This is a genomic window from Pantoea sp. GM_Pan_4 (assembly GCF_026541005.1).
GTDB lineage: Bacteria > Pseudomonadota > Gammaproteobacteria > Enterobacterales > Enterobacteriaceae > Pantoea > Pantoea dispersa.
This window is the reverse complement of sequence record NZ_JALNUZ010000001.1, coordinates 964,829-1,021,149: the sequence shown is the minus strand read 5'-3', so window position 1 is coordinate 1,021,149 and position 56,321 is coordinate 964,829. Positions and strand designations below refer to the sequence as shown.

General features: G+C 59.9%; 51 protein-coding genes and 1 riboswitch (2 of these 52 running past the window's edge). Of the genes, 34 read left to right on the top strand and 17 right to left on the bottom strand.

Annotation, left to right across the window (positions count from 1 at the left end; genetic code table 11):
• Positions 1 to 1,275, bottom strand: the 5' portion of a protein-coding gene (gene bioA, locus OXR61_RS04935) for an adenosylmethionine--8-amino-7-oxononanoate transaminase (RefSeq protein WP_021508504.1). It extends 18 nt beyond the left edge of the window; the window shows 1,275 of its 1,293 coding nt (coding positions 1-1,275); its start codon is at positions 1,273 to 1,275; its stop codon lies off the left edge, out of view.
• 87 nt (positions 1,276 to 1,362) lie between these two features.
• Here bioA and bioB point away from each other — a divergent pair, with 87 nt between their 5' ends.
• From bioB to bioD, 4 genes are read left to right on the top strand one after another with little or no spacing between them, the layout of a single operon-like run.
• Complete coding sequence (bioB, locus tag OXR61_RS04930; RefSeq protein ID WP_021508503.1) at positions 1,363 to 2,394, top strand: biotin synthase BioB; 1,032 nt, start codon at positions 1,363 to 1,365, stop codon at positions 2,392 to 2,394.
• Positions 2,395 to 3,546, top strand: a complete 1,152-nt coding sequence (bioF, locus tag OXR61_RS04925) for an 8-amino-7-oxononanoate synthase (RefSeq protein WP_021508502.1) — start codon at positions 2,395 to 2,397, stop codon at positions 3,544 to 3,546. It begins immediately after the preceding gene.
• Positions 3,527 to 4,282 (top strand): malonyl-ACP O-methyltransferase BioC, encoded by a 756-nt coding sequence (bioC, locus tag OXR61_RS04920; protein WP_021508501.1) that lies wholly within the window; start codon positions 3,527 to 3,529, stop codon positions 4,280 to 4,282. Before bioF ends, bioC begins: the two co-directional genes overlap by 20 nt.
• A complete protein-coding gene (gene bioD, locus OXR61_RS04915; RefSeq protein WP_021508500.1) occupies positions 4,279 to 4,950 on the top strand; it encodes a dethiobiotin synthase in 672 nt (223 codons plus the stop codon). Before bioC ends, bioD begins: the two co-directional genes overlap by 4 nt.
• A 42-nt stretch (positions 4,951 to 4,992) precedes the next feature.
• Here bioD and OXR61_RS04910 read toward each other — a convergent pair whose 3' ends face one another.
• Positions 4,993 to 5,709 carry an ATP-binding cassette domain-containing protein gene (locus OXR61_RS04910; protein WP_021508499.1) on the bottom strand — a complete coding sequence of 239 codons (717 nt, stop codon included), beginning with the start codon at positions 5,707 to 5,709 and terminating at the stop codon, positions 4,993 to 4,995.
• 918 nt (positions 5,710 to 6,627) lie between these two features.
• Between OXR61_RS04910 and uvrB the strand changes: the two genes are divergently transcribed.
• A complete protein-coding gene (uvrB, locus tag OXR61_RS04905) occupies positions 6,628 to 8,649 on the top strand; it encodes an excinuclease ABC subunit UvrB (protein ID WP_021508497.1) in 2,022 nt (673 codons plus the stop codon).
• 30 nt (positions 8,650 to 8,679) lie between these two features.
• On the opposite strand, the gene yvcK is transcribed toward uvrB, so the two are convergent.
• The gene (gene yvcK, locus OXR61_RS04900) at positions 8,680 to 9,582 is read right to left on the bottom strand and encodes a uridine diphosphate-N-acetylglucosamine-binding protein YvcK (protein WP_021508496.1); all 903 of its coding nucleotides are present in this window, start codon (positions 9,580 to 9,582) and stop codon (positions 8,680 to 8,682) included.
• Positions 9,583 to 9,776: 194 nt separating this feature from the next.
• Positions 9,777 to 9,913, top strand: a riboswitch (molybdenum cofactor riboswitch).
• Here yvcK and moaA point away from each other — a divergent pair.
• The 7 genes from moaA to OXR61_RS04865 all read left to right on the top strand — a co-directional run bounded on the left by moaA (position 9,902) and on the right by OXR61_RS04865 (position 14,544).
• On the top strand, positions 9,902 to 10,888 hold the full coding sequence (moaA, locus tag OXR61_RS04895; RefSeq protein ID WP_021508495.1) for a GTP 3',8-cyclase MoaA: 987 nt from the start codon (positions 9,902 to 9,904) through the stop codon (positions 10,886 to 10,888). (Overlaps the previous riboswitch by 12 nt.)
• A gap of 17 nt (positions 10,889 to 10,905) precedes the next feature.
• Positions 10,906 to 11,421 (top strand): molybdenum cofactor biosynthesis protein B, encoded by a 516-nt coding sequence (gene moaB, locus OXR61_RS04890; protein ID WP_021508494.1) that lies wholly within the window; start codon positions 10,906 to 10,908, stop codon positions 11,419 to 11,421.
• 2 nt (positions 11,422 to 11,423) lie between these two features.
• Complete coding sequence (gene moaC, locus OXR61_RS04885) at positions 11,424 to 11,909, top strand: cyclic pyranopterin monophosphate synthase MoaC (protein WP_021508493.1); 486 nt, start codon at positions 11,424 to 11,426, stop codon at positions 11,907 to 11,909.
• Positions 11,902 to 12,147 carry a molybdopterin synthase sulfur carrier subunit gene (gene moaD, locus OXR61_RS04880; protein ID WP_021508492.1) on the top strand — a complete coding sequence of 82 codons (246 nt, stop codon included), beginning with the start codon at positions 11,902 to 11,904 and terminating at the stop codon, positions 12,145 to 12,147. Before moaC ends, moaD begins: the two co-directional genes overlap by 8 nt.
• A gap of 2 nt (positions 12,148 to 12,149) precedes the next feature.
• A complete protein-coding gene (gene moaE, locus OXR61_RS04875) occupies positions 12,150 to 12,602 on the top strand; it encodes a molybdopterin synthase catalytic subunit MoaE (protein WP_021508491.1) in 453 nt (150 codons plus the stop codon).
• Between the two features lie 82 nt (positions 12,603 to 12,684).
• Positions 12,685 to 13,779, top strand: coding sequence for a DUF1615 domain-containing protein (locus OXR61_RS04870; RefSeq protein ID WP_021508490.1), 1,095 nt, complete (start codon positions 12,685 to 12,687; stop codon positions 13,777 to 13,779).
• Positions 13,780 to 13,836: 57 nt separating this feature from the next.
• The gene (locus OXR61_RS04865) at positions 13,837 to 14,544 is read left to right on the top strand and encodes a Bax inhibitor-1/YccA family protein (protein ID WP_021508489.1); all 708 of its coding nucleotides are present in this window, start codon (positions 13,837 to 13,839) and stop codon (positions 14,542 to 14,544) included.
• A 136-nt stretch (positions 14,545 to 14,680) separates the two neighbouring features.
• Here OXR61_RS04865 and OXR61_RS04860 read toward each other — a convergent pair whose 3' ends face one another.
• From OXR61_RS04860 to OXR61_RS04850, 3 genes are read right to left on the bottom strand one after another with little or no spacing between them, the layout of a single operon-like run.
• Positions 14,681 to 15,646, bottom strand: a complete 966-nt coding sequence (locus tag OXR61_RS04860; RefSeq protein WP_021508488.1) for a lysylphosphatidylglycerol synthase domain-containing protein — start codon at positions 15,644 to 15,646, stop codon at positions 14,681 to 14,683.
• Complete coding sequence (clsB, locus tag OXR61_RS04855) at positions 15,646 to 16,890, bottom strand: cardiolipin synthase ClsB (RefSeq protein WP_267410993.1); 1,245 nt, start codon at positions 16,888 to 16,890, stop codon at positions 15,646 to 15,648. The genes OXR61_RS04860 and clsB overlap by 1 nt, the downstream gene beginning before the upstream one ends.
• Positions 16,887 to 17,648: an endonuclease/exonuclease/phosphatase family protein gene (locus tag OXR61_RS04850; RefSeq protein ID WP_021508486.1), complete on the bottom strand. Its 762-nt coding sequence runs from the start codon at positions 17,646 to 17,648 to the stop codon at positions 16,887 to 16,889. The genes clsB and OXR61_RS04850 overlap by 4 nt, the downstream gene beginning before the upstream one ends.
• A gap of 176 nt (positions 17,649 to 17,824) precedes the next feature.
• On the opposite strand from OXR61_RS04850, the gene OXR61_RS04845 reads away from it, so the two are divergent.
• The 4 genes from OXR61_RS04845 (at position 17,825) to OXR61_RS04830 (ending at position 22,204) form a co-directional block, all read left to right on the top strand.
• On the top strand, positions 17,825 to 18,217 hold the full coding sequence (locus OXR61_RS04845; protein ID WP_021508485.1) for a YbhQ family protein: 393 nt from the start codon (positions 17,825 to 17,827) through the stop codon (positions 18,215 to 18,217).
• 239 nt (positions 18,218 to 18,456) lie between these two features.
• Positions 18,457 to 19,863, top strand: coding sequence for an ATP-dependent RNA helicase RhlE (gene rhlE, locus OXR61_RS04840; protein ID WP_021508484.1), 1,407 nt, complete (start codon positions 18,457 to 18,459; stop codon positions 19,861 to 19,863).
• 4 nt (positions 19,864 to 19,867) lie between these two features.
• On the top strand, positions 19,868 to 20,830 hold the full coding sequence (dusC, locus tag OXR61_RS04835) for a tRNA dihydrouridine(16) synthase DusC (RefSeq protein ID WP_031279875.1): 963 nt from the start codon (positions 19,868 to 19,870) through the stop codon (positions 20,828 to 20,830).
• Between the two features lie 174 nt (positions 20,831 to 21,004).
• The gene (locus OXR61_RS04830) at positions 21,005 to 22,204 is read left to right on the top strand and encodes an MFS transporter (RefSeq protein WP_021508482.1); all 1,200 of its coding nucleotides are present in this window, start codon (positions 21,005 to 21,007) and stop codon (positions 22,202 to 22,204) included.
• Here the strand turns inward: OXR61_RS04830 and OXR61_RS04825 are convergent.
• On the bottom strand, positions 22,188 to 23,795 hold the full coding sequence (locus OXR61_RS04825) for an inorganic phosphate transporter (protein WP_021508481.1): 1,608 nt from the start codon (positions 23,793 to 23,795) through the stop codon (positions 22,188 to 22,190). The genes OXR61_RS04830 and OXR61_RS04825 overlap by 17 nt on opposite strands.
• Before the next feature lie 166 nt (positions 23,796 to 23,961).
• On the opposite strand from OXR61_RS04825, the gene OXR61_RS04820 reads away from it, so the two are divergent.
• On the top strand, positions 23,962 to 24,987 hold the full coding sequence (locus OXR61_RS04820) for a transporter (RefSeq protein WP_021508480.1): 1,026 nt from the start codon (positions 23,962 to 23,964) through the stop codon (positions 24,985 to 24,987).
• Between the two features lie 98 nt (positions 24,988 to 25,085).
• Here OXR61_RS04820 and OXR61_RS04815 read toward each other — a convergent pair whose 3' ends face one another.
• Both OXR61_RS04815 and OXR61_RS04810 read right to left on the bottom strand, forming a co-directional pair.
• The gene (locus OXR61_RS04815; RefSeq protein ID WP_021508479.1) at positions 25,086 to 26,198 is read right to left on the bottom strand and encodes a L,D-transpeptidase family protein; all 1,113 of its coding nucleotides are present in this window, start codon (positions 26,196 to 26,198) and stop codon (positions 25,086 to 25,088) included.
• A 199-nt stretch (positions 26,199 to 26,397) separates the two neighbouring features.
• Positions 26,398 to 28,212 carry a glycoside hydrolase family 15 protein gene (locus OXR61_RS04810; RefSeq protein WP_021508478.1) on the bottom strand — a complete coding sequence of 605 codons (1,815 nt, stop codon included), beginning with the start codon at positions 28,210 to 28,212 and terminating at the stop codon, positions 26,398 to 26,400.
• Between the two features lie 118 nt (positions 28,213 to 28,330).
• On the opposite strand from OXR61_RS04810, the gene OXR61_RS04805 reads away from it, so the two are divergent.
• Positions 28,331 to 29,110 carry an SDR family oxidoreductase gene (locus OXR61_RS04805; RefSeq protein WP_021508477.1) on the top strand — a complete coding sequence of 260 codons (780 nt, stop codon included), beginning with the start codon at positions 28,331 to 28,333 and terminating at the stop codon, positions 29,108 to 29,110.
• On the opposite strand, the gene OXR61_RS04800 is transcribed toward OXR61_RS04805, so the two are convergent.
• Positions 29,107 to 29,682 carry a DedA family protein gene (locus OXR61_RS04800; protein WP_021508476.1) on the bottom strand — a complete coding sequence of 192 codons (576 nt, stop codon included), beginning with the start codon at positions 29,680 to 29,682 and terminating at the stop codon, positions 29,107 to 29,109. The genes OXR61_RS04805 and OXR61_RS04800 overlap by 4 nt on opposite strands.
• Before the next feature lie 164 nt (positions 29,683 to 29,846).
• Between OXR61_RS04800 and OXR61_RS04795 the strand changes: the two genes are divergently transcribed.
• From OXR61_RS04795 to OXR61_RS04785, 3 genes are all read left to right on the top strand, one after another.
• Positions 29,847 to 30,434 carry a Yip1 family protein gene (locus OXR61_RS04795; RefSeq protein WP_021508475.1) on the top strand — a complete coding sequence of 196 codons (588 nt, stop codon included), beginning with the start codon at positions 29,847 to 29,849 and terminating at the stop codon, positions 30,432 to 30,434.
• A gap of 224 nt (positions 30,435 to 30,658) precedes the next feature.
• Positions 30,659 to 31,597, top strand: a complete 939-nt coding sequence (gene pbpG, locus OXR61_RS04790) for a D-alanyl-D-alanine endopeptidase (RefSeq protein ID WP_021508474.1) — start codon at positions 30,659 to 30,661, stop codon at positions 31,595 to 31,597.
• A gap of 224 nt (positions 31,598 to 31,821) precedes the next feature.
• Positions 31,822 to 34,263, top strand: coding sequence for a DUF3772 domain-containing protein (locus OXR61_RS04785; protein ID WP_021508473.1), 2,442 nt, complete (start codon positions 31,822 to 31,824; stop codon positions 34,261 to 34,263).
• A 102-nt stretch (positions 34,264 to 34,365) separates the two neighbouring features.
• Here the strand turns inward: OXR61_RS04785 and dld are convergent, their stop codons facing one another.
• On the bottom strand, positions 34,366 to 36,075 hold the full coding sequence (gene dld, locus OXR61_RS04780) for a D-lactate dehydrogenase (protein ID WP_021508472.1): 1,710 nt from the start codon (positions 36,073 to 36,075) through the stop codon (positions 34,366 to 34,368).
• 155 nt (positions 36,076 to 36,230) lie between these two features.
• Here dld and bglX point away from each other — a divergent pair, with 155 nt between their 5' ends.
• Together bglX and OXR61_RS04770 are read left to right on the top strand one after the other, a co-directional pair.
• The gene (bglX, locus tag OXR61_RS04775; protein ID WP_031279874.1) at positions 36,231 to 38,528 is read left to right on the top strand and encodes a beta-glucosidase BglX; all 2,298 of its coding nucleotides are present in this window, start codon (positions 36,231 to 36,233) and stop codon (positions 38,526 to 38,528) included.
• Between the two features lie 160 nt (positions 38,529 to 38,688).
• On the top strand, positions 38,689 to 39,570 hold the full coding sequence (locus OXR61_RS04770; protein ID WP_021508470.1) for an oxygenase MpaB family protein: 882 nt from the start codon (positions 38,689 to 38,691) through the stop codon (positions 39,568 to 39,570).
• On the opposite strand, the gene OXR61_RS04765 is transcribed toward OXR61_RS04770, so the two are convergent.
• The gene (locus OXR61_RS04765) at positions 39,561 to 39,854 is read right to left on the bottom strand and encodes a hypothetical protein (RefSeq protein ID WP_021508469.1); all 294 of its coding nucleotides are present in this window, start codon (positions 39,852 to 39,854) and stop codon (positions 39,561 to 39,563) included. The two genes, OXR61_RS04770 and OXR61_RS04765, sit on opposite strands and share 10 nt — an antisense overlap.
• A gap of 226 nt (positions 39,855 to 40,080) precedes the next feature.
• Between OXR61_RS04765 and OXR61_RS04760 the strand changes: the two genes are divergently transcribed.
• Complete coding sequence (locus OXR61_RS04760) at positions 40,081 to 41,190, top strand: suppressor of fused domain protein (RefSeq protein ID WP_021508468.1); 1,110 nt, start codon at positions 40,081 to 40,083, stop codon at positions 41,188 to 41,190.
• Positions 41,191 to 41,241: 51 nt separating this feature from the next.
• Here OXR61_RS04760 and OXR61_RS04755 read toward each other — a convergent pair whose 3' ends face one another.
• On the bottom strand, positions 41,242 to 42,135 hold the full coding sequence (locus tag OXR61_RS04755) for a LysR substrate-binding domain-containing protein (RefSeq protein ID WP_021508467.1): 894 nt from the start codon (positions 42,133 to 42,135) through the stop codon (positions 41,242 to 41,244).
• 100 nt (positions 42,136 to 42,235) lie between these two features.
• Here OXR61_RS04755 and OXR61_RS04750 point away from each other — a divergent pair, with 100 nt between their 5' ends.
• The gene (locus OXR61_RS04750; RefSeq protein WP_021508466.1) at positions 42,236 to 42,970 is read left to right on the top strand and encodes a sulfite exporter TauE/SafE family protein; all 735 of its coding nucleotides are present in this window, start codon (positions 42,236 to 42,238) and stop codon (positions 42,968 to 42,970) included.
• A gap of 158 nt (positions 42,971 to 43,128) precedes the next feature.
• Here OXR61_RS04750 and OXR61_RS04745 read toward each other — a convergent pair whose 3' ends face one another.
• Positions 43,129 to 44,013 carry a LysR family transcriptional regulator gene (locus OXR61_RS04745; protein WP_021508465.1) on the bottom strand — a complete coding sequence of 295 codons (885 nt, stop codon included), beginning with the start codon at positions 44,011 to 44,013 and terminating at the stop codon, positions 43,129 to 43,131.
• Positions 44,014 to 44,157: 144 nt separating this feature from the next.
• Between OXR61_RS04745 and OXR61_RS04740 the strand changes: the two genes are divergently transcribed.
• The 3 genes from OXR61_RS04740 (at position 44,158) to idi (ending at position 48,536) form a co-directional block, all read left to right on the top strand.
• Positions 44,158 to 45,555, top strand: a complete 1,398-nt coding sequence (locus OXR61_RS04740) for an amidohydrolase family protein (RefSeq protein WP_021508464.1) — start codon at positions 44,158 to 44,160, stop codon at positions 45,553 to 45,555.
• A 358-nt stretch (positions 45,556 to 45,913) separates the two neighbouring features.
• Positions 45,914 to 47,809, top strand: a complete 1,896-nt coding sequence (locus OXR61_RS04735) for a methyl-accepting chemotaxis protein (protein WP_031279873.1) — start codon at positions 45,914 to 45,916, stop codon at positions 47,807 to 47,809.
• 193 nt (positions 47,810 to 48,002) lie between these two features.
• Positions 48,003 to 48,536 carry an isopentenyl-diphosphate Delta-isomerase gene (gene idi / locus OXR61_RS04730; RefSeq protein WP_021508461.1) on the top strand — a complete coding sequence of 178 codons (534 nt, stop codon included), beginning with the start codon at positions 48,003 to 48,005 and terminating at the stop codon, positions 48,534 to 48,536.
• A 31-nt stretch (positions 48,537 to 48,567) separates the two neighbouring features.
• Here the strand turns inward: idi and OXR61_RS04725 are convergent, their stop codons facing one another.
• Positions 48,568 to 50,034 (bottom strand): MFS transporter, encoded by a 1,467-nt coding sequence (locus OXR61_RS04725; RefSeq protein ID WP_021508460.1) that lies wholly within the window; start codon positions 50,032 to 50,034, stop codon positions 48,568 to 48,570.
• Positions 50,035 to 50,251: 217 nt separating this feature from the next.
• On the opposite strand from OXR61_RS04725, the gene OXR61_RS04720 reads away from it, so the two are divergent.
• Genes OXR61_RS04720 through OXR61_RS04705 form a run of 4 tightly spaced genes read left to right on the top strand, consistent with a single transcriptional unit; the run spans position 50,252 to position 53,989 of the window.
• Positions 50,252 to 51,160, top strand: a complete 909-nt coding sequence (locus OXR61_RS04720; RefSeq protein WP_058775319.1) for an ABC transporter substrate-binding protein — start codon at positions 50,252 to 50,254, stop codon at positions 51,158 to 51,160.
• A gap of 3 nt (positions 51,161 to 51,163) precedes the next feature.
• Positions 51,164 to 52,330, top strand: coding sequence for an ABC transporter permease (locus OXR61_RS04715; RefSeq protein WP_159378341.1), 1,167 nt, complete (start codon positions 51,164 to 51,166; stop codon positions 52,328 to 52,330).
• Positions 52,323 to 53,258 (top strand): ABC transporter ATP-binding protein, encoded by a 936-nt coding sequence (locus OXR61_RS04710; protein ID WP_021508457.1) that lies wholly within the window; start codon positions 52,323 to 52,325, stop codon positions 53,256 to 53,258. The genes OXR61_RS04715 and OXR61_RS04710 overlap by 8 nt, the downstream gene beginning before the upstream one ends.
• Positions 53,258 to 53,989 carry an ABC transporter permease gene (locus tag OXR61_RS04705; RefSeq protein WP_222985528.1) on the top strand — a complete coding sequence of 244 codons (732 nt, stop codon included), beginning with the start codon at positions 53,258 to 53,260 and terminating at the stop codon, positions 53,987 to 53,989. The genes OXR61_RS04710 and OXR61_RS04705 overlap by 1 nt, the downstream gene beginning before the upstream one ends.
• A 167-nt stretch (positions 53,990 to 54,156) precedes the next feature.
• Here OXR61_RS04705 and OXR61_RS04700 read toward each other — a convergent pair whose 3' ends face one another.
• Complete coding sequence (locus OXR61_RS04700; RefSeq protein ID WP_031279872.1) at positions 54,157 to 54,891, bottom strand: MerR family transcriptional regulator; 735 nt, start codon at positions 54,889 to 54,891, stop codon at positions 54,157 to 54,159.
• Between the two features lie 152 nt (positions 54,892 to 55,043).
• Between OXR61_RS04700 and OXR61_RS04695 the strand changes: the two genes are divergently transcribed.
• Positions 55,044 to 55,607: an XRE family transcriptional regulator gene (locus tag OXR61_RS04695; protein ID WP_058775322.1), complete on the top strand. Its 564-nt coding sequence runs from the start codon at positions 55,044 to 55,046 to the stop codon at positions 55,605 to 55,607.
• Positions 55,604 to 56,122 carry a GNAT family N-acetyltransferase gene (locus OXR61_RS04690; protein ID WP_021508452.1) on the top strand — a complete coding sequence of 173 codons (519 nt, stop codon included), beginning with the start codon at positions 55,604 to 55,606 and terminating at the stop codon, positions 56,120 to 56,122. The genes OXR61_RS04695 and OXR61_RS04690 overlap by 4 nt, the downstream gene beginning before the upstream one ends.
• 166 nt (positions 56,123 to 56,288) lie before the next feature.
• Here OXR61_RS04690 and OXR61_RS04685 read toward each other — a convergent pair whose 3' ends face one another.
• Positions 56,289 to 56,321, bottom strand: partial view of a LysR family transcriptional regulator gene (locus OXR61_RS04685; protein WP_021508451.1) — the 3' end only. It continues 939 nt past the right edge of the window; the window shows 33 of its 972 coding nt (coding positions 940-972); the start codon falls outside the window, past its right edge — the gene reads right to left on this strand; the stop codon is at positions 56,289 to 56,291.

Genomic DNA, 56,321 nt, shown 5'->3' with positions numbered 1-56,321 from the left:
GTCCACCGCCAGTGCAGCGCTTAGTGCCGCCGTCAGCTGCGTTAGCTGTGCGGCAGAAATCAGATAAGGTGGCATCAGGTAAATCAGCTTACCGAACGGGCGAATCCATACGCCGCGTTCCACGAAGAACTGCTGCAGTGCCGCCATGTTCACCGGCTGATGGGTCTCAATCACGCCAATCGCCCCCAGCACGCGCGCATCCGCCACCATCGGATGGTCGCGCAGCGGCAGCAGTTCCGTTCGCAGCTGCTGCTCAATCGCCGCCACCTGCGCCGGCCAGTGCCCTTCGTTGATTAGCTTCAGGCTTTCGACCGCCACCGCACAGGCCAGCGGATTGCCCATAAACGTCGGACCGTGCATAAAGCAGCCCGCCGCGCTGCGGCTGATGGTATCGGCGACGTCGCGCGTGGTCAGGGTGGCGGAGAGCGTCAGGGTGCCGCCGGTCAGCGCCTTGCCGAGACACAAAATGTCCGGCGTGATGCCGGCGTGCTCGCAGGCAAACAGCTTGCCGCTGCGGCCGAAGCCGGTGGCGATCTCATCGGCGATCAGCAATAAACCGTAGCGATCGCACAGCGCCCGCACCTGTTGCAGATAGCGGGGATGGTAGAAACGCATGCCGCCGGCACCCTGCACGATAGGTTCCAGGATTACCGCGGCAATGCTGCGATGGTGTTGTTCGGCCAGCCGGGCGAAATCGGCAATATCGTTGTCATCCCAGTCATCGTCAAAGCCACACTGCGGCGCGCGGGCGAACAGATGCTCCGGCAGGTAGCCGCGCCACAGGCTGTGCATCGAGTTTTCCGGATCGCAGACCGACATGGCGGCAAACGTATCGCCGTGATAACCGCGCTGCAGCGTGAGGAATTTCTGCCGCGTCTCTCCGCGTCCCAGCCAGTACTGCAGCGCCATTTTCATCGACACTTCGACGGCGATCGAGCCGGAATCGGCGAGGAACACGCACTCCAGCGCCTCGGGCGTCATGGCGATCAGCTGGCGGCTCAGCTCTACGGCTGGCGGATGGGTGATGCCGCCAAACATCACGTGTGACATCTGCGCCATCTGTTGCTGCAACGCCTGATTGAGGCGCGGATGGTTATAGCCGTGGATCGCTGCCCACCACGACGACATGCCGTCGACCAGCTCACGTCCATCGGCAAGCTGCAGCGTGCAGCCGTGCGCGGCCACCACCGGGTAGCACGGCAGCGGATCGCGCATTGAGGTGTAAGGATGCCAGATATGCTGGCGGTCAAAGCGGAGGTCGTCCTGTGTGAACATCTGTCTTGTAAACCATTTTGAAAAGATTTAGTTTACAAGTATAACCACGTTAATCGTCAGGATGAACCCCCTTTTTTGGAGTAAGCAATGGCTAATCGCTGGACACTGGCTCAGGCTCAGGCGCTATTTGATAAACCTTTTCTCGAGCTGATGTTTGAAGCACAGCAGGTGCACCGCCAGCACTTCGACCCGCGTCAGGTGCAAGTCAGCACGCTGCTGTCGATCAAAACCGGCGCCTGTCCGGAAGACTGTAAATACTGTCCGCAGAGCGCGCGTTACAAAACCGGGCTGGAAACCGAGCGCCTGATGGAGGTGGAAGCGGTGCTGGAATCGGCGCGCAAGGCCAAAGCAGCCGGCTCCAGCCGCTTCTGCATGGGCGCGGCGTGGAAAAACCCGCACGAGCGCGACATGCCGTACCTTGAGCAGATGGTGCAGGGCGTGAAAGCCATGGGCATGGAAACCTGCATGACGCTGGGCACGCTCGACCACGATCAGGCGCAGCGGCTGGCCAGCGCCGGGCTCGATTTTTACAACCATAACCTCGACACCTCGCCGGAGTTTTACGGCATCATCATCACCACCCGTACCTATCAGGAGCGTCTTGATACGCTGGATAAAGTGCGCAACGCCGGCATCAAAGTGTGCTCGGGCGGCATTGTCGGGCTGGGCGAAACGGTCAACGACCGCGCCGGATTGCTGGTGCAGCTGGCCAACCTGCCCACGCCGCCGGAGAGCGTGCCGATTAACATGCTGGTGAAAGTCAAAGGCACGCCGCTGGCGGATAACGATGACGTCGAGCCGTTCGACTTTATCCGCACAATTGCCGTGGCGCGCATCATGATGCCAACCTCGCACGTGCGCCTGTCGGCCGGTCGCGAGCAGATGAGCGAACAGACCCAGGCGATGTGCTTCATGGCGGGTGCCAACTCGATTTTCTACGGCTGCAAGCTGCTGACCACGCCAAACCCGGAAGAGGACAAAGATCTGATCCTGTTCCGCAAGCTGGGCCTGAATCCGGAGCACACCGCCACGACTGCAGGCGATAACGAACAGCAGCATCAGCTCAGCGAGCAGTTGCTGCACGCCGACAGCGCGCAGTTCTATAACGCGGCCGTGTAAATGTGGTCTGAACGTATTGCGCAGGCGCTGACGGCGCAGCGTGCCGCTGACGGCTGGCGGCAGCGGCGGCGCATTGAGCACAACAGCGTGCGTGAAATTACCCTCGACGGGCAGCGCTATCGCCACTTCTCCAGCAATGATTACCTCGGCCTGAGCCAGCATCCGGCGGTGATGGCCGCCTGGCAGCAGGGCGTGCGCGAGGCGGGCGTCGGTTCCGGCGCTTCCGGCCACGTCACCGGCTACAGCCGTCACCATGCGCAGCTGGAGCAGCAGCTGGCGTCCTGGCTCGGCTACCCGCGCGCGCTGCTGTTTATCTCCGGCTTTGCCGCCAACCAGGCAGTAATCCATCTGCTGGCGCAAAAGTCGGATCGCATTATCGCTGACAAACTGGCGCACGCCTCGCTGCTGGATGCCGCCAGCCACAGTCCGGCAACGCTGCGCCGTTTTGCCCACAACCAGCCGGCCAGCCTGGCGAAGCTGCTGGCGATGCGCGCGGAAGGCGGCACGCTGGTGGTGACCGAGGGCGTATTCAGCATGGATGGCGACAGTGCGCCGCTGGCTGAACTTGCCGCCGAAACCCGGCGCGCGGGCGGCTGGCTGCTGGTGGACGATGCGCACGGCATTGGCGTCACCGGTGAGCAGGGGCGCGGCAGCTGCTGGCAGCAGCAGGTGAAACCGGAACTGCTGGTGGTGACTTTTGGTAAAGGCTTTGGCGTCAGCGGCGCCGCGCTGCTGTGTGATGACGCCACCGCAGATTACGTCGAGCAGTTCTCGCGCCATTTAATCTATTCCACCGCCATGCCGCCGGCGCAGTGCTGTGCGCTGCTGGCGGCGCTGGCGCAGATCCAGCAGGGCGACGCGCTGCGCGCGCGGTTGCAGCAAAATATTGCCCGCTTTCGCGCGGGAGCGGCGCAGTTGCCGTGGCAGCTAATGGCCTCTGACAGCGCCATTCAGCCGCTGATCGTTGGCGAAAACCGTGCCGCGCTGGCGCTGGCGCAGCGGCTGACGCTGGCCGGTTGCTGGGTGAGCGCGATCCGGCCACCAACGGTGCCGCCGGGTACCGCGCGGCTGCGCATTACGCTCACCGCGGCGCATCATCCCGAAGATATCGACGCGTTGCTGGAGGCACTGTATGACGCTGCAGGTGAATAAACAGGCGGTGGCGCAGGCGTTTGGCCGGGCGGCCGCGCACTACGAACAGCATGCTCAGCTGCAGCGCCAGAGCGGCGAGGCGCTGCTGGCGCTGGCGCCGGCCGGATTTGGCCCGCAGCTGCTGGACGCCGGCTGCGGCACCGGCTGGTTCAGCCGCTACTGGCGCGATCGCGGTCGCCAGGTCTGCGCGCTGGATCTGTCACCGGCGATGCTGCAGGCGGCACGCGAACAGCACTCGGCGCACGACTATTTACAGGGCGATATCGACCAGTTACCGCTGGCGGATAACAGCGTCGACGGCGTCTGGAGCAACCTGGCGGTGCAGTGGAGCAGCGATCTGCGCACCGCGCTGCTGCAGTTTCTGCGCGTGACGCGCCCGGGCGGCAGCGTGCTGTTCTCGACGCTGCTCGACGGCTCGCTGCAGGAGGTGCACCAGGCGTGGGCGCAGATCGATGGTCGGCGTCACGCCAATCGCTTCCTCAGCGGCGATGCCTTTGCCCTGGCGACCGCGGGCCTGCCGCTGCGCAGCCAGACGCAGATCGTCACGCTGCATTTCCCCAGCGCGCTCAGCGCCATGCGTTCGCTGAAAGGCATCGGCGCGACGCATCTGCACGATGGACGGCAGGCAGCATTGCTGACGCGCCCGCAGCTGGCGCAGCTGGAGCAGCACTGGCCGCAGGCTGCGCACGGCTATCGTCTCAGTTATCACCTGATGTATGGAGTTTTACAAAAATGACACGCTGGTTTATTACCGGAACTGACACCGAAGTGGGCAAAACAGTCGCCAGCGGCGCTCTGTTGCAGGCGGCCAGCGCTGCGGGATTACGCACTGCTGGCTACAAACCGGTGGCCTCCGGCTGCGAGATTACGCCCGACGGCGTGCGCAACAGCGACGCGCTGGCGCTGCAGCGCTACAGCAGCCTGGCGCTGAGCTATGAGCAGGTGAACCCGCTGGCGTTCATCGAACCGACGTCGCCGCATATCGTCAGCGCAGAAGAGGGCAGACCGATTGAATTTGCGCAGCTCTCCGCTGGCTTACGCGCGCTGGAGCAGCAGGCTGAATGGGTGCTGGTGGAAGGTGCGGGCGGCTGGTTCACGCCGCTGTCCGCAACGCAAACCTACGCCGACTGGGTCGCCGCCGAGCAGCTGCCGGTGATTCTGGTGGTCGGCGTGAAGCTCGGCTGCATCAACCACGCCATGCTGACGGCGGAAGCGGTGAAGGCGCGCGGGTTGCGCCTTGCCGGCTGGATTGCCAATGACATCCAGCCGCCGGGTAAGCGACATGCGGAATATCTGGCAACGCTGCAACAGCGCATTGCGGCCCCGTTCCTCGGTGAGATTCCGTGGCTGAGCAGCGCGGCACAGCAGGCCGACTGTGGCCGTTACCTTACCCTGCCACAGTAAATGGCGCGGCGGCGCAGCACTCTGCGCCGCACGCTACCAACGCTAGGTGGCCGTTAACCACTTACTCACCGTTACATCATCCAGCTGCGCCACGCTGCCCTGCGCCACGTTGCGGCCCCGATGCAGCAGCAGAAAATAGTCTGCCACGCGGCGAATGAACGACACATGCTGTTCCAGCAGCAGAATCGTCAGGCCATAGTCGCGGTTCAGGCGGCGAATCAGATTCCCCATCTCCTCCTCCAGCCACGGCGACATGCCTTCGGTGGGTTCATCGAGGATCAATAGTTTCGGCTGCAGCACCAGCGCGCGCGCCAGGGCCAGCTGCTGCTGCTGATCCATCGGCAGTTCGCCACTGCGCTGATGACGCAGCGAGTAGAGCGCCGGAAACAGATCGAACACCATCTCGGGAATGGCGCGGCTGCGATCGTCCTGTGCCGCCATCAGCGCAATCAGCAGGTTATCTTCCACGCTCATCTGGGAAAAGATGTGGCGTCCCTGTGGTACGTAGCCGATGCCCATGCGCGCGCGCTGCTCAGCAGGCTGCAGTAGCAGGTTTTCCGGCGGCGCGCCGTCTTCCTGCCAGGTCATCGATCCACTATTAATGGGCAGGCGACCCATAATACAGTTCACCAGCGTGGTTTTGCCCATCCCCGGGCTGCCCAGCACGCCGGTGCAGGTGCCCGGCGGCAGATCGAGATCCACATCCCATAAAATATGGTTCTGACCGTAAAATTGATTCACCGAACGTAAACTCAGCATCTGACATTCTCCTTCCAGATTATTCGCCTGAATGCTCCCGCTCTGTGTCGTCTGGCATACAGTCATGCACAATGGCTATTGGGACACTGCTGTCGCCGGCGGCGCTTGTTCATCCTGCCGGCATGGACTCGTCACTCCACCGTTAATTCACTGCAATTCCCAGGCCAGATCCGCCAAAGCAGCCTCAACCGGGGTAAAAGGCAGCGAAACTCGCCATAATTGATGAGAAAAGCTTAACAATTGCCCACAGTAATAACTCGCCTGCACTTTGACGGTGCTGACTGCTTAACGTTTCTGGTGCATCTGTGCTGTCATAAGGCAGGGACTGAAGAAATAAGTGGCCTTAACGCTGGGCTTTTTCCCGTTACGGCACGATGGGGTACGCCAAAAGAATAGTTAAAGCCGCACGGGATGGTGGAAAAATAATCGCAAAAAAAATTTTTTCGCACGGCAGGATAAGCGAGGGGAAAATTATACACAGCCGATGGACGTGGGGCTGGATTCAGTTATCCACTATTCCTGTGGATAACCTTGTGCATTAGCGACTGAAAACCGGGCGCAAGCGAGGAAATACGCGGGTTGCATACATAATGCTGCGAAACTGGGCTTTTGAGTCAATCTCTTTTAAATCAGCAGGTTATTTAAAAGCAAGCCTGAGAATTGTCTGGCTTGTCATCAGACTGCAATTTAATGACGCTCTATTGACAATTGTTAAAAGCGTTGCTCGTCTGGGGATAACCTTGCGCAACAAACGCTTCCGGATTACCGCATAAATTACGCTGAAGCGAATCGCGGCATCTCCCCATCATCGTGCAGCATATCTGTAATTATATCCAGTATTTTTTTCTGGCAAAATCGCCATAGCAGAGTAGAATTACCAGCCTGCCCGCCGACTTCTTCAGCAGGAACCGTAATACCATGAGTAAAGCCTTTAAACTCAACTCCGCTTTCAAACCTTCAGGCGATCAGCCTGAGGCGATTCGTCGCCTTGAAGAAGGGCTGGAGGATGGACTGGCGCACCAGACGCTGCTGGGGGTTACCGGTTCAGGAAAAACTTTTACCATCGCCAACGTCATTGCCGATCTCAACCGGCCGACCATGGTAATGGCACCGAATAAAACGCTGGCGGCACAGCTGTATGGCGAGATGAAAGAGTTCTTCCCGGATAACGCGGTCGAATTCTTCGTCTCCTACTACGACTACTATCAGCCGGAAGCCTACGTGCCCAGTTCGGATACCTTCATCGAGAAAGATGCAGCGGTAAACGAGCATATCGAGCAGATGCGTCTCTCTGCCACTAAAGCGATGCTGGAGCGCCGCGACGTGATTGTGGTGGCGTCGGTTTCTGCCATCTACGGCCTGGGCGATCCCGATCTCTACCTGAAAATGATGCTGCATCTGACGCGCGGCATGATCATCGATCAGCGCAGCATTCTGCGCCGCCTCGCCGAACTGCAGTACACCCGCAACGACCAGGTTTTCCAGCGCGGCACCTTCCGCGTGCGCGGCGAAGTGATCGATATCTTCCCGGCGGAATCCGATGACATTGGTCTGCGTGTAGAGCTGTTTGATGAAGAGGTTGAGCGCCTGTCGCTGTTCGACCCGCTGACCGGCCAGGTGATCTCGGTGATTCCGCGTTTCACCATCTACCCAAAAACGCACTACGTCACGCCGCGCGAGCGTATTTTGCAGGCGATGGAAGAGATCAAGGATGAGCTGGCGGTGCGGCGCAAAGTGTTGCTGGAGAACAATAAACTGCTGGAAGAGCAGCGCATCACCCAGCGCACCCAGTTTGACCTCGAAATGATGAACGAACTCGGCTACTGCTCGGGCATTGAAAACTATTCGCGCTATCTCTCCGGACGCGGACCGGGTGAGCCGCCGCCGACGCTGTTTGATTACCTGCCGGCGGATGGCCTGCTGGTGGTCGATGAATCCCACGTGACTATTCCGCAGATTGGCGGCATGTATCGCGGTGACCGCGCGCGTAAAGAGACGCTGGTGGAGTATGGTTTCCGCCTGCCGTCGGCGCTGGACAACCGTCCGCTGCGCTTTGAAGAGTTTGAAGCGCTGGCACCGCAGACCATTTACGTCTCGGCCACGCCAGGTAACTACGAGCTGGAGAAATCGGGCGGCGACGTTATCGATCAGGTGGTGCGGCCTACCGGTCTGCTCGATCCGATTCTTGAGGTGCGACCGGTGGCGACCCAGGTCGACGATCTGCTGTCGGAGATCCGCAAGCGCGTCGAAATCAACGAGCGCGTGCTGGTCACTACGCTGACCAAGCGCATGGCCGAAGACCTCACCGAGTATCTTGAAGAGCACGGCGAGAAGGTGCGCTATCTGCACTCCGACATTGATACCGTTGAGCGTATGGAGATCATTCGCGATCTGCGTCTCGGGGAGTTTGACGTGCTGGTGGGGATCAACCTGCTGCGCGAAGGGCTGGATATGCCGGAAGTGTCGCTGGTGGCGATTCTTGACGCCGATAAAGAGGGCTTCCTGCGCTCCGAGCGCTCGCTGATTCAGACCATCGGACGCGCGGCGCGTAACGTCAACGGCAGAGCGATTCTCTACGCAGATAAGATCACGCCGTCGATGGCGCGGGCGATGGAAGAGACCGAGCGCCGCCGCGAGAAGCAGCAGCGTTATAACGAAGAGCGGGGCATTGTGCCGCAGGGCCTGAACAAGAAAATCACCGATATTCTTGAGCTGGGCAAAAACGTGGTGAAAACGCGCGGCAAAGGTAAAACGGCTTCACGCACTGCCGCCGAGGCTGAGGCCAGCTATCTGGCGCTCACGCCACAGGCCATGCAGAAGAAGATTCACGAGCTGGAAGGGCAGATGCAGCAGCACGCGCAGAACCTGGAGTTCGAAGAGGCCGCGCGGGTGCGCGACCAGCTGCACGAGCTGCGTGAACTGTTTATCGCCGCCTCTTAATCTGAAGCCGGCGGTCGCGTTGCGCGCCGGCTAAACCGCCTGAATGGCATGTTCCAGCGCGCGGCGCAGCAGCTGGCGGTCGTGACGATAGCGGATATCGGCGGCTTCCAGCGGTTCGCGCACGATCAACCGCTCAGTGACGCCGCGCGTGTCTGCTGACGGGCCAACCACCACGGCGTCAATCACCCGTTTGCCAATGGCTTTTTCCATCATCGCCAGCTTGTCGGCGACCGTCAGGCTGGCCGCCGCCGGACTCAGTTCGCGCCCGAGATTTCCGATGAACACCATGGTGGCGGGCGTACGGCGCAGCGCGCGTGCCATCTCCTCCATCAGCAGAATCGGCATCAGGCTGGTGTAAAAGCTGCCGGGACCAATCAGGATCAAATCGGCCTCGGCGACGGCGTCCAGCGCTTCACGCGTCGGCACCACATTAGGGTGCAGCATCAGCTCTTCCGGCGCCTGCTTCATTTCGTCAATCGCCGTTTCACCGTACACCATATTGCCTTCGCTATCCTGCGCGACCAGGTCCACCGGCTGTTCCGACATCGGAATCAGAAACGCATCCACCTTCAGCAGGTTGCGGATAATGTTGATGGCTTCCAGCGGACGCACGCTGAGGTGATCGAGCGCTTTCAGGATCAGATTGCCCAGATTATGCCCGGCCAGTTCGCCGTTGCCGGTAAAGCGATACTCGAACATGGCAGAGGCCACGCTGGGTTCGGTGATCAGCTGGTTAATGCAGTTGCGCATGTCGCCCCAGGCAATGCCGCCTTCTGAACGGCGTATGCGGCCAGTGGATCCGCCGTTGTCGGTGGTGGTGACGATGCCGGTCAGGCGTGAGCCCAGCGGCGCCAGCGCCGACATCACGCGGCCAAGGCCGTGGCCGCCGCCGAGTGCCACCACGCGATCCAAATCTGCCAGGGTACGATTCATGCTACTCCTTAAAGCGCCGCACGTGAGGTGCAGACGGCGTTCAACTGATGTGTATCAATATCTGTCGCGCATTTTACCGTATCCTGTCGCGAAAATGCGGTGAAATAACGTTATGTATCAATATATATAGCGATAAATGCCGATGGATGCGAGCGTCAAATCGCGCTACCATTTGCTTTAACCGTGTTGTCCACAATGACAACAGACTCCCAAGCCTTGCGTTCCTAAGTCGTGTGATATGGATGCCTGGCCGCAGCCGCGAGCTGCCAGGGTGCAGAAAGAAATGACTGCATCTCCCGTACTTTGGAAAGGTGTTCAGGTGCCACAATTTACAGATGCCTATGCGCGCAGCTTTTATTATCTGCGCCTGTCGGTCACGGATGTGTGTAACTTCCGTTGTACCTACTGCCTGCCCGACGGCTACCGGCCGAACGGCGTGCACAACAAAAGTTTTCTCTCGCTGGATGAGATTCGTCGCGTGACGCGTGCCTTTGCGGCGGCGGGCACCGAAAAAGTGCGCCTGACCGGCGGCGAACCCTCGATGCGGCGCGACTTCACCGATATCATTGCCGCCGTGCGCGACAACGCGGCAATCCGCCAGATCGCCATGACCACCAATGGCTACCGCATGGCGCGCGACGTCGGCGCCTGGCGTGCGGCAGGCCTCACCCATATCAATGTCAGCGTCGACAGCCTCGACGCACGGCAGTTTCACGCCATTACCGGGCAGAACAAGTTTCATGAAGTCATGGCGGGGATTGATGCGGCCTTTGATGCCGGTTTCAGCACCGTCAAAGTCAACAGCGTGCTGATGCGCGACGTCAACAGCCACAGTCTGGAGACCTTTCTGGCGTGGATCCGCACCCGGCCGATTCAGCTGCGCTTTATCGAGCTGATGGAAACCGGCGAGGGCGGCGATCTGTTCCGCCGTCATCATGTGTCCGGCGAGGTGATCCGCGATCAGCTGATCATGCAGGGCTGGCAGCGCCAGCCGCGCGGCCGCAGCGATGGCCCGGCCCAGGTGTTCCGCCATCCGGATTATCAGGGGGAAGTCGGCCTGATCATGCCGTATGAAAAAGATTTCTGCGCCAGCTGTAATCGCCTGCGCGTATCGGCGATCGGTAACCTGCATCTGTGCCTGTTTGGCGACGGCGGCGTGCCGCTGCGCGATCTGCTGGCCTCCGACGATCAGCAGGCCGAGCTGCAGGCGCGCATCGCTCACAGCCTCGGGCAGAAGAAGCAGACGCATTTCCTGCATCAGGGCAATACCGGCATCACGCAGAACCTCTCCTTCATTGGTGGCTAAACACAGGAGTTACGGCCATGGGTAAACCTTCCGGCGATTTTGTCGCCTTAAATGCGGCGGTGATGACCGTCTCTGACAGCCGCGACGCCAGCAGTGACAGCTCTGGCGACTATCTGCGTGAGGCGCTGACCGAAGCCGGGCATCAGGTGGTCGATCACGCCATCGTCCCGGACAACCGTTATCGCATCCGCGCCACGCTGTCGCGCTGGATTGCCAGTGAAGATGTGCAGGTGGTGCTGATTAACGGCGGCACCGGCTTTAACAGTAAAAACAGTACGCCGGAAGCGCTGTTGCCGCTGCTGGATCGCGAAATTGACGGCTTTGGCGAACTGTTTCGCATGATCTCCTACGAGGAGATCGGCAGCGCGACGCTGCAATCACGCGCGGTGGCCGGTCTGGCCAACCAGACGCTGCTGTTTGCCGTGCCGGGCTCAACCGGTGCCTGCCGCAGCGCATGGGAGCGGATCATTGAAGCCCAGCTGGATGCGCGTACGCGTCCGTGTAATTTTGTCTCACATTTGAAGAAGTTATAAGCATGTCCTCGTTAACCCATATCAACGCGGCCGGCGAAGCCCACATGGTGGACGTCTCCGGCAAAACTGACACCGTGCGAGAAGCGCAGGCGGAAGCCCTGGTGCTGATGCAGCCGGCCACGCTGCAAATGATCCTCGACGGCAGCCATGACAAAGGCGATGTTTTCGCCACCGCACGCATTGCCGGTATTCAGGCGGCGAAGCGCACCTGGGAACTGATTCCGCTGTGCCATCCGCTGATGCTGAGCAAAGTCGAGGTGACGCTGGTGGCTGAGCCGGAGCACAGCCGCGTACGCATTACCTCGCGCTGTCGCCTGAGCGGCAAAACCGGCGTGGAAATGGAAGCGCTGACCGCCGCCTCGGTCGCGGCGCTGACCATCTACGACATGTGCAAAGCGGTGCAGAAAGATATCGTCATCGACCAGCTGCGGCTGCTGAGCAAAAGCGGTGGTAAATCCGGTGATTTCCGGGCGGTGCGCCATGATTAAGGTGCTGTTTTTTGCCCAGGTGCGCGAACTGACCGGCACCGCCGCGCTGGATCTGGCGGCAGAGTATGCTGACGTCGCCACATTGCGCGCTGCGCTGGCGCAGAAAAGCGATCGCTGGGCGCTGGCGCTGGAGTCCGGCAAGCTGCTGGCGGCGGTGAATCAGACGCTGGTGCCGATGAACCATCCGCTGCGCGCCGGCGATGAAGTGGCGTTCTTCCCGCCGGTTACCGGAGGCTGAGCATGACAACCCGAATTCGCGTCGGCAGCGCGCCGTTTAACGTTGGCGACGAGTATGCGCTGCTGGCGGCACATGACAGCGACGGCGCGGTCGTCACCTTCACCGGCAAAGTCCGCAACCACAATCTCGGCGACAGCGTGGCCGCGCTGACGCTGGAGCACTATCCGGGTATGACGGAAAAAGCGCTGGCGGAGATTGTGGCGGATGCGCGTCAGCGCTGGGCACTGCAGCAGGTGACGGTGATTCATCGCGTAGGCGAACTGTTCCCTGGTGATGAGATCGTGTTTGTTGGCGTCAGCAGCGCCCATCGCGGCAGCGCCTTTGCCGCCAGTGAATTTATTATGGATTACCTGAAAACCCGCGCGCCGTTCTGGAAGCGCGAAGCCACCGCGCAGGGCGATCGCTGGGTCGATGCCCGCGACAGCGACCACCAGGCCGCTGAACGCTGGAACTAGCGCGCAAAATCCGCCCGCGCTGATAGCCGCCAGACCACGAAAACGGTAAGGTACGGTTTTTGCTGGCTTATCAGGGAGCAGGATGAACACCAACACGATATTACGCGGCGCAGCGCTGCTGGCTGCGCTGGTGCTGGCCGGATGCAGCACCAAAAAGGAGCCGCAGCTACCGGCCCGCCAGCCCGCTGACGTGAAAGCGCAGATTCAGCAATTGCTGCCCGCCCATGTGACGCAAAAATCGGCCTGGGCCGACGACATCTATACCGCGCTGCGCGTGCAGCACATCGACGCCAGCGCCAGCAACATTTGCGCGGTGATCGCCGTGACCGATCAGGAATCTAACTTCAGCGCCGATGCCACCGTGCCGGGTCTGCCAAAAATCGCCTGGGCGGAGATTGACCGCCGCGCCGCCAGCGTGCACGTGCCGGCGTTTCTGGTGCGCACCGCGTTACTGATCAAATCCTCCAACGGCGAGAGCTACGCGGCACGTCTCGATAAGGTGCACAGCGAGAAAGAGCTGAGCGCCATTTTTGATGACTTTATCGATATGGTGCCGATGGGGCAGAAGCTGTTCGGTAATCTCAACCCAATCCACACCGGCGGGCCGATGCAGGTCAGCATTGCCTTTGCCGAAGCGCATGCGCAGGGCTATCCATACCCGATTGACGGTTCAATCCGGCGCGAAGTGTTTAGCCGGCGCGGCGGTATCTACTTCGGCACGCTGCACCTGCTGGGCTATCCGGTAGACTACAGCCAGCCGCTGTATCGCTTTGCTGACTTCAACGCCGGCTGGTACGCCAGCCGCAACGCCGCGTTCCAGGCTGCGGTGGCGCGTGCCAGCGGCATCAAACTGGCGCTGGATGGCGACCTGATCCGCTACGGCAGCGAACAGGCGAGCGCCACCGAACTGGCGGTGCGCACGCTGGCGAAGCAGCTGGACATGAGCACACGTGAGATTCGCCGCGATCTGGAGAAGGGCGACAGCGAAAGCTTCAGCGACAGCACGCTGTGGAAACAGACCTTTATCCTCGCCGATAAGATGGCGGGAAAACGTCTGCCGCGCGAAGTGCTGCCGGGCATTAAGCTGGAGAGCCCGAAAATTACCCGTAATCTCACCACCGCGTGGTTTGCCCAGCGGGTTGACGGGCGATATCAGCAGTGTATGACGCGCCGTTGACGATCGGTGGTGTACACTTCACACTGACGTTATCAGTAACTTTTAAAGAGGTGCATCATGGATCGATATCCACGTAATGGTTCAATCGTGCAGCAGGCGTCGACCGGGCTGCAAACCTATATGGCGCAGGTGTATGGCTGGATGACCTGCGGCTTACTGCTGACGGCGTTTGTGTCGTGGTTTGCTGCGCGCACGCCTGCCGTCATGGAACTGGTGTTTGCCAATCGCATCACCTTCTTCGGCCTGATTATCGCGCAGCTGGCGCTGGTGTTCGTGCTTTCCGGCATGGTGCAGCGCATGAGCGGCGCCGTGGCGACCGGGCTGTTTATGCTCTATTCCGCGCTGACCGGGCTGACAATGGCGAGTATTTTCCTTGTTTATACCTACTCGTCGATCGCCAGTACCTTCTTCGTTACCGCGGGTATGTTTGGTGCCATGAGCTTTTACGGCTACACCACCAAACGCGACCTGAGCCGCTTCGGCAGCCTGCTGTTTATGGCGCTGATCGGCATTCTGCTGGCGTCGCTGGTGAACTTCTGGCTGAAAAGCCCGGCGCTGATGTGGGCGATTACCTATATCGGCGTGGTGGTGTTTGTGGGCCTGACGGCTTATGACACGCAGAAGCTGAAAGCCATCGGTGAGGGCATTGATGTTAACGATAAAGAGAATCTGCGCCGCTTCTCCATCATGGGCGCGCTGACGCTGTATCTCGATTTCATCAACCTGTTCCTGATGCTGCTGCGGATTTTCGGTAACCGTCGCTAAAAGTAACCAGCCATTAAGGCTGTGAAAATAATCGCGCCGCTACGGCCAGGTGAACGGTTTGTACTTATCAGCCCGTTTCACCTTCTCCGTAGCGGCGCAATGTATTACGTGTTCTTCATCTTCCACCTGGCACGCCTTATCGCGCCGCCATCTTGCGCTCATTCTTCTGCCGTAAATGCTTCGCGCGGCTCTCCAGCCACAGATACAGCACCAGTGCCAGCAGCAGCGGCAGAATAAAATAGAGCACGCGATAAGCCAGCAGCGCGGCGATAATCTCACCGTGCGAAGCATGCTGGCCGCTGAGCAGCGCGAGGAACACCGCTTCCAGCACGCCAATGCCCGCCGGAATATGAATAATCACCCCGGCAATACTGCTGATTAACAGCACGCCCAGCACGATGGGATAATCCACTTCACGCGCCAGCAGCAGCCAGATAATGGTGCCCATCACCATCCAGTTGGCGCAGGAAACGGCAAACTGAAACAGCGCCATGCGCAGCGAGGGCAGTTGCAGATGCTGGCCCTTCACCGTCCAGCGGCGCTTCTTCGCGAAAGCACAGGCCCACAGATAAACCGCCACCATCGCCAGCAGGACCGCACCAATCACCCGTAGTGTGCCTTCGCCGATGAACCAGCCGGGCGGAATCGGCACCATGCCGGCGACAAACACTACGCCGCCAAGCAAAATGTAGCCCAGCCAGTTGGTGGCAATACTCAGTGAAAAGATGCGCGTGATGGTGCCGCCGGGCAGGCCGAGGCGCGAATAGAGGCGATAGCGCATCGCCACACCGCCCACCCAGGTGCTCAGCGTCAGGTTAAAGGCGTAACAGATGAATGACACCAGCATCACCTGACGTTTCGCCAGTTTATGTCCGCAGTAGGCGCGGCCAATCAAATCGTACAGACCGTAGGTGAGGTAGCTCACCACCACTAACGCGGCGGCGCTCAGCACCACGTAGCGGTTATAGCCGACGATGACCTTATACACGTCCTCCCAGTTCACCTTGCGTGCGTAAACCACCAGCAGCACGATCACCGCAATGAAGAACAGCCAGGTAAGGATTTTTTTCGCTAACTGCCAGCGCGGGTTCTTTTTGCTCATCAGGGTTTCGCTCCTTCGTTATCGGCTTCAACCCGGTCCTGGGTTTCCATTTCCGGCTGCACCGGCGGATCGACCTGAGACAAATGGGGCGTATGGGCAGGCAGCCAGCCGGCGATGGCCGGGAAATGGCGCAGGAAATGGAACACGATGACGCTTTTGGTCAGCTGCCACCAGGTGCGCGGCGGCAGCTTGTCTTCATCGACGCGCACGCAGTCGGCAGCCAGCAGCTGCTCAAGGTTATCGCGCAGCGTCTGGTTGAAGGCGTGGTCGTGGATGATCAGGTTGGCTTCGAGATTCAGCGACAGGCTGAGCGGGTCGAGGTTGCTGGAACCCACCGTTGACCACTGCTGATCTTGCACCGCCACTTTGCCATGCAGCGGGCGGCGGCAGTATTCGTACACTTCAACGCCAGCATCCACCAGATAGTTGTACAGCAACTCGGCGCCGACTTTAACAATCGGCATGTCCGGTTCACCCTGCACAATCAGCCGCACGCGCACACCGCGCTGAGCCGCACTGCGCATTTCCCGCAGCAGGCGATAGCCGGGGAAGAAGTAGGCGTTGGCGATAATCACATCCTGCTCCGCCTTGCGCAGCATATCGAGATAGTGCTGTTCGATGTCATCGCGGTGCTCATCGTTATCGCGGTAGACAAACAGCACCTGCGCATCCCCGGGCAGGGCGTTCACCGCCAGGCGCTGGGAGCGCGCGCCCCACCAGCGGCGCGTCACCTGTTCGCTGCCGATCGCCTGCTGTACATAGCGCGCGATATCCAGCACCACCGGCCCTTTCACCTCCACGGCGTAATCCTGCTTGGCTTCCGGTCCGTAATCGGTGTTGTGCTCGGCGGAGAAATTGATACCGCCGACAAACGCAATCTCCTCATCAATCACCACAATTTTGCGATGCAGACGGCGGAACACGTTGGTGCGCATGCCCATCACCAGCGGGCGCGGATCGTAATAGATAAAGCGCACGCCTGCTTCGGTCAGGCTGTTGATGTACTGGGTGGAAAGATCCGGCGAGCCGTAGCCATCCACCATCACTTCCACCTTAACACCGCGCTGCGCGGCGGCCAGCAGATCGCGGTGCAGCGCCTTACCGACCTCATCTTCAAACAGGATAAACGTCTCCAGCAGCAGCGTACGCTGGGCGCGCTGGATCGCGCCGGAGACGCGCGGAAAGAATTGATCGCCATTTTCCAGCAGTCGCAGCTGGTTACCTTCGCGCCAGCTGAAATTCATAGAAAGATCTCCACGGCCAGCGGGGCATGATCGGACAGATGTGACCAGGGTTTCACCGGCAACGCCCACGGCTGGCTCACCGACGCATTACGGATATAAATGCGATCAAGACGCAGCAGCGGAAAGCGCGCCGGGAAGGTGCGTGCCGGGCGACCGTTTTTCATGCTAAACACCTCCTGCAGACCGGCTCCGCGCTGTAAAAATCGATTAGCGCGTACCTGCCAGTCATTAAAATCGCCGGCCACCACCAGGGGCGCATCCGGTGGCAGCGACTCAATCAGTTCACACATCATGCGCATCTGCGCCAGACGGTGCTTCTCTTTCAGGCCGAGGTGCACGCACAAGGTGTGAATCGGTTCCGGCCGATCCGGCAGGCTGATCTGGCAGTGCAACATGCCGCGTTTCTCACTGCCGGCGACAGAAATATCGCGGTTTTGGTATTCGGTGATCGGAAAGCGTGACAGTATCGCGTTGCCGTGATGGCCCTCGGGATAGACCGCGTTGCGGCCGTAAGCGAAATCGTGCCACATGGTGTCGGCAAGGTATTCGTAGTGCGAATTTTCCGGCCAGTTTTCAATGTGTGCGGAGTGGATGGCGTGCGTGCCCATCACCTCCTGTAAAAAGACGATATCCGCCGAGGTCGCGCGCACTGCGTCGCGCAGTTCCGGCAGGATAAAGCGACGGTTAAAGCTGGTGAACCCCTTATGGGTATTGATCGTCAGGACTTTAAATGAAGATCCTTGCGTGTTTTGTGGCATACTGCGACGCGCTCCTTTTCATCATCAACAGAACAAAGTGTAGTCTTTGTCACAAATGGGTGGTGCTGGAGACAGAAAATTAGGGTGTTATCCGAAATTTGCTTTACATTGAGGAAATCCGTCTGGCTGCGGTCAGATACACTTGGGCGACCTGTTGGGTCTGCCAGGAGAAGAGAATGAAATGGTCTAATCGTGTTCAGATTGTTACCGGTCAAACCTGCCTGCATATTGCGACCCACCTGCTGGTGATCGCGGCACTGGTGTGGGGCTGGAAACATAAGGCACTGGTCGAAGTGAGCAGTACCCTGGTGGCAGCTTATGCGCTGGTGTTCATCACCATGCTGGCCCTGCAGCGTAGTGCCCGTTTGCGCCGCTTTGGTGACTCTCTGGAAGAAGTGACGACGACATACTACTTCGGCGCGGCGATGCTGACGCTGTTCCTGATTTCACGCTTCATCCATAACAATCTGCTGATTGGTTGTCTGGGCGTGGTAATGCTGGTGGGCCCGGCGCTGGTGTCGCTGCTGGCCAAAGAGCCACCGCAGCGCGTGCAGAAAAAACGCAGCTAAGCGGACGTGCCAGCAAGAAAAGAGGAGCCCACTGCGGCTCCTTTTTTATGCGCCACCGCGCAGCGGCCCATTACCCTCACGTTTTGCTGGTCGCGGTTCTTGCGGAAAGCTGCTACACTGCCGCTCTTACGCATGGTAGTTTGTGCCCTTTTCACACGCAGGCCTTTAGGCTGCGTCATATCCCCCCTGAAAACTACATCGCGCAGCGCGATCAGGGCGGTTCGGAGTAATACACCTGCATGTCTTTTGACTCTCTCGGCTTGAATGCCGATATTTTGCGTGCGGTAGCAGAACAGGGCTACCGTGAACCGACGCCAATCCAGCGTCAGGCGATTCCCGTGGTGCTGGCCGGTCGTGACCTGCTGGCGAGCGCCCAGACCGGCACGGGTAAAACCGCCGGTTTCACGCTGCCTCTGCTGCAGCGTCTGTCAGAAAAACCGGCAGCGGCGCGCGGTCGCCGTCCGGTACGTGCGCTGATCCTCACTCCAACCCGTGAACTGGCGGCGCAGGTTGGCGAAAACGTACGTGAATACAGCCAGTACCTCAATATGCGTTCGCTGGTGGTGTTCGGCGGCGTCAGCATTAATCCGCAGATGATGAAACTGCGCGGCGGCGTCGATGTACTGATCGCCACGCCGGGGCGTTTGCTCGATCTGGCGCACCAGAATGCGGTCGATCTGTCGCAGGTGGAAATCCTGGTGCTGGACGAAGCGGATCGTATGCTCGACATGGGCTTCATCCACGATATTCGCCGCGTGCTGGCAAAACTGCCGGCCAAACGGCAGAACCTGCTGTTCTCTGCCACCTTCTCGGACGAGATCAAAGCGCTGGCGGAAAAACTGCTCACCAACCCGGAACAGGTGGAAGTGGCACGCCGCAACACCGCTTCCGAGCAGGTGTCGCAGCAGGTGCATTTTGTCGATAAGAAGCGCAAACGGGAACTGCTGTCGCTGATGATTGGTCGCGACAACTGGCAGCAGGTGCTGGTGTTCACCCGCACCAAGCACGGTGCTAACCACCTCGCTGAGCAGCTCAATAAAGATGGCATCACTGCCGCCGCGATCCACGGCAACAAGAGTCAGGGCGCGCGTACCCGTGCGCTGGCCGACTTCAAAACCGGCGGCATTCGCGTGCTGGTGGCGACGGATATTGCCGCGCGCGGTCTGGATATCGAAGAGCTGCCGCACGTGGTCAATTACGAGCTGCCGAACGTGGCAGAAGATTACGTGCACCGCATTGGCCGTACCGGTCGTGCCGCGGCCACCGGTGCTGCGCTGTCGCTGGTGTGCGTGGACGAGCACAAGCTGCTGCGTGATATCGAGCGCCTGCTGAAGCGGGAAATTCCGCGCATTGCGCTGCCGGGCTTTGAGCCGGATCCGAGCATCAAGGCGGAGCCGATTCAGAATGGCCGTCAGCAGCAGCCGCGTGGACGTGGCCAGGGCCGCGCGCCGGGGCAGGGTGCTGACGCACCGCGCAGCCGCAGCGGCGGCAATGGTCAGCGTGCCAGCGCCGGTAACGGCGGCGCGCGTCCACAGGGCGAGGCGCGTGCACCGCGTCGTCCGGGCAACAACGGCCCGGCGGCTGGCAACGCGGGTAAACCGGCGCGCTCACGTCGTCCGGCAGCCAAGAGCAACGGGAACGCGTAACGGTATGCGGGTTTTACTGGCGCCCATGGAAGGCGTACTGGATTCGCTGGTACGTGAACTGCTCTCCGGCGTGAATGACTATGACCTGTGCGTCACTGAGTTTTTACGCGTGGTCGATCAGCTGCTGCCGGTAAAATCCTTCTACCGTTTGTGTCCGGAACTGCACCACCACAGCCGGACGCCCTCCGGCACGCGCGTGCGCATGCAGCTGCTGGGCCAGTATCCTGAATGGCTGGCAGAAAACGCCGCACGCGCGGTGGAGCTGGGCTCGTGGGGCGTTGACCTCAACTGCGGCTGCCCGTCGAAGCTGGTGAACGGCAGCGGCGGCGGTGCGACGCTGCTGAAAGATCCGGAGCTGATCTATCGCGGTGCCAGAGCGATGCGCGAGGCGGTGCCCGCTCATCTGCCGGTCACGGTGAAAGTGCGGCTCGGCTGGGATTCGGGCGCGCGGCGTTTCGAGATCGCCGATGCGGTGCAGCAGGCCGGTGCCAGCGAGCTGGTGGTGCATGGCCGGACCAAAGAGGACGGCTATCGCGCAGAGAGCATCAACTGGCAGGCGATTGGTGAAATTCGCCAGCGTCTGACCATTCCGGTGATCGCCAACGGCGAAATCTGGAACTGGCAGGATGCGCAGGATTGCCTGCGCATTACCGGCTGCGACGCGGTCATGCTCGGGCGCGGCGCGCTCAATGTGCCTAACCTGGGGCGCGTGGTGAAATACAACGAAGCCCCGATGCCGTGGTCGCAGGTGGTTGAGCTGCTGCTGCGCTACACCCAGCTGGAAAAGCAGGGTGATACCGGCAATTACCACGTTGCGCGCATCAAGCAGTGGCTGGGCTATCTGCGCAAAGCCTACCATGAGGCCGACGGCCTGTTCAGCGAGATCCGCACGCTGCGTGTCTCCGCCGAGATCGCCAGCGCCATCGAACGCCATGCCGCACGCATGGCCCAGGTGTCCTGCATCTGAACCTGAGCGGTGGTACTTGACCCGTCAGGTCCGCCGCGTTAACGGGCAAGCCAGCGATCACCCGGTGAAAGCGTGCGCTGCCGCCATGTTTTATAACAAAAAAAGCCGCGATCCTTAGTCTGCTAACCGGTATAGTGAACCTTCACTTTCACCACGTTTCTGACGCCATCTTCCATGTCTGACGCCGCTGTACTGAGTAATGCTCAGTTAAATAAACGCATCCTCTCCGTCATCGTTTTCACCTTCTTTTGCTACCTGTCCGTCGGGTTGCCGCTGGCGGTGCTGCCGGGGTTTGTGCATAACCAGCTGGGCTTCAGCTCGTTTATCGCCGGGCTGATCATCAGTCTGCAATATTTCGCCACGCTGCTCAGTCGCCCGCACTCTGGCCGGCTGGCCGATCGCTACGGCCCGAAACGCGTGGTGATGATGGGGCTGGTGTGCTGCGGCATGAGCGGCGTGCTGTCGATCATTGCCGCGCTGTGCAGCGGTGCGCCGCTGCTGAGTCTGACGCTGCTGGCGCTGGGGCGGCTGTTTCTCGGCGTCGGGGAAAGTTTCAGCAGTACCGGCTCGACGCTGTGGGGCATGAACATTGTCGGCCCGCGGCAAACCGCGCGAGTCATTTCGTGGAACGGCGTGGCGACTTACTTTGCCATGGCGATTGGTGCGCCGCTGGGCGTGCTGCTGAACCAGATTTTTGGCATCAGCGGCTTTGCCGGTCTGGTCGCGCTGATGGGGGCGATCGGCTTCTGGATGGCCTCCGGCAAGCCGGCGGTCAGCGTCAGCGCCGGCGTGCGCATTCCGTTTCATCGCGTGGTCAGCCGCGTCTGGCTGTTTGGCCTGGCGCTGGGATTTGGCACCATCGGCTTTGGCGTGATCTCCACCTTCATTACCCTCTATTTCGCCAGTCGCGACTGGAGCGGCGCGGCGTTCGCCCTGACGCTGTTCAGCCTCGGCTTCGTGCTGGTGCGGCTGGCGTGCGGGCGCTATATCACGCGCTTCGGCGGGCTGCAGGTCTCGCTGATCTCCTTCGTGCTGGAGGGCGCCGGTCTGCTGCTGATCTGGCAGGCGGACAGCAGCTGGCTGGTGGATATTGGCGCCTTCCTCACCGGCGGCGGTTTCTCGCTGGTGTTCCCGGCGCTGGGCGTGGAAGCGGTGAAGCGGGTACAGCAGCAGGATCAGGGATCGGCGCTCGGTACCTATTCGGCGTTTCTCGATTTGGGGCTGGGGTTGACCGGACCAGTGGCGGGGCTGTTAATCGGCCACTGGGGCATGCAGTCGGTGTATCTGGCGGCAGCACTGATGGTGCTGGGCGCGTTCCTGATTACGCTGCGCCTGCACCAGCAGTCTTCAGAGCCTATCAGGCCAGATGAATAAACAGCGCATACAGCAGCCCTGACAGCAGCACCGATACCGGCAGCGTCAGCACCCACGCCAGCGCCAGGTTGCGCAGGGTGGCGAGCTGCAGGCCGGATCGGTTGGCCGCCATGGTACCGGCCACGCCGGACGACAGCACATGGGTGGTCGACACCGGTAAACCAAAGGCATCGGCTGCGCCAATGGTGGCCATCGCCACCAGCTCCGCACTGGCACCCTGCGCATAGGTGAGATGGGTTTTGCCGATGCGCTCACCCACCGTAACCACAATCCGGCGCCAGCCGACCATGGTGCCGAGACCCAGCGCAATCGCCACCACCACTTTGACCCACATCGGGATAAAGCGCGTAGCCGCGTCCAGCTCGTGCTTCACCGCCGTCAGGTTGCGCGCCGTCTCTTCCGGCAGCGCGACGTTGGCCGATTGCAGATGCTTGATGGTCTCCGAGGCGAGATACATATCGTTGCGCGTGTTGGTGACCACCTGCACCGGGATATTTTCTACCGAACCGTACTGGCGAATCTGTTCGCCGATATCGCCGAGCATCATGCCGAGCGCCGGCAGCACCTGCGGCCGGTTCTGGCTGGTGCGTACATATTCCGTCAGCACCTCACGCGCTGCCGGCATTGCGGCGGGCGGTGGCTGCAGCGTCAGCAGTTGCTGTTCGGTCACCTGGGTTAACGCCGCCACGCGCGGAATTTGTTCCGGCGGTAGCGAGCGGTTGAGCGCATAGGCGATCGGCATAGTGCCGACCAGGATCAGCATAATCAGCCCCATGCCTTTCTGACCGTCGTTCGAGCCGTGGGCAAACGAAACGCCGGTACAGGTGAGGATCAGCAGGCCACGAATCCACGCTGGCGGCGGCTGATTACCTTCCGGCGCCTGATACAGCTGACGATTGCGCACCAATGCCTTCATGGCCAGCAGCAGCACGGCGGCGCAGATGAAGCCAATCACCGGCGACAGCAGCAGGGCGTAACCGACTTTAACCGCCTGCTCCCAGTCGACGCCGCTGGTGCCGCTGCGGCCGTGCAGCAGCGCATTCGCCACGCCCACGCCAATAATCGAGCCGATCAGCGTGTGCGAAGAGGAAGAGGGCAGGCCGAAATACCAGGTGCCGAGGTTCCAGACAATCGCCGAGCACAGCAGCGCATACACCATGGCGAAACCGTGACCGCTGCCCGCCTGCAGAATCAGCTCCACCGGCAGCAGCGAAATAATGCCAAACGCCACCACGCCGCTGGAGAGCAGTACGCCAAGGAAATTACACAAGCCGGACCACATCACCGCCACGCCCGGCGACAGCGAGTGGGTGTAGATCACCGTGGCGACGGCATTGGCGGTATCGTGAAAGCCGTTAACAAACTCGAAGCCGAGCGCAATCAGCAGCGCCACGCCAAGCAGCAGAAACGGCGTATAGCTGGTGACGACCGCGCCGGTCTCTTCCACGTCGTTGAACAGATTGATACCGGTGAACACCAGCCCGGCCACCAGCAGCAGCAGAAACAGCAAGCGCGAGGCGCGACCGCTGCGCGGGTGCAGATTAGGGCGTCCGCTGGCGGACGATGATGCAGGTAAACTGTTTTCAGCCATAGCACACCCCCCGGGGTGAATTAACGATGCACGAATGGCACCCGTTAACTGCAGTGTGATACGGGTTTTGTATGACAGAATGATGATGCCAGCGCGGGCTGTCATCATGCTGTAACAGACCTGTCGCAGGCTGTGGATCTGACCGCTCTGGGATCTTCACGCCGCTATGCTCCAGCCTGTCCTGCCGCTTGCCTCGCTGCCCGACTTCAACAACGAAGTCGCCGGACTGATTCACGGTTACCTGTTCAACCCGGATGCGCCGCCACAGCGCCTCAACGCGCGCGAGGCCGCGCAGCTGGCGCGGCACACCTTACCCGACGGCTGCTTTCTCTGGCTGCACATTAACCTGAATCATGCCCGCGCCGAGCGCTGGGTTCAGGACCACTTCAGCGTAGATGACGATTTTTTCGATGAGATTCATTCGGCCTCGCCGCGCACCCGACTGGCGCAGCAAAACGATGCGCTGCTGGCGGTGCTGAATGACGTCACCTTCAGTAAAGAGGAGCGCAGCACGCAAAATGCGACGCTGTGGATCTGGTGCCGGCCGCAGGTGATGGTCAGCGCGCGCTATCGCCCGGTTGGCATGATTGAACGTATGCATCAGCAGATTGATCGGCTGTGCTTCAGCGCGCCGGATGCGATGCTGCTGTGGCTGCTCGGCGAACAGGAAGCGCAGCTGGAGCAGGTGGTGCGGCGCTCCAGCCAGGCGGTGGATGCGATAGAAGAGCGGCTGCTGAGCGCGGCGATCAAAGCCAACCGCAGCGAGCTGGGCCATCTGCGCCGCATGCTGCTGCGCGTCCAGCGGCTGCTGGCGCCGGAGCCGGCCGCGCTGTTTCGCCTGCTTAACCGGCCGCCAAACTGGCTCAACCGGGAACCGCTCAGTGAGCTGCGCATTTTCACCGAGGAGTTCAGCGTAGCGCTTAACGATCTTGCCAGCCTGATGGAGCGCATTCGCCTGCTGCAGGAGGAGATCGCTGCCCGCCTGATGGAGCAGAGCAACCGAACGCTGTTTTTGCTCACCTCAATCACCGTGCTGGCGCTGCCCATCAATATCGTAGCCGGTTTTTTTGGCATGAACGTGGGCGGCATTCCGCTGGCGAACAATCCGCACGGCTTTCTGCTGTTAGTGCTGGTGGTGCTGGTATTTACTCTGGTGGCGGGCTGGCTGGCGTTACGCCGACCACACGATTGAGCGCGCAACTGCACCGCGACACAATCGCACAATGATCCCGGCGATCGGGCAATAAAAAAGCCAGCCCTGCGGCTGGCTTGATCATCGACAGCAAACCCTTACAGGCTGTTGCCGTTGCTGGCAGGCTGTGCCGGCGCGGCCTGCTCAACCGGAGCGGCTTCAGCGGGCTGCTGCGCATCGGCCTGTGGCGCGACGGCGGTGGCACCCTGCGGCGTCATCGGCTCTTCTTTCGGCATCGCGTCAGAAGACTCCTGCACCATCACCGGCGCAGGCTGGGCTTCGCCCGGCTGACCGTTGATTTTGGTCGGCATACCGGTACGTGCCTGGATGGCGTTGTTCACGGCATCCTGATTGGTGCTGGCATCGGCCACCACTTTGGTCACGGCGGACGTCAGGCTGATTGGCACCAGTTCACGTGAGTTAAACTGCTCTTCGGTGGTCGACAGCGGGTTGTGAACCTCGATGTAGCGCGAACCGTCTGGCTCAACGGTGGCTTTTACCGGCTGGTCAATGAACTGCACGCGCGTACCCACTGGCACGTTGTCGAACAGCCATTTGATGTCGTCCGCACGCAGACGCACGCAGCCGTGGCTCACGCGCAGGCCGATACCAAAGTTGGCGTTGGTGCCGTGAATCGCATACAGACGGCCAATGTACAGCGCGTACAGGCCCATCGGGTTATCCGGACCTGCCGGGAACACAGCCGGGATGCTCTCGCCGCGCGCCGCGTACTCTGCGTGCATCGCTTTGGTTGGCGTCCAGGTTGGACCATTCTTCTTGCGCTCAACCGCGGTGGTCCAGTTAACCGGCGTATCTTTACCCAGCTCGCCGATACCGATCGGCAGCACCACGACAGTTTTGGTGCCTTTCGGGTAGTAATAGAGACGCATCTCGGCGCTGTTGATCACGATGCCTTCACGCGGTGCGTCAGGCAGAATCAGCTGCTGCGGGATCACCATTTTAGTGCCTGCTTTCGGCAGGTAAACGTCCACGCCCGGATTGGCTTCCAGCATGTTGCTGAGGCCCATCTGGTACTGCGCCGCAAACGCTTCCAGCGGCAGTTTGCTGTCGTCTGGCACGGTGATTTCAATATTTTCGCCAATCAGGCGGCTATTCGCTGGAGGCAGCGGATAGACGACTGCAAAGGCCGACTGGCTGAACGCCGCCAGTACGAGGGCGAGTGAAGCGAACACGCGAATGCTTTTTTTCATGTTTTTACAAGTCGTTATGGCCATTTTCATGGCTTGTCAGTGTGTCGAACCCATCAGGGTCAGAATAACCCGCTGCGCATTATATGTGCATAGGCGCAATGATGGGAATCAGGATTTTCGCTGGTTGAAGATACTTTACGCAAAACGCGGCGTTTCACAGACTATTCTCTTTGCCACGCCGCCCAAAATGTGAATTTTCTTACGGTTGCCACAGCGTCACTTCGCCGCTCAGTTTACGGTTGAGGAAAAACGCGGCGCTGATCAACGCCAGATGGGTCAGCGCCTGCGGCATGTTGCCCAGCGCGTTGCCGTGGGAGGTAAACTCCTCGGCGTACAATCCCAGCGGATTGGCGTAGCTCAGCAGCTTTTCAAACTCGAAATGCGCCTCGTGCACCCGCCCGGCGCGCGCCAGACACTCCACATACCAGAACGAACAGGCGGCAAACGCACCCTCGCCACCGGTCAGCGCATCGGCGGGCGTCTCACTGATGTTATAACGCCGCACTAAACCGTCGCTCACCAGATGGGTTTTAATCGCATCCAGCGTGGCGATCCACTCCGGATCGGTCGAGCTGACAAAGCGCACCAGCGGCATCAGCAGCATCGACGCATCCAGGTATTTACCGCCGCGCGTGGCGGTGAAGTGGCCGAGTTCATCGTTCCAGAAGTTCTGCCAGATGTCGTCGCGGATCTCGCTGCGCACCCGGTCCCAGCGATCGTATGGCATCGGCAGCGAACGCTTCATGCCCAGCCGCAGTGCGCGGTCCAGCGCCACCCAGCACATCAGGCGCGAATGCAGAAAGTGCTCCGGCTCGCCGCGCATCTCCCAGATACCGGCGTCCGGCTGGTTCCAGTTAACGCAGACGTAGTCAATCATGCTGGACACATGGCGCCAGCCGCGCTGCGAGATGGCTTCGCCGTATTTGTTGGCAAGGTATACCGCATCCATCAGCTCGCCATAAATATCCAGCTGCGTCTGGCGCCAGGCATCATTGCCGATGCGCACCGGGCGCGAGTTGGCGTAACCGGAGAGGTTGAGCAGTTCGGTCTCGTGCAGCTCGGTGCCGCTGTCGAGACGGTACATCACCTGCAAATGCGGCGTATCGTCGTGGCTGTGCTCAACGCAGCGGCCGACCCAATGGGTGAAGTCACGCGCTTCTTCCACATAGCCGAGCCGCATCAGCGCGTACATGCTGAACGAGGCATCGCGGATCCACGAGGCGCGGTAATCCCAGTTACGCTCGCCGCCCAGCTCTTCCGGCAGGCCAAAAGTGGCGGCTGCCGCAATTGAGCCGTGCTGGTGCGAGGTGAGTAGCTTGAGCGCCAGCGCCGAGCGCGTCACCATCTCGCGCCAGCGGCCGCGATAAGAGCTGTGGCTGCTCCAGCGTCGCCAGTAATCCACGGTATCGCGAAAGCAGCGCTCGGTCGCGATATGCTGCACCTGCGGATCGTCATCGTTGCCAAACACAAATTCGGCGTGCTCACCGGCCTGCAGGGTAAACTGCGCCACCGCGCTGTCCGGTTCGCGCGTCATCACCACCGTGGCGCTCAGGCGCAGCGACGGCTGGCCTTCGGCGACAAAGGCGATACCGCCTGGTCGCGTCTCCGTGCGCGTTTCGGCACGGGCATAGTCGTGGCGCGGCGCGCAGCGCAGATCAAAGGTGGCGGTGCCGCGGATCATTTTTACCCGCCGCACCAGGCGCGGCACTTTGCTGCGCTCGTCGCAGATCGGCATGTAATCGGTAATTTCCGCCACGCCGGCCTCATCAAGCCAGCGGGTTTGCAGAATGTTGGTATCGGGCAGGTAGAGCTGCTGCTGGCGCGCGTTTTGCCACTGCGGTGCCAGCGAAAACAGGCCGGCTTCGTCGCTGTCGAGCAGGGCGGCAAACACGGAGGGGCTGTCGAGTTCGGGCCAGCAAAGATAATCAATGGTGCCGTCGTTCGCGATCAGGGCACAGGTGCGTAAATCACCGATGACGCCGTGGTCGTCAATTCTGCGTTTAATCTTGCTCATCCTGCCTCCTGAACGCTATCCGATTGTTAACTATAGACGAAACGGCAGAATCGGCTGCGACGTGGCACAGAACGATAACTTCTATACTGTGAAGACACCCATCAGGCAGGAGAACGTTATGACACTGGGCAAACAGAAAGTCGCCGTAGTGACCGCTTCAGATTCGGGGATTGGACGCAGCTGCGCCGTGATGCTGGCCGAGGCCGGTTACACCGTCGGCATCACCTGGCGCTCGGATGAAGAGGGCGCGCAGGAGACCGCGCGGCTGGTGGAGAGTAAAGGCCAGCTGGCCCAGGTGCGGCAGCTCGATCTGTCCGATCCGCAGGCTGGCGGGCAGCAGCTGGCGCAGCTGATCAATTCGCTGGGCCGCATCGATGTGCTGGTGAACAATGCCGGCGTGATGACCAAAGCCGATTTTCTTGATGTGACCTTTGAGGACTGGCGCAAAGTCTTTACCGTTGACGTAGACGGCGCCTTTGTCTGCGGGCAGATTGCCGCGCGGCATATGGTGGATCAGGGCGACGGCGGGCGCATCATCAACATCACCTCGGTGCATGAGCATACGCCGCTGCCGGATGCCGCTGCCTATACCGCAGCCAAACATGCGCTTGGCGGGCTGACCAAATCAATGGCGCTGAGCCTGTTGCCGCACCACATTCTGGTGAATGCCGTGGCGCCGGGCGCCATCGCCACGCCGATGAATGACATGAACAACAGCGAGGCGCACAGCCGGCGCATGCCGGAAATCCCGATTGGCCGCCCTGGCGATACGCGCGAAATCGCCAGTCTGGTGGCGTGGCTGTGCTCGGAATGGGCCACTTACACCACCGGACAGTCATTCGTGGTCGACGGCGGCTTCATGCTGGCCAACCCGCAGTTCAAGGGTTACCACAGTTAACCGGCGCGGCGGCGGTTCCAGCGGCGAATTACAAAGCGCAGCACGATGCCGAACACTATTGCCGCCGCCAGCCAGATGAAGTGCTTGAGGTGCTGATCAAGCTTGTGCAGCCACGGCGTAATAATTTCACCGGCGAAGTAGCCGAGGGTGACAAAAATCAGCGCCCACAGCGCGGCACCAATGACGTTAAGCACGAAAAAGCGCAGCGGCTTAAGGCGGCTGGTGCCAATAATTATCGGTCCAATCAGGCGAAAGCCGTACATGAAGCGCACGCCAATCACAAACAGGCTGGGGTGCTTCTGAATCAGCCGGTTAGCTTTTTTAATGGTGTCCTGATGTTTGCGGAAGCGCCGCAGAATGCGCGTACCATAGCGGCGGCCAAGCCAGAACAGTAGCTGGTCGCCAATAATGCCGCCGCCCATCGCCGCCAGCACCACGCCGCTGAAGTGCAGCAGGCCCTCGTGCGCCGCGACGCCGCCCAGCAGGGTAAAGGTTTCCCCTTCGGCAATGCAGCCAATCAGCAGCGCCAGGTAACCGTACTGGGTGATTAATCCATTGATATCGATGTGCAATTGCTCCTCCCTGGGTAAGCGATACAGCTAACAGTCTAGCTGGCTGCGGCTTTTTTTGTGCCGCTGGCCGCAAAAACAGCCGCGCCGATTATACTTGAACTGAAGCTGCCTGCATTGGACAGCCTGATCGCTGGGGCAGCCCGTCGCATCAGAGGAGTGATTGTATGAATCATGTCTGGGGTCTTCTGGCGCATCCCAATCAGGAGATGCGTGATATCAAGCAGGAAAACGAGAGCGTTTCGCACCACTACACCCATCACGTTCTGCTGATGGCGGCGATCCCGGTGATCTGCGCCTTTATCGGCACCACGCAATTGGGCTGGAATCTGGGCGAAGGGCAGTTCGTGCAACTCAACATGCTGACCGGTATTGGTCTCGGCATTCTGTTTTACCTGATCATCTTAGGCGGTGTGGCGGTGATGGGCCGCGTCATTCACTGGATGGCGCGCGACTATCCGCAGCGTCCCAGCATACAGCGCTGTACCGTGTTTGCCGGCTATGTGGCAACGCCGCTGTTTATCAGCGGGCTGGTGGCGCTCTATCCGCTGGTGTGGCTGTGCGTGCTGGCCGGTGCGTTAGCGCTGATGTACACCGGCTATCTGCTGTACGTCGGCATCCCGGTATTCCTCAACATTGACCGTGAAGAGAGCCTGCGCTTCTCCGGCTCGACGCTGGCGATTGGCGTGCTGGTGTTCGAGGTGCTGCTGGCGCTGACGGTGATTCTGTGGGGTTACGGGCCACGCTTGTTCTGACCGTGATAAAGGTCAGGTCGTCAGCCATGGCGACCTGACTGATCCCGCTGCGCCTGGCAGCGTCTGTCATGCCCGCCTTTTTTAACGCCCGGAAACAATCTCCCTAAGAAATTTCGCAGACGAGCGCGTATGATAGCGCAGCCAGCCCGCGTCGCATCAGGCCTGACGCCGGCGGCCTGTGTTTCGACACAGCGCAAACCTCCTCACCGGATTTTTTTGACACGATGTCTGTAAAAATGCGTATTTCTTTGCTGTCGCTGGCGCTGTTTGTCGCCGCGCCAGCTGCGATGACTCCGGCGCTCGCCGCCGCAGCAAAACTGTCCGATCTGGCGCCGATTGCCCAGCCGCAAATCGCCTCCGGCAGCGCGCTGATTGTCGATCTCGATAATAACAAAGTGCTGTTTTCCAGCCATCCGGACCGGGTGCGGCCTATCGCGTCGATCACCAAAGTGATGACCGCGATGGTGGTGCTGGATGCCCGACTGCCGATGGACGAAATGCTGTCGGTCGATATCAGCCAGACGCCCGAAATGCGCGGCGTATTCTCGCGCGTGAAGCTCAACAGTGAAATCAGCCGCCGCAACATGCTGCTGCTGGCGCTGATGTCCTCGGAAAACCGCGCGGCGGCCAGCCTGGCGCATCACTATCCCGGCGGTTACGACGCCTTTATCCGCGCCATGAACGCCAAAGCGCGCGCGCTCGGCATGACGCACACCCACTACGTAGAGCCGACCGGTTTGTCGCTGCATAACGTCTCCAGTGCGGAAGATCTGGTGAAGCTGCTCAGGGCCACGCGCCAGTATCCGCTGATTGGTCAGCTGAGCACCACCAAAGAGGAGACGGCGGTGTTTAAACACCCCAGCTACGCGCTGCCGTTCCGCAACACTAACCATCTGGTGTACAAAAATGACTGGCGCATTCAGCTGACCAAAACCGGTTACACCGACGAGGCCGGTCACTGCCTGATAATGCGTACCATGATTAATAACCGTCCAGTGGCGCTGGTGGTGCTGGATGCGTTTGGCAAATATACCCACTTTGCCGATGCCAACCGCCTGCGCGACTGGCTGGAAACCGGCAAGGCGGCGCCGGTGCCGGCGGCCGCGCTGGCGTACAAAAAGCAGAAAGCGTCGCAGCTTGCCAGCAGTGCGGACGTGGAGTAACGCAACCTGTTACTCAGCGTAGCGGCGCAAGGGAGTGCGCCGTGTATTGTGGTGGCGCGTGACTGACGGTCAACGGCGCTTAAATGAACAAAATTTCTTATCGTTAGCACCAATGTTTTACGCCACCATTCCTATAGTTTCCCTGAGGGCAAAGTCCTACACTGGCGACCATTCACGGTTAACCTTGCGTTTATAGGCTGTTATTGCGCTGGAATCTCACTCATATGTTCAAGTTTCGTTCTCTGTTTACCCCGTTCCTGCTGCTGCTGGTGTTATTCACGCCGGCGCTCAGCTATGCGGATGACAACGCCGCGCCCGCGCAGCAGGAAGAAGACGCGGCACCGAAGGTCAATCCGGCGGTTGAACTGCCGAAGATGCAGAAGATCCTCGACAAAATTAAGGGCCAGGTGTCTGGCGATACCAATGAAAACCAGCTCAACCAGCTCAATGAGATGGCGCTGGAGCTGTCAGGTAATGCGGAAACCCTCGGCCAGGCGCTGATTCCGCAGCGTCAGCAGCTGGATGCGCAGCTGGCGGTGCTCGGCCCGGCGCCGAAGGCGGACAGCGGCGTGAAAGAGACGCCGGAAGTGACGCGCAAACGCGCCGCGCTGGAGAATCAGAAGGGCAAGCTGGATGATCAGATCAAGCAGGCCGACGGCATCAAAAACGGGGCGCTGGTACTGTCCTCGCAGATCGTCAACCTGCGGCGCGATCAGCTAAAAAGCCAGCTGGCGCTCAACTCCGGCAGTATTTTAGGACCGCGCTTCTGGTCACCGCTGTTCAGCCGTCAGGACCTGGATGGCGAAAAAATTGGCGACTTTATCAGCGAGCTGCAGGATACCGCCGCGCTGTCTTGGGAGCCGGGCTGGCGCGTGGGCACGGTCGGCTGGCTGCTGGCGGCGCTGCTGGTGATGACGCTGGGCCGGCGTTACAGCGAAGAGTTTCTGGCGTGGGTCAGCATTCACAAACTGCCGGAAGGGCGGCTGCGCCGCAGCTTCCTCGCGGCGGCGATTGCGCTGACTACGCTGGCGGCCGTGGTGCTGACCTTTAACTTTCTCTCGCTGGCGTTTGTGCGCCGCGATGAAGTGTCCAGCGACGTGCAGGATTTTATCAGCCGTCTGGTGCAGCTCAGCGTTTACTGCGGACTGATCGCCGGTCTCGGCCGCGCATTTCTGTCAACGCGCCGCCCGAGCTGGCGTCTGCCGAGCATCTCCAGTGAAGTGGCGCTGGCGCTGAAGCCGTTCCCGCCGATTACCGCCGCGCTGGTGTTTATCTTCCAGACCGCCGAGTCGTTTAACTACACGGTCGGCACCAGCCTGAACACCACCATTTTTGCCAACGGCCTGACGGCGCTGCTGATTGGCTGCACCGGGCTGGCGATCAGCATGCGCACCAATCGCGTGCGTCGTCGCATGGCGCAGGCCGGCAATCCGCCGGAAGCGCGTCCCACAGTCGTCGGTCTGGTGCAGCTGGCGCTGACGGTCACCGCCGTGGCGATTCTGGTTTCGCTGATTGTCGGCTACGTCACGCTGGCGCGCTTCCTCAGCTATGAAGTGATTTGGTGCGGCATCCTGTTTGGCTCGTTCTACTTCCTCAGTCATCTGATCAACGACGGTTGTGAAAGCCTGTTCTCCACCAACAACGCGACCGGCAAGCGGTTGCAGACCTCGCTGAATATTGACGAGCGCTACCTGCAGCAGGCCGCAACGCTGCTCAGCGCCGTGGGTAAAACCCTGCTGGTGGCATTTGTCGCGCTGGCGCTGCTCAACGGCACGTTTGCCTCGTCCACGCCGATTGAGCTGATCCAGAAAGTCATTGAGTTCTGGGGTGGCAAAGGGCTGGAGTCGCTCAACATTGTGCCGGCGCACATGGTGAACGCCATTCTGTGTCTGGTGGTGGGTATCTACGTGCTGCGCTCGGTGCGGCGCTGGCTGGACAAAGAGTTCCTGCCGAAGACCACCATGGACATCGGCATGCGCGTGTCGCTGGTGACGCTGTTCAGCAATATCGGCTACGTGCTGATTATCCTGCTGACGCTGTCGATTATGGGGCTGCAGTGGAACAAGCTGGCGTGGATCGTCAGCGCCCTGTCGGTGGGTATCGGTTTCGGCTTACAGGAGATCGTGAAGAACTTTATCTCCGGTCTGATCCTGCTGACCGAACGTCCGGTGAAGGTCGGCGATCTGGTGAGCATCAGCGGCATCGAAGGGGATATACGCCGTATTAACGTGCGTGCGACTGAGATTCAGCTGGGCGATAAATCCACGGTGATCGTGCCGAACTCGCAGCTGATTTCGCAGAACGTGCGTAACGCCACCATGGGCAACGCGCAGGGCGTGGTGACGATTCAGCTGACCTTCCCGCTGGATATCGATCCGGTGCAGGTGCGCGAACTGTTGCTGGACGTGTATCGCGAAAACGAGCGTATTCTCGAAACGCCGGAGCCGTCGGTTTCGTTTAAAGATTTGACGCCGGCGGGTATTGTGCTGAGCGTGACCGGCAACGTCGCCAGCCAGCGCCAGATTTCCGGTGCGAAAAGCGATTTGCTGTTCGATATCCTGACGCGCCTGCGCAAAGAGGGCATCGTGCTGTCGACGCCACAGACCATGATCATCGAACGCCGCGCGCTGCCGGCGACGCAGAATGAAGGTGAAGCGTTGCCATAATGGCATGAGACCGTAGCGGCGCAATTCATTGCGCTAAGGTTTGCCTCTGATGCAGCAAACCCGCGCGATAAATCGCGCCGCTACGGGTCCGGCAGATCTGACTCAGGCTTTCACCGCCCAGCCTTTGTGCTTACTGGTTTTCCCGATGCCCGGGTTAAAGGTATTGGTCGGATCGAGCTGGCGGTAAAACGCCTGCAGCTGCGGTTTGGCCGCATACAGATGGCCAACGTTATGCTCTGCCGGATACTCCGCGCCGCGCGCCGCGAGGATCGCCAGCATCTTCTCCTTCAGCGCATGGGCATCTACGCCTTTCTTCACAATGTAATCCTGATGGAACACATGGCAGAAGAAGTGGCCGTAGTAAAGGCGATGAATCAGATCGTTATCAAACTCCGGCGGCAGGCGCTCAAACCACTCCTGATCGTTGCGGCGCAGCGCAATGTCCAGCGCCAGAATATCCTCCACTTCGTCAGCGTGCACCGCGTGATAGCGCACGGCGGCACCGGCTGCGGCAAAACGATGCAAAAAGGCGTGCGCGCCCTCTTTGGCGTCGCAGGCAAAGAACTCACCACCGCCTTCGCGGAAATACTCCTGCAGATACGCCTGCGCTTCGGCCACGCCGTCGCCAGACATCTTCAGCATCAGGTGGTGCTCGTATTTGTCACGATACTGCTTCAGGCGCTTCGGCAGGTGCGCCGGGAACCAGCGGCTGATGCGTTGCAGCAGGCGATCGGTCAGGTGCGGCTTAACGAAGCTCAGCTTGCTGAGCCAGGCATCCACCCGGCCTTTGAGGGTGAAAAACAGTGGCATCTTGTCGGTGCCGAGTTTATCAATCATCACAAAGGTGTCTTTGCCGTAGACCTCGGCGATGTCGAAAATATCGCGGTGCATGTACTCACCGGCGACCGGTAAATGGGTAAACTCCGCCAGTATGTGGCGACGCAGCTCGCCGAGCGTCGCCGGGTCGTTGGTGCCAATGTAAAACACCTGCTGCTTCGGCTCGGTGGGGAAGGTGTCGAGCCGCACGGCAAACACCGCCAGTTTGCCGGCGCAGCCTGACGCCTCAAACAGGCGCCGCTGGTCGGCGTTGAAACGCGCCGGCGTATCGGCATGAATGTCCCGCACCCGCTCGGCGTATTCGTGGTCGGACGCGTGGCGCGCATCCCAGCGTACATCATCCGGCTGCCAGCGCTCATCGTCCAGCCGGCCGAGAATCTCTTCCGGCGAATGACCGAGGTCAATGCCCAGATGGTTGACCAGCCGGAGCTTGCCGTCGGCGTCCACCTGTGCAAACAGCGCCATTTCGCTGTAGGCCGGGCCGCGTTTGATCAGCGAGCCGCCGGAGTTATTGCAGATGCCGCCCAGCACCGAGGCGCCGATGCACGAGGAGCCAATCACCGAGTGCGGCTCGCGCCCGAGCGGTTTAAGGGTTTTCTCCAGCTGATACAGCGTGCTGCCGGGGAAGGCGAGAATCTGCCTGCCGCCGTCGATCAGCTGCAGTTTGTCGAGACGCAGGGTACTGATGATCACCACCGGGCGATCGTAATCGTTGCCGTTGGGCGTTGAACCTTCGGTCAGGCCGGTATTGGCGGCCTGCATCAGCACGATGGCATCGGCCTGTACCAGCGCCTGCAGTACGCGCCATAGCTCCAGCAGCGAGCCGGGGAAAACCACCGCCAGCGCATCGCCCTCGCCGGAACGGAAACCCTTACGATAGCGCGCGGTTTGCTCTGCGTCGGTCAGCAGCTGTGACGCGCCGACCAGACGGCGCAGCTCGGACAGCAGGGCAGGGTGTGAGGTGTTGTTATTCATTAGCCTATCCTTGTCGTTAACGTGGCGTTTCTACTGTAGCACGCGTCGGCCACGGGGGCGCAGTGTGACAATGGCGGCTACCTGCTATCCTCATCTTGTGGCACACTGCCCCGGTTATTTCGATATTGCGCAGTTACTTAAGAGAACCTGACCTGATGAAATGGATTTACTCTGTTAGCCTCGCTGTTTCCCTTGCCGTGCAACCCGCGTTTGCGGACGACCTGTTCGGCCCCCATCCAATGACGGAACAGGCGCGCGACGCCTTTGTTAATCAGCTGCTGAGCAAAATGACGCTGGATGAAAAGATCGGGCAGATGCGCCTGATTAGCGTCGGTCCGGATACGCCAAAAGAGGCGATTCGCGACATGATTCAGCACGGCCAGGTCGGGGCGATTTTCAATACGGTAACGCGTCCGGATATCCGCGCCATGCAGGATCAGGTCATGCAGCTCAGCCGCCTGAAGGTGCCGCTGTTCTTTGCTTATGATGTGGTGCACGGCCAGCGCACTATTTTTCCGATTCCGCTTGGCCTCGCCGCCAGCTGGGATCTGCAAGCCGTTAGCGAAGTGGGACGCATCTCCGCCTATGAAGCGGCAGACGATGGCCTCAACATGACCTGGGCACCGATGGTGGATGTGTCACGCGAACCGCGCTGGGGCCGCGGCTCTGAAGGATTTGGCGAGGATACCTATCTCACCTCGCAGATGGGCAGTGCGATGGTCAAAGCCATGCAGGGCAAGAGCGCCGCCGACCGCTACGCCATCATGACCAGCGTTAAGCACTTTGCAGCTTACGGCGCAGTGGAAGGCGGTCGTGATTACAACACCGTCGACATGAGCCCGCAGCGCCTGTTCCAGGATTATCTGCCGCCGTATAAAGCTTCACTGGATGCCGGCAGCGGCGGCGTGATGGTGGCGCTCAACTCGCTGAACGGCACCCCGGCCACCGCCGACAGCTGGCTGCTGAAAGATATTCTGCGCAACGACTGGAAATTCAAAGGCATCACCATCAGCGATCACGGTGCCATCAAAGAGTTAATCAAACATGGCGTCGCCAGCGATCCGCAGGATGCCGTGCGCATTGCGCTGAAATCCGGCATCGACATGAGTATGAGCGACGAGTATTACAGCAAATACCTGCCGGGGCTGGTGAAAAGCGGCGCGGTGAGCATGGCGGAAATCGACGATGCGGCCCGTCACGTGCTCAACGTTAAATATGACATGGGCCTGTTCAACGATCCGTACAGCCATCTCGGACCGAAAGGCAGCGATCCGCAGGACACCAATGCGGAAAGCCGCCTGCACCGGGCGGAAGCGCGCGACGTGGCGCGCCGCAGTATGGTGCTGCTGAAAAACTGGCATGAAACCCTGCCGCTGAAGAAAGAGGCCACCGTGGCGCTGGTGGGACCGCTGGCCGATAGCCAGCGCGATATCATGGGCAGCTGGTCGGCTGCGGGCGTGGCGAAGCAATCTGTCTCGCTGCTGCAGGGCATGCGCAGCGCCATGGCCGGCAAAGGCACCGTGCTGTATGCCAAAGGGGCCAATATTTCCGATAACAAAGGTATCCAGAACTTCCTCAACCTGTATGAGCAGGCGGTCAGCGTCGATGCCCGTTCGCCGCAGCAGCTGATTGACGAAGCGGTCGCGCAGGCGAAAAAAGCGGACGTGGTAGTGGCGGCCGTGGGCGAGGCGCAGGGCATGGCGCATGAAGCGTCGAGCCGCAGCGACCTGGTGATCCCGCCGAGCCAGCAGAAGCTGCTGGCGGCCCTGAAAGCCACCGGGAAACCGCTGGTGATTGTGCTGATGAATGGCCGTCCGCTGGCGCTGGTAAATGAGGACCGCATGGCGGATGCGATGCTGGAGACCTGGTTCAGCGGTACCGAGGGCGGGAACGCCATCGCCGATGTGCTGTTCGGTGATTACAACCCATCGGGCAAACTGCCGGTGTCATTCCCGCGCTCGGTCGGACAGATTCCGATTTATTACAATCATTTGCCAACCGGCCGTCCGTACAATTTCGAGAAGCCGAACAAGTACACCTCGCACTACTACGACGCGGTCAACGGTCCGCTCTATCCGTTTGGTTACGGTTTGAGCTATACCCAGTTCAGCGTGTCGCCGGTGAAGATGTCTGCCCCGACCATGCCGCGTAACGGCACGGTGGAAGCCAGCGTGACGGTGACGAATACCGGCAAACGCGATGGTGCCACGGTGGTGCAGCTGTACCTGAACGATCCGGTTGCCAGTATCAGCCGTCCGGTGCAGGAGCTGCGAGGCTTCCAGCGCATTATGCTGAAGGCCGGCGAGTCGCAGACCGTGCGCTTTAAGATTGATGTCGATGCGCTGAAGTTCTGGAATCAGAAGATGCAGCACGTCGCCGAGCCGGGCAAATTCAACGTGATGATCGGTCTGGATTCAGTCAGAACCCAGGATGCGCAGTTCGATTATTTGTGAGTCTTAGGGTCAGCATAAATGCTGACCCTACAGGTTATGCTGTCGTAGCATTCCGGGGGCGGTATTCATGCCGACCAGATCAACCTGTACATGTTATGCTGACGTGACATTGTAGGGTCGGCATTCATGCCGACCAGCTTAACCAGCCTGACGCGTCAATATGATGAATCTCCGCCACCGCATCGAACAGCAGGTCTTTCGCCTTAACGGCCTGTCGCTCAACGAATTTGACATCTCTCAACCGCCGGGCGATCCCGGCCTGTTCGGTCCTGACCACATCATCTGGCAGGTGCACGGCGACTTTCCCGCGATGCTGTGCGGCGGCATCAGCGCGCTGATGCTACAGATGCTGCATCCGGCGGCGCTGGCGGGCGTGTGGGATCACTCCAGTTTCCGCCAGGACATGCTCGGCCGGCTGCGGCGCACCAGCCAGTTCATCGCGGTCACCACCTTCGGCAACACCGCCGATGCGCATACGCTGATTGAGCGGGTCAAACGCATCCATCTGCGCGTCACCGGCATCGATAACACCGGCAAACCCTATGCCGCCAGCGATCCGCATCTGCTTACCTGGGTGCACGTTGCAGAAACCAGCCGCTTCCTGGCCGCGCATCTGCGCTACAAAAATCCACAGCTCAGCCTCGCCGATCGCGATCGTTATTACGCCGAAGCGGCGCGGGTGGCGGAAGCGCTTGGTGCGCAGCAGGTGCCGAAAAGCGTAGAGGCGGTTGAGGCCTATTTACAGGCGATGCGGGCAGAGCTGGTTTACGATGCGCGCACTCACGAAGTGATGCAGCTGCTGCTTAATGCGCCAGCACCCAGCTGGCAGGCGAAACCGGCGATGCGCGTCATGCTGCGGGCTGGCTGTGGTCTGCTGCCCGACTGGGCGCAACAGCTGATGCAACAGCCGATCGGGCCAGTGGCGCAATGGCGGATTGATAAGCAGATCGCGTTGATTGCCGCCCTGTTGCGCTGGTCAATCCAGCGTGGCGCCTGGGCGCGTGCCATGCAGCGCATGGGGCGCGATCCGCGTTACAGGTGAAATTCATCCTGCTTGCTGGTGTAGCTGCGCGGCGTGCGCGCCTCGCGTTTCAGCAGGAGCTGGCGCTGCTGATAGTGATGCAGCAGCATGCCCAGGCCAACGCCCAGTAGCGCCAGCGGCACCAGCGTGTAGTAGATATCCAGCGGCAGCAGCACCAGCAGCGCGATGGCACCGACGTTCAGCGTCAGGGCTGCCATCACCCACGTATAGCGGACAAACAGCCACAGCAGCAGGGCGAGAATCACGATTTCGCGCAGATTGAGATCGAGGGTTTGCAGCACCATGACGACAGCTCCGCAACAGAAGAGTGCGCTGACAATAGCATGCGAAGCGGTAAAAGAATCGCAAAAAAATCTGAAGCTTCGCCGCCGCTGCCCCCACCATTCTTAAGCCGGGCTGAACGATGGCCTGGCGCACTTTGAGAGTTTTACCCTTGTGTCACATGGCGCGAGTGCCGATCCTGCTCTATTCTCGGGGAAAATGGATCCCTCCAGGCATTGTCGAGGCGTTATGACACACCAACCTCTGATTGCTGAGGTGCCGAATCAGCAACACACTTTAACCGCCATCGTCGAACAGGATGCGCGTACCGCCTATTTTTATATCTGGCCGAACGACCTGTTCCGCAGTCAGTACGCCGTGCGCGGCTGCTGGTTGCGCAATCTGCTGCCGGCACCGGCGCAGGAAGATCGCGAAGCGATGGAGCAGGGTATTGCGCCGCTGCTCAGCGCCAGCTATTGCCGCACGCTGGAAGCGGAGCCGATGCTCGATCCGGCCGGCCTGCAAATTCTGTGGGAGCCCAGCGACGACGGTGCCGCGCTGTGGTATTACGGCCAGCTGCTGGCGGTGATCCCTGGCTGGAGCCTGTATCAGGACAAGCAGGTCAGCTTCTCGGCGGGCTGCATCAAAGAGAACCGTCTCACCGCGCCGCTCGGTTCAGCCTCCACCAACGATTACTACGCGCGCGCCGAACAGCAGCGTCATTTCTGGCGTGACTGGCACGATGGCCAGCAGTGGGATCGCGTGCAGAGCGAGCTGCTGCAGCGTTACCAGGCGCAGTTTGGTGAGTCGGTAAAATATTACGCCATCGATCAGGGCAACTGGCCGCCGATGGCAATTTCGCAGCACTGGCATAACGGCGTGTGGTATTTCTTCACGCTCGGCATGAGTATCCGGCCGATGCCGCAGGTGGATTACCTGTTTGATGAGCTGGCACCGCAGTACCGGCGTGTAGAGCTGGCGATGGCGGTGGATGGCGAAGTGATGACCGAGGCCAACGCGGTACAGATGGCCAGCGCGCTGGCGGAGTTTGCTCATCTGCCATGGGCGCGGCTGACGTGGATTGGCGAAGGGCACACGCTGGCGTCGGAAGTTGCGCCGGTCGGCTTTGAAAGCTTCCTGCTGGCCAACGGGCTGGCGGGCGAAAACGCGCAACTGCGGCTGCCGAAGCGCGACGGCGATCGGCCCAATCTGCTGTGGGCGACGCCGATCACCGAAGCCGAGCGGCTGTTTGCCCAGGCGGACGATCGCGGCGGCCAGCAGCTGCTGCAGCGTTTGCTGGCGCAGGGCAGCGATCATGTGTTCCGTCCGCGCCAGGAAGTGGTGGAGTCCGCACCGTAGTGCCTGCCGAAAAAGCCCCGACATACCCCTCTGGCAGCGACCAGGCGGGTATTAAGCGGATGCTTCCCGTTCCAGCCATGCGACAAAGCGGTTTAGCGAGGATGATTTGTCCACGTCAGGCGGAATTAACGCCACGTAGCGGCTTCCCTTCGCCTCAACAGCTAACGGGGTGACAAGCCGGTTGCCCTGCAGGTCATGTCCCAGCATTTGTATTCCACCGATACCCACACCGACGCCATCAATAATCGCCTGCAGGCTAATATAATTGTGTTCGAATCGCTGAAAACGTTCCGGACGCACCTCGCCGACGCCAGCCTGCTTCATCCACCGTTCCCACTCGCCTGACCGCGTACTGGATAACACGACAACGTGGGACGCCAGGTCTGCAGGGGTGTTCAGTGCTATTGTGGCTAACAGTTTCGGCGCGGCAATCAGGGTGAGCTTTTCCTCAAATAACGCTTTCTTCTCAAAGTAACGCCATTCAGGTTTGTTCAGCGCATCCCGGCGAATCAATACGTCAAAGCCAGATAGCCCTTTCACCTCCGAACTGTTTGAGGTGGATACCGAGATTTCAATGTCGGGATATTGGCTGTGGAATGCCGGCAGGCGCGGGATCAACCAGTGCATCGCAAAGGTGGTTTGCGCATTGACGCGTATCGTGCGGGTGTTGGGTGTTTTGCCAAAGCGCACCGCAGCATCGCTGATGATGTCAAAAGCGGTGCTGATCTCTGCGGCAAAAGCCCGGGCATGTTCCGCCGCCACGCTGCGTTGTCCCTGGCGTTCAAATAACGGTTGCCCCAGCCACTCTTCAAGCAATTTGATCTGGCGGCTAACGGCACCGTGAGTCATCCCTAATTCCTCAGCCGCGTCACTCAGGCTGTTGGCGTGCGCGGCCGTTTCGAACAGCCGCAATGCATTCAACGGCGGCAGGTTACGTTTTTTCATCTGTGACTTTTAGTATCAGTGGTGGGCAATATTTATCGATATTATGATCGAGTCGCCCTCATTAAGATGCGTGCTTTGCCGTTGAAAATGAGGAAAGTCAGTGGGTGATTATCTCTTTGTGACGCTGATCGCGATCCTGTCCGGGGCGCTGAGTGGCATCATCGGCACCGGTTCTTCGTTACTGCTGCTGCCGCTGATGGTCAGCAATTTCGGCCCCAGAGTGGCGATGCCAGTCATGGCTATCGCCGCAATCCTGGGAAATCTCTCGCGCATCGCGGTCTGGTGGCGTGAAATCGACTGGCGCGCCACTCTGGCCTATAGCCTTCCTGGCGTGCCAGCTGCGTCGTTAGGCGCGCATGTGCTGCTCTCTTTACCTGCCTGGATCATTGATGGCGCGCTGGGTCTGTTTTTCTGGGTGATGATTTTGGTCAGACGCAACCTGAAAAACAGTCACTGGACGCTCTCGATAAAGCAGTTAGGGCTTTGTGGTGGCGTGGTGGGTTTTCTGACCGGACTGGTTCTCTCCACCGGACCGGTGAGCGTACTGATTTTTACCGCCTATGGATTGAGTCGTGGCGCATTTATTGGCACGGAAGCATCGAGTGCCTTGCTGTTATATTTCAGCAAGGTCAGTACGTTCGCCTTCCAGCAGGCGCTCTCAATGCAGGTTGTGCTCACAGGTGTGTTAGTGGGCAGTGGCATTATGCTGGGCACCCTGAGCACGAAGGTGATAGTCCAGAGACTGTCAGTCACACAATTTGCCGTGCTGATAGACGCCATTCTGTTTATTTCCGGCGCGGGATTAATCGTTAATGCCTGGTCAGGAGCACCATGAAATTAATCTTTATCACCCTTGAAATAATTTAAGCGTAGCGGGTCAGCCCAATCTGCATCTCAACGTTGCGTCATCGCTCAGCTAAGCAATAGATACTGCTCGCACCATGCTGTGGTGCGTCAGTAATGCAAGGCCGAAATGTGCGTGAGACAGACCTGTCAGATGATTTCCTCTATCCAATCTGCAAATGCGCGTACGGCAGGGGAAAGGAAGCGCTGATGGGGATAAAGCAGGCTGACCGGCACTGAGGGTGGCTGCCAGTCGGTAAGTACTTCAACCAGCGTTCCTTTCTGCAGGTGCTCAGAAACAATATTTCCGGCAAGCTGGGCCAGCCCAAAACCTTCAAGACACATTTTAATGTAGAGTCCTGTTTCGTTTACAGCACCCTGGCCGCTGACAGCCACGGAAAGCGGCTCTGAATTCTGTACGAAACGCAATTCGCCATTACGCCGGGACTGGTCTGAAAAATAGTGGACTGCCCGATGCCGGGATAAATCTTCAGGTGACTGCGGTATGCCATATTCGCTGAGATATTTCGGTGAAGCACATGTCACCCAGCGAAACCGGCCCAGTGGACGTGCAACTAGCGTGGAATTTAGCAATTCTCCTGTTCTTATTACACAATCCACGCCTTCCTGAACGAGATCTATCTGACGATCGCTCACCCCAATCATCAGATAAATATCCGGATAACGGCGGTAAAAATCTTTCAGATTTGACATGACAATGAAATGGGCAATGCCACCTGGCATATCCACACGCAGCCGCCCCTGCGGCCGTTTACTGGAATCCGTCAGACTGGATTCCGTATGCTCGATTAACGACAGTATTTCGCGGCACTGCGCAAGATACTGGAGACCCTCAGCAGTGAGATTTACCCGCCTTGTCGTACGGTTAAACAGCCGTACCTGCAGGTATTTTTCAAGACCCTTAATCGAACTGGTGACCGTTGAGGGCGGCAGGGACAATGTCTCGGCAGCACGAACAAAACTTCCGGCTTCAGCCACCCTTATAAAGATTTGCATTGCCTGAAGTCGATCCATTCACCTGCTCCCACACCTCTGATTTCTGCCCCTATTAAATATCATTGTTCGCAAATTTTGAATTATGAAAGCGCGTTTAGCATCTTTTTCACTGTAATTGTGTGACCTATCGTCTTCCTGTCAACACGAAACGAGGCGATTTAAATGAGCGATTACAGAAGAGATATTGTTAATAACCAGACCGTAAACCCGCCGATGACGCTCATCAGTGGCGCCACTATACTGAGCATGGATGATAACGTCGGTAATCTTGAACGCGGTGATATTCTTGTCACCGGCTCAACCATCAGCGCCGTAGGTCAAAATCTGGATGCTCATGGGGCACGTGTAATTGATGCTACGAACATGATTGCCATGCCGGGGATGGTCGATTCGCACCGTCACTCATGGGAGGGGCAGCTGCGCCGCATCAATCCAAATGCCACCTGTCTGGACGACTACAGCAACGCCACGCACTTCTCGTTTGCCAGGTACTATCGGCCAGCCGATATGTATATCGGTAACCTCCTGACCGCACTGAGTGCTATCGACGCCGGCATCACAACAATCATTGATAATTCCCACAACAGCCGTACTGCTGCACATTCTGACGCTGCCGTAGAGGCTCTGCTTGATGCCGGCATACGTGCCATCCACGCTTCAGGTGCGCCGGTAGCAGGCGAATGGAATAGAGCGCACTGGCCGGGTAACTGGCAGCGTCTGCAGAAAAAATATTTCGAAAATAATCCTGAAAGCCTCGTTTCTTTGGGTGTCATGGCTCAACTGGAGCCTGATCTATGGGCTGAAGCACGCCGGCTGGGACTGCCCATCGTCACTGAATTTTTCGGTGCTGAGATGGCTTCTGAACTTGAGTCATTGCATAAGCAGGGCCTGCTGGGTCCGGACAATATATTCAATCACTGCACGGCACTGCCAGATCAGGGATGGGAAATTCTGCGCGAAGCCGGTGTCCGTGTGAATGTCTGCCCGCGCTCAGATTCGCATTATGGTATTGAGAACGGAATGTTTGCCATTGAGGCCGCACGGCGTCATGGCATCCATCCTGGCCTTAGCGTGGACAACGAAACGTCATACAGCACCGACATGTTTATGGAAATGCGCGTGGCGTTTTATCTGCAGCGTGTAATGGGCATGCATAAGCAGCATTGCTGTGATTCAGAGCATTCGCTGACAACGCTTCCGGCAGAGCAGCTTCTTAAATCTGCAACCATTGATGGTGCTGCCTGTGCGGGAATGCAGGATAAGGTGGGCAGCCTGACTCCTGGTAAACAGGCCGACCTGCTGCTGATTAATGCTACAGATCTCAACCTTTATCCTGATGGAAATGCTTTTGGTACGGTGGTGCATGCAACCGAACGCAGTAACATCGACACTGTTTTGATCGGCGGACGCATCGTCAAACAGAACGGTAAAATTTCGGGTGTTGACAGCGAGCGCCTCCGCGCAGCCATTGATGAATCGCGTACGCACCTGTTTGCCGCTGCGGGTTATGAGCCAGATATTTTTGCGGAAAACTTTATGCCGCTGGTGCAGGCAAACTAACAGAGACGAACAGCACGAGCTTAGTTTATTACGTAATAGCTTTGCTACAGGTCTGCCATTACCCTGCAGACTACGCTGAACATTTAGCTTGTAAAAAGGCCTGGCGGCGACCCGCTCACCGCCGGTTTTTTCTTCACGACCAGGGCCTTCAGCCTCAGTATTTACGTGCTGACTGTCACCGAAGTTAACACCAGAGCGGTCAGAAAGGGGGCAGGGTAAGGCCGGTGACAATAAGCGCTCTTATGGTCACGCTATTCAATCAGTTAACCATTTTGTGATCTTGCGCACCTCAAGTTCCTCTGTAACAAGCCGTTAACCTCGATCAGGCAACTCGCCACACCAGGGTAAGGGCACACCGATGTTAAAAACCACACAATCCCGTTTTACCGCGACTTTAGTCGCATTCTTCGTTGTTCTTATGCTGGTCACCGTCCTGGTGATCAACCAGTTCATCGCGCCGCAGCTTAGCCAGAACGAAAGCCGGCTGGTGCGCTATGAGGTGGATGGTCTCGCCGGACGTATCGTCGAGCAGATGAACCGCGTGCAGGCGCAGCAGCGTGCCATTACCGAAGCGGCGGGCGTGATGGACAGCGCCGCCATTGATACGCTGCTGCCGGCGCTGGTTAACCAGTATCAGGACAGCAACGTGTTCGGCGGCGGTATCTGGCCGTTACCTAACCGGCGCGATCCGGCGAAAGAGAAAGACAGCTCGTTCTTTGCGCGTAACGCCAGCAACCAGCTGCAGGTCAACACCTACTGGAACTCCGATGCTGCCGACAAATACTGGGAGCAGCCGTGGTACAAAGATGGCATGGCCGCAGAAAAAGGCCAGTGCGCGTGGGCGAAGGCTTATCAGGATGCCGCCAGCCCGCAGCCGCGCACCAACTGCGCCATGGCGATTTACCGTAACGGCACTGTGTGGGGCGTCTCAACCATTGACGTCACGCTCGGCTTTTTCAACCAGCTGGCGCAGCAGATGGGTGAGGCGATTCATGGCCGCGTACTGATTGTCGAAGCGGACGGCAAAGTGGTCGGTAATGCCGCGCTGCTGGAGGGGACGCCGAAGCTGGAAAATCTGGCTGATACCCAGCTGCCAATGGCGGCGGCGCTGAAAGGGCTGCTGGCACAGGCCGGTTCTCAGCCGTCGCAAACCACCTTCAGCGGAGAAGATGGTGAGCACACGCTGTTCCTGCAGGCCATTCCCGGCAGCCCATGGTATCTGGCCAGCGACGTGCCGTCCGCGCTGCTGGATGCGCAGACGCACAGCATGCTGACCCGTCTCGGCCTGGTCCAGATCCCGCTGGCGATTCTGCTGCTGCTGGTGCTGCTTGGCTTTGTCCGCGCGATGATGAAACGCCTGAATCTGCTGCATCAAAACATCGAAGCGCTGTCGACTGGTGGTGCGGATCTGACGCAGCGTCTGCCAGCCAGCAATAGCCCGGAATTCAACGCCGTGGCGCAAAGCTTCAACCAGTTCATCGCCCATTTGCAGGTGCTGATGCGCCAGGTGGGCGACAGCGCACTGGCGATTACCGCGGCTTCACGTGAAATCGCCAGCGGCAACGCCGATCTCTCGGCGCGGACGGAATCGCAGGCGAGTTCCATTGTGCAAACCGCCGCGTCGATGGAAGAGCTGACCGGCACGGTGCGTCAGAACGCCGACAACGCCACGCACGCTAACCAGCTGGCAGATGGCGCGTCCCAGGTGGCGGCGCGCGGCAGTGAAGTGGTGCGTCAGGTGGTCAGCACCATGGGTGAAATCCATCACTCCTCGCGTAAGGTGGTGGATATCATCAGCGTCATCGACAGCATCGCCTTCCAGACCAACATTCTGGCGCTCAACGCGGCGGTAGAAGCGGCGCGCGCCGGTGAACAGGGGCGCGGGTTTGCCGTGGTGGCTTCGGAGGTACGCAATCTGGCGCAGCGTTCCGCTAACTCCGCGCGCGAAATCAAGAAGCTGATTGAAGAGTCGGTGGCCAATATCGACACCGGCAGCCAGCTGGTGGAGCAGGCCGGACAAACCATGGACGAGCTGATGCAGGGCGTCAGCAGCGTTACAACGCTGATGAGCGAAATCATGTCCGCCAGCCGCGAGCAGAGCATGGGGATCGAACAGGTGAACGTGGCGATTACCCAGCTCGACGGCAGCACCCAGCAGAATGCGGCGCTGGTGGAGCAGGTCTCGGCAGCGGCGCGCGCCATGGAAGAGCAGAGCGTGCAGCTTGAGCAGGTGGTGCACGGCTTCAAACTGTAATTCATCCCGTCAGAGAGCACAGCGGCGCGTTTTTTGCGCCGCTGTCACGCTTTTCCCCGCCTTTTTCTGCTGAATTATCTGCTGGCTGCTAAGCTTACTGCTTATCGCGCCAGCGCACGGAATGTGCGCGATTTTCTCCGCTGCCGCTTCCGCTATTGTGTACAATAGTGGGGATTTTTCCGAAGGAGTTGTCATGCCCGCCATTGAAGTTATCCTCGTTGACCACCTCGATCGTCCCACCGGCAAGATGGAAAAGCTGGAAGTGCATGAGAAAGGATTGCTGCATCGTGCGGTAACGGTTTACGTGTTCAATTCGCGCCATGAACTGTTGCTGCAGCGCCGGGCGCAAAGCAAGTATCACTGCGGCGGTTTGTGGAGCAATACCTGCTGCAGCCATCCCTACCCGCAGGAGCCGACGCGCGATGCGGCTGAGCGCCGCCTGCGTGAAGAGATGGGACTGGATCTGGCGTTAACGCCGGTTTTTGAACTGAGCTATAACCTGCCGCTCAGCAACGGCCTGATCGAACATGAGTACGGTCACGTGTTTTTCGCCATCAGTGACGAAGTGCCGGTGCTCAACCTTGATGAGGCTGACGACTGGTGTTACCGCTCAGTCGACCAGATTCAGCAGGAGATGCGCGACAATCCGGCAAAATTCACGCCGTGGTTCCTGCACACTTTTCCGCGCATCCCCAACACGCTGGGCGATTTCCGCCTCACCGCCTGAGCCAACGCCTCATCGCTGAGGCGTTATCCGCTTACTGAAAATCTTCCGCATCGACGTCATAGCCTGACGGTTCCCAGCGAATCGCCAGCAGCGCCAGTAATCCGGCCAGCGGTGCGAGCAGGATCACCCAGAACACGCCAGTGCCGAACGCCGCGACCAGCAGCGGAAACACAAACAGGGATACCGTCGAACTGGCGCGCATCAGCGTCTGGTTAAAGCCGACGCCCACGCCACGCAGCGAAGCCGGATAGCTCAGCGAGGCAAAGGTCATGGTGTGCGAACCCGGACCAAACCCCTGACCGAACAGGAACAGCGCCAGCATGGCAATCGCCAGGGCCGCTTCCTCGCCGCCGGCCGGGCGACCAATCAGCGCCAGACCCAGCAGCGCCGCACACTGGCAGGCGTAACCGGCCACCGACATCTTCCACGCGCCCAGCCGTGGCACCAGCCGCACCGCCAGCAGGCCGCCAACAAACGCAAATAGCAGGTTAAGCGCCAGCGAGACCAGAATGGTGGTCAGCATCGACTGCGCGAGGAAACTGGAGATGATCACCGGCAGGCCAAAGGCCACGGCGTTATAGGCGAACGACGATGCAATCGAGGTTATCGTTGCCAGCAGCGTACGGCGGCGGTAAACGCCCTGCAGCAGCGCGCCGTAGTTGCGCCAGCTGGCTTTACGTACTGGCTGTGCGGCAGTGAGCTCGGCATCCTGCGCGACCTCCGCGTTGATGTTATACGACCGCCGCAGGATTGCCGCTGCACCCTGCAGGTTGCCCTGATTTGCCGCCCAGATCGGTGATTCGCTCATGTAACGACTGCGGATGGCGATGATCAACAGCGCCGGTACCGCGCCAAAGCCGAGGATCAGCCGCCACAGCCAGTCAGTATGGCTCTCTGGCAGCACCGCATACAGCAGCAGCACCAGCAGATAGGAGATGCTGATCGCCGCGTACCAGGTGGGACACCACATCGCGACGCTGGCGGCCTTATTGCCCTGACCGCGCAGTCGGGAAAACTCCGCCAGAAACGCCATCGCCACCGGCAGATCGATGCCGACGCCGAGCCCCATCACAAAGCGCGCCGCCGCCAGCACGTACTCGTTCGGCGCAAAGGCACAGGCCAGTGCCGCCACCACGAAGAAGAACATATCGGCCATGAAGACCCGATAGCGGCCAATTTTATCGGTGAGATAGCCACCGATCAGCGCGCCAACAATCGCGCCAAAGGTGATAGCCGACGCCACCATGCCGGTGCCGGCGGGCGTCAGATTGAATTCGCGCGTGACATCTTTAATACCGAAGGCCAGCGCACCAAGGTCGTAGGCATCGAGAAAAACCCCGCCCAGCGCAATGGCGATGACGATGCGCGCATTGCTGCGCGAGGCGTTACTGTTGTTGACCAGCCGCGTCACGTCGGCCGCGCTGCGAATCCACTGCGTCTCGCCCTGCGGCGTATTCCCTGCCAGCGCCACGTGCGCCGAAGAAGTTAAGTCAGACATGATGTTGTGTGATTTATTGTAATGATTGGGGCTATGAGCATAAGCCGCGCCACGGATGTGAAAAATTCTATTTGGTTATAAGTGCAACCAAAGCGTTCTATAAAACCGGCAACGGATAGCAGAAAAAGAACGAATTGCGCCGCTTGACCGCACCCATCCCGTTTCGCCAGGCTACGCTTGATAATCACTGAAAGAAAATAATGCTGAGGAAAGCGCCATGATTAAGCAGGGTTTATTGGGGATGATCGCATTCGCGATGAGTGTCGGGGCCGTGCAGGCAGCGGACCCGGTCAAGGTAGGTTCCAAGATCGATACTGAAGGTTCGCTGCTCGGCAACATCATTCTGCAGGTGCTGAACCAGCATGGGGTAAAAACCGTGAATAAAATCCAGCTCGGTACCACGCAGGTGGTGCGCGGCGCAATCACCGCCGGTGAGCTGGATATCTATCCGGAATATACCGGCAACGGGGCGTTCTTCTTCAATGATGAGAAGGACGCGGCGTGGAAAAACGCGCAGCAGGGCTATGAGAAGGTGAAAAAGCTCGATGCAGAGAAAAATCATCTGGTGTGGCTGACGCCAGCACCGGCTAACAACACCTGGACCATTGCGGTGCGCGGCGATGTCGCGCAGCAAAATAACCTGCAATCCCTCGACGATCTCAGCGCTTACCTGAAAAAAGGCGGCACCTTTAAGCTGGCGGCGTCGGCGGAGTTCATCGAGCGCAGCGATGCGCTGCCGGCGTTTGAGAAAGCCTACAACTTCAAGCTGAGCCAGTCACAGCTGCTGTCGCTGGCCGGCGGGGACACCGCTGTTACTATCAAAGCGGCCGCCCAGCAAACGTCCGGCGTCAATGCGGCGATGGCTTACGGTACCGACGGCCCGGTCGCGGCGCTCGGCCTGCAAACCCTGAGCGACCCTAAGGGCGTACAGCCGATTTACGCGCCCGCGCCGGTAATCCGCGCCAGCGTGCTGCAACAGTACCCGCAGATTGCCGACTGGCTGCAGCCGGTATTCAGCAAGCTGGATGAGAAAACCCTGCAGCAGCTCAACGCGCAAATCGCCGTTGACGGTCAGGACGCCAGCCAGGTAGCGCAGCAGTGGCTGCAGCAGAATAAGTTGCTGTAAGCGGTGCTGTCACGGATAAACCGACCGCGCCAGCAGCCGGTGCTGCTGGTGCTGACGCTGCTGATCACGCTGGCGCTGGGAGCGCTACCGCTGCTGAGCTATGCGGCCAACCGGCTGGTCTCCGGACAGCCGCTGATGCTTTGGCAGGTAACGGCGGGCTGGCTGCTGCTGCTGCCGCTGTTATGGCTATGGCTGGGATTGTGGTGGCCGCCAGGTCGCGGCGCGGCGCTGGCGCAGCTGCTGGGCGCGGAGCTACTGTTCGCCCTGCTGATTGGCATCGGCGGCCACGCCGCCAGTGAGCTGGCCCGCAGCGGCAGCCCGCTGGCGCGCACCGCGCTGGGCAGCGGCCTCTGGTGTGCGGCAGGATTAGCGCTGCTGCTGGCCGCCGAAGCGATTCGCCAGCTTAGTCAGCAGACGCCGCTGCGTATTCTGCTTAATCTGCAACTGTGGCTGCCGCCGCTGATACTGCTGCTGAGTGGTCAGCTGGACGCGCTGTCGCTGCTGAAAGAGTACAGCAATCGCACCGCTGTCTTTAACGCCGCGTTCAGCCAGCATCTGCTGCTGCTGGGCGGTACGCTGCTGCCCACCTTACTGATTGGTCTGCCGCTGGGACTCGCCATCGCGCGTCGCGCCCGCTGGCAACATGCCGCCTTCAGCGTGCTGAATCTGATCCAGACCGTGCCGTCTGTGGCGCTGTTTGGCCTGCTGATTGCACCGCTGGCCGGACTGGCGGCGCATTTTCCGCAGCTGGCGCGCCTCGGTATCAGCGGGATTGGCGTCGCGCCGGCGCTGATTGCGCTGGTGCTGTATGCACTGCTGCCGCTGGTGCGCAGCGTGGTCGCGGGGCTGCAGCAGGTGCCGCAGGAGGTGCGTGAAACCGCGCGCGGCATGGGCATGAGCGGCTGGCAGCAGTTCTGGCACGCCGAGCTGCCGCTGGCGCTGCCGGTGTGGCTCTCCGGACTGCGCGTGGTGGTGGTGCAAACCGTCGGGCTGGCGGTAGTCGCCGCACTGATTGGAGCCGGCGGCTTCGGCGCCATTGTGTTTCAGGGACTGCTGAGCAGCGCACTGGATCTGGTGCTGCTGGGCGTGATTCCGGTGGTGGCGCTGGCGGTGATATTCGATGCGCTGCTGCGATTGCTGTCGGCGCTGCTGGAGAGAGGACATGATTGAATTTCATCAGGTGAGCAAAGCGTTCGCCGGTAAAGAGGCGATTCGCAACCTGTCGCTGAAGATTGAGAAGGGCAGTTTTACCGTGCTGATCGGCACATCAGGCTCGGGTAAATCCACCACGCTGAAGATGATTAACCGGCTGGTTGAGCATGACAGCGGCGAAATCCGTTTTGCCGGTGAGCCGATCGAGCAGATGGATGCGCGCGCGCTGCGGCGGCGCATTGGCTATGCCATTCAGTCCATCGGCCTGTTTCCACACTGGAATGTGGCCAAAAATATCGCCACTGTGCCGTCGCTGCTCGGCTGGCCGCGGGAAAAAATTGCCGCACGGGTTGAGGAGCTGCTGGCGCTGCTCAATCTCGACAGTCAGCTGGCGTCGCGCTATCCGCACCAGCTCTCCGGCGGCCAGCAGCAGCGTGTTGGTGTGGCGCGCGCGCTGGCGGCCGACCCGGAACTGCTTCTGATGGATGAACCGTTCGGCGCGCTCGATCCGGTCAACCGGCAGGCGCTGCAGCAGGAGATGCTGCGCATTCAGCAGCTGTCGGGGCGCACCGTGGTGCTGGTGACGCACGATATCGACGAAGCGTTAACCCTCGCCGATCAGCTGGTGCTGATGGACGGCGGAGAGATTGTGCAGCAGGGACGGCCGATTGACCTGCTGACGCAGCCTGCCAGTGATTTCGCGCGCCAGTTCTTTGGCCGCAGCGAGCTGGGCGTGCGTCTGCTGGCGCTGGGGCGGGCCGGCAGTGCGGCACGACGCGGTGAGTGGCTGGAGGCGGAGCCGATCGCCGCCGGGCTGACGCTGCGCGAGGCGCTGTCGCAGTTTATTGCGCGGCGCACCGACAAATTACCGGTTGTTGATCAGCATCAGCAGCCGCTGGGCGTGCTGCACTTTAGCGATTTGCTGCGACAGCAGGAGGCGGGCTGATGCGAGTGCTGCGCGATCCGCTCTACTGGCTGCTGGGGGTATTTCTGCTGTTGCTGTGGGGGTTACCGCACAGTGCGCCGCTGTTTGCGCACTGGTTTCCGCAGCTGGAGCGTCCGCTGTACCAGCAGGAGAGTTTCTGGCAGCTGGCGCTGGCCCATCTGTTGCTGGTGATCAGCGGCAGCGTGCTGGCGATAGTGGTGGGCGTTGGCTGTGCGGTCTTCGCTACCCGTCACGGCGGCAGGGCGTTCCGCCCGCTGCTGGAGACGCTGGCGGCTGCCGGTCAGACCTTTCCGCCGGTGGCGGTGCTGGCGATTGCCGTGCCGGTCATGGGCTTTGGCGCTGCGCCGGCGGTGATGGCGCTGTTTCTGTATGGGCTGTTGCCGATTCTGCAAGGCACGCTGGCGGGACTGGACAGCGTTCCGGCCAGCAGCCGTGAGATCGCCGTCGGTCTGGGAATGGGACCGTGGCGGCGTCTGTGGCAGATAGAGCTGGCGCTGGCGGCACCGGTGATTATGGCGGGCGTGCGCACCTCTGTGATGATCAACATCGGCACCGCGACCATCGCCTCAACCGTCGGAGCGGAGAGTCTGGGTTCGCCGGTGATTATCGGTCTGAGCGGCTTCAATACCGCTTATGTGATTCAGGGCGCGCTGCTGGTGGCGCTGCTGGCGCTGATCTGCGACCGGCTGCTGGAGCGGTTGCAGCACGCACTCAGTGGGTATGCAGAATAAGGCTGTAGCCAACCAGCATCATGCCGCCCATGCCGCCAATCGCCATGATGGCAAACAGGGTGCCAATGAGAATTTTATTCCAGTTCATAGGTAAACCTGAGAAAAGTCATGAAGTGCGGCATGATAACGCGCACATGCGGTAAGGCAAAGGCCGCATGTGCGATTTTTCAGGTCGGTTCGTGGACGTGAATCGAGAAGCCCTGAGCCTGCCAGTGTTCGAACTGCTCCAGCTGGCGGCGCGTCGGCTTTTTACCGGTCCAGATGAACAGATGCTGGCCGGGAAACAGCTCCGGACGCGGCATATCCAGCGGTTCCGCCAGCACATCAATGCGCCAGCCCTGCTGCGCTAAGCGCCAGGCTTCCAGCCAGATGCGGGTGCGATCTTCTACGCCCCAGCCAATCATTAAGGCATCTTTGCCGGCTTTTTTTCGCGCGCCTGCCAGACAGAACGCGACATAATCAATCAGTGCGCCGTCCAGCAGACTGCACATGGTGCGGGCGGTATTTTGATCCAGCCCGAGACGCTGGCGTACCGGTACAAAAACGTGGTCAATCAGCGCATCGACCGGGTGTTCACGGCCAATGGTGGCGATTTTGGTGCGCAGTTTGGAGGCGCGCACGTGGCGCAGCACGCTCATCAGCTCTTCCTGCAGCGCCGTCCAGCCGTCATGCACGTTGAAGGTCTCTCCTTCAAGCAGGGCTTTGACTTTGCCAACAGGCACACCGCTCTCTATCCAGCGTTTGATCTCTTCGATCCGCTGAACATCTTCATCATCAAATTGTCGATGACCACCCTCAGTGCGCTGCGGCTTTAACAATCCATAACGACGCTGCCAGGCGCGCAGGGTTACCGGGTTAATTCCACAGCGCTCGGCAACATCACCGATACTGTATAAGGCCATGGCATCCTCTAAAATTCTGACCTGCATAACAACACCTTAACCGCCAGAGTGAGCTTGTACAATGATTATTTTATTGTACAACTTGACCCACTGCACGATTTCGGGATTTATCTCTTATGTGAGATTTATTTCCCGAAAATGAGAGGTTAAAGATGTCTGCTCTAAATACGGAAGATCGGCTTGCGGCACGTCTGGCGGAATTACGCCTGCAGCGCGGCTGGTCGCTGGATGAACTGGCTCTGGCAACCGGCATTAGCCGGGCATCATTGTCGCGCATTGAGCGCGCCGAGACCAGCCCTACCGCCGCTTTGCTTAATCGCTTGTGCGTGGCCTACGGTTTAACCATGTCGCGACTGCTCAGCGAAGTAGAAGAAGAAGCGGCGCTGCTGCTGAAAGCGGAGCAGCAGCCGGTCTGGCAGGACACGCTCAGCGGCTTCCAGCGACGCAACGTCTCGCCGCCGGCCAGTCAGTTTAAAGCGGAGCTGGTGGAGGGCGTGCTGCGTCCGGGCGCGCGCATTGATTATGATGCGCCACCGGTACAGGGGCTGGAACAGCACATCTGGCTGCAGTCGGGCGAGCTGACCATCACCATGGAGACGCAGAGCTGGACGCTACAGGCCGGCGATTGCCTGCGCTTCCACCTCAGCGGACGTTCCTCTTTTCAGGCGCATGCCGAAGGCGGCGCGCGCTACATTCTGGTGGTGTGCAAACCATGATTGAAATCGACTCTCTCAGCGCTACCCAGGCGCAGCCGCTGCTGGCGTCATTGTGTGAAGTGCTGCACGGCTGCGTGGCAGACGGTGCCAGCGTCGGCTTCATTGACGCGGACGATCGCGCAGTGATGGCGCGTTTCTGGCAGGACAAAATTTACAGCCTGGCGAGCGGCGATAATCAGCTGCTGGTGGCCTGGCAAGCGGGCGAGATAGTGGCCACGGTGATGCTGGGCTTCAGCAGTATGCCCAACGGCCGCCATCGTGCGGAGATCAGCAAGCTGCTGGTGCATCCGCGTGCGCGACGTCAGGGCATTGCGCGCCGTCTGATGTTACGTGCCGAACAGCTGGCGCAGCAGCAGGGGAAAACGCTGCTGGTGCTGGATACGCGCAGCGGCGATGTTGCCAGCGCGCTCTATCTGTCGCTCGGCTGGCAGGTGGCGGGTTCGATTCCGTACTATGCCGAATCCACGGCCGGCGAGCTGGATGCTACCACGGTGATGTATAAGCGGCTGACGTAAGCGTTCTGGTTGCTGTTACCGGACGCCGCGTTTCCCTTGTCCACAGGCTGCCTCTCCCTTGTCCGCAGGCTGCGTCTCCCTCTCCCGGTGGGAGAGGGCCGGGGTGAGGGCATCAGCGTACACTTTCCCATCCCGTGCCAGCAGAAACCTGGTCACACGCACCAAATCAGTGCGCCGCCGCCGCATCGCTCAACCCCAG

Excerpts from the sequence above, each read along its gene's own strand:
- bioB (WP_021508503.1), top strand. The coding sequence starts at position 1,363 with ATGGCTAATCGCTGGACACTGGCTCAGGCTCAGGCGCTATTTGATAAA.
- bioF (WP_021508502.1), top strand. The coding sequence starts at position 2,395 with ATGTGGTCTGAACGTATTGCGCAGGCGCTGACGGCGCAGCGTGCCGCT.
- bioC (WP_021508501.1), top strand. The coding sequence starts at position 3,527 with ATGACGCTGCAGGTGAATAAACAGGCGGTGGCGCAGGCGTTTGGCCGG.
- bioD (WP_021508500.1), top strand. The coding sequence starts at position 4,279 with ATGACACGCTGGTTTATTACCGGAACTGACACCGAAGTGGGCAAAACA.
- OXR61_RS04910 (WP_021508499.1), bottom strand. The coding sequence starts at position 5,709 with ATGCTGAGTTTACGTTCGGTGAATCAATTTTACGGTCAGAACCATATT.
- uvrB (WP_021508497.1), top strand. The coding sequence starts at position 6,628 with ATGAGTAAAGCCTTTAAACTCAACTCCGCTTTCAAACCTTCAGGCGAT.
- yvcK (WP_021508496.1), bottom strand. The coding sequence starts at position 9,582 with ATGAATCGTACCCTGGCAGATTTGGATCGCGTGGTGGCACTCGGCGGC.
- moaB (WP_021508494.1), top strand. The coding sequence starts at position 10,906 with ATGGGTAAACCTTCCGGCGATTTTGTCGCCTTAAATGCGGCGGTGATG.
- moaC (WP_021508493.1), top strand. The coding sequence starts at position 11,424 with ATGTCCTCGTTAACCCATATCAACGCGGCCGGCGAAGCCCACATGGTG.
- moaD (WP_021508492.1), top strand. The coding sequence starts at position 11,902 with ATGATTAAGGTGCTGTTTTTTGCCCAGGTGCGCGAACTGACCGGCACC.
- moaE (WP_021508491.1), top strand. The coding sequence starts at position 12,150 with ATGACAACCCGAATTCGCGTCGGCAGCGCGCCGTTTAACGTTGGCGAC.
- OXR61_RS04870 (WP_021508490.1), top strand. The coding sequence starts at position 12,685 with ATGAACACCAACACGATATTACGCGGCGCAGCGCTGCTGGCTGCGCTG.
- OXR61_RS04865 (WP_021508489.1), top strand. The coding sequence starts at position 13,837 with ATGGATCGATATCCACGTAATGGTTCAATCGTGCAGCAGGCGTCGACC.
- OXR61_RS04860 (WP_021508488.1), bottom strand. The coding sequence starts at position 15,646 with ATGAGCAAAAAGAACCCGCGCTGGCAGTTAGCGAAAAAAATCCTTACC.
- clsB (WP_267410993.1), bottom strand. The coding sequence starts at position 16,890 with ATGAATTTCAGCTGGCGCGAAGGTAACCAGCTGCGACTGCTGGAAAAT.
- OXR61_RS04850 (WP_021508486.1), bottom strand. The coding sequence starts at position 17,648 with ATGCCACAAAACACGCAAGGATCTTCATTTAAAGTCCTGACGATCAAT.
- OXR61_RS04845 (WP_021508485.1), top strand. The coding sequence starts at position 17,825 with ATGAAATGGTCTAATCGTGTTCAGATTGTTACCGGTCAAACCTGCCTG.
- rhlE (WP_021508484.1), top strand. The coding sequence starts at position 18,457 with ATGTCTTTTGACTCTCTCGGCTTGAATGCCGATATTTTGCGTGCGGTA.
- dusC (WP_031279875.1), top strand. The coding sequence starts at position 19,868 with ATGCGGGTTTTACTGGCGCCCATGGAAGGCGTACTGGATTCGCTGGTA.
- OXR61_RS04830 (WP_021508482.1), top strand. The coding sequence starts at position 21,005 with ATGTCTGACGCCGCTGTACTGAGTAATGCTCAGTTAAATAAACGCATC.
- OXR61_RS04825 (WP_021508481.1), bottom strand. The coding sequence starts at position 23,795 with ATGGCTGAAAACAGTTTACCTGCATCATCGTCCGCCAGCGGACGCCCT.
- OXR61_RS04820 (WP_021508480.1), top strand. The coding sequence starts at position 23,962 with ATGCTCCAGCCTGTCCTGCCGCTTGCCTCGCTGCCCGACTTCAACAAC.
- OXR61_RS04815 (WP_021508479.1), bottom strand. The coding sequence starts at position 26,198 with ATGAAAAAAAGCATTCGCGTGTTCGCTTCACTCGCCCTCGTACTGGCG.
- OXR61_RS04810 (WP_021508478.1), bottom strand. The coding sequence starts at position 28,212 with ATGAGCAAGATTAAACGCAGAATTGACGACCACGGCGTCATCGGTGAT.
- OXR61_RS04805 (WP_021508477.1), top strand. The coding sequence starts at position 28,331 with ATGACACTGGGCAAACAGAAAGTCGCCGTAGTGACCGCTTCAGATTCG.
- OXR61_RS04795 (WP_021508475.1), top strand. The coding sequence starts at position 29,847 with ATGAATCATGTCTGGGGTCTTCTGGCGCATCCCAATCAGGAGATGCGT.
- pbpG (WP_021508474.1), top strand. The coding sequence starts at position 30,659 with ATGTCTGTAAAAATGCGTATTTCTTTGCTGTCGCTGGCGCTGTTTGTC.
- OXR61_RS04785 (WP_021508473.1), top strand. The coding sequence starts at position 31,822 with ATGTTCAAGTTTCGTTCTCTGTTTACCCCGTTCCTGCTGCTGCTGGTG.
- dld (WP_021508472.1), bottom strand. The coding sequence starts at position 36,075 with ATGAATAACAACACCTCACACCCTGCCCTGCTGTCCGAGCTGCGCCGT.
- bglX (WP_031279874.1), top strand. The coding sequence starts at position 36,231 with ATGAAATGGATTTACTCTGTTAGCCTCGCTGTTTCCCTTGCCGTGCAA.
- OXR61_RS04770 (WP_021508470.1), top strand. The coding sequence starts at position 38,689 with ATGATGAATCTCCGCCACCGCATCGAACAGCAGGTCTTTCGCCTTAAC.
- OXR61_RS04765 (WP_021508469.1), bottom strand. The coding sequence starts at position 39,854 with ATGGTGCTGCAAACCCTCGATCTCAATCTGCGCGAAATCGTGATTCTC.
- OXR61_RS04760 (WP_021508468.1), top strand. The coding sequence starts at position 40,081 with ATGACACACCAACCTCTGATTGCTGAGGTGCCGAATCAGCAACACACT.
- OXR61_RS04755 (WP_021508467.1), bottom strand. The coding sequence starts at position 42,135 with ATGAAAAAACGTAACCTGCCGCCGTTGAATGCATTGCGGCTGTTCGAA.
- OXR61_RS04745 (WP_021508465.1), bottom strand. The coding sequence starts at position 44,013 with ATGGATCGACTTCAGGCAATGCAAATCTTTATAAGGGTGGCTGAAGCC.
- OXR61_RS04740 (WP_021508464.1), top strand. The coding sequence starts at position 44,158 with ATGAGCGATTACAGAAGAGATATTGTTAATAACCAGACCGTAAACCCG.
- OXR61_RS04735 (WP_031279873.1), top strand. The coding sequence starts at position 45,914 with ATGTTAAAAACCACACAATCCCGTTTTACCGCGACTTTAGTCGCATTC.
- idi (WP_021508461.1), top strand. The coding sequence starts at position 48,003 with ATGCCCGCCATTGAAGTTATCCTCGTTGACCACCTCGATCGTCCCACC.
- OXR61_RS04725 (WP_021508460.1), bottom strand. The coding sequence starts at position 50,034 with ATGTCTGACTTAACTTCTTCGGCGCACGTGGCGCTGGCAGGGAATACG.
- OXR61_RS04720 (WP_058775319.1), top strand. The coding sequence starts at position 50,252 with ATGATTAAGCAGGGTTTATTGGGGATGATCGCATTCGCGATGAGTGTC.
- OXR61_RS04710 (WP_021508457.1), top strand. The coding sequence starts at position 52,323 with ATGATTGAATTTCATCAGGTGAGCAAAGCGTTCGCCGGTAAAGAGGCG.
- OXR61_RS04705 (WP_222985528.1), top strand. The coding sequence starts at position 53,258 with ATGCGAGTGCTGCGCGATCCGCTCTACTGGCTGCTGGGGGTATTTCTG.
- OXR61_RS04700 (WP_031279872.1), bottom strand. The coding sequence starts at position 54,891 with ATGGCCTTATACAGTATCGGTGATGTTGCCGAGCGCTGTGGAATTAAC.
- OXR61_RS04695 (WP_058775322.1), top strand. The coding sequence starts at position 55,044 with ATGTCTGCTCTAAATACGGAAGATCGGCTTGCGGCACGTCTGGCGGAA.
- OXR61_RS04690 (WP_021508452.1), top strand. The coding sequence starts at position 55,604 with ATGATTGAAATCGACTCTCTCAGCGCTACCCAGGCGCAGCCGCTGCTG.